General features: G+C 67.6%; 55 protein-coding genes (1 of these 55 cut by a window edge). 17 read left to right on the top strand and 38 right to left on the bottom strand.

The features are described from left to right. Window positions 1–352: the end of a signal recognition particle-docking protein FtsY gene (gene ftsY, locus DIE22_RS27795; protein WP_124606536.1), read on the top strand. It extends 803 nt beyond the left edge of the window; 352 of the gene's 1,155 nt are visible here — the last part of the coding sequence; the start codon falls outside the window, past its left edge; the stop codon is at window positions 350–352. Window positions 353–415: 63 nt separating this feature from the next. Here ftsY and maiA read toward each other — a convergent pair whose 3' ends face one another. Beyond that, window positions 416–1,060 carry a maleylacetoacetate isomerase gene (gene maiA / locus DIE22_RS27790; protein WP_124496736.1) on the bottom strand — a complete coding sequence of 215 codons (645 nt, stop codon included), beginning with the start codon at window positions 1,058–1,060 and terminating at the stop codon, window positions 416–418. Window positions 1,061–1,251: 191 nt separating this feature from the next. Between maiA and ybiB the strand changes: the two genes are divergently transcribed. Next, window positions 1,252–2,226: a DNA-binding protein YbiB gene (gene ybiB / locus DIE22_RS27785; protein WP_124606535.1), complete on the top strand. Its 975-nt coding sequence runs from the start codon at window positions 1,252–1,254 to the stop codon at window positions 2,224–2,226. 394 nt (window positions 2,227–2,620) lie between these two features. After that, window positions 2,621–4,267 (top strand): 2-isopropylmalate synthase, encoded by a 1,647-nt coding sequence (gene leuA, locus DIE22_RS27780; protein ID WP_124496734.1) that lies wholly within the window; start codon window positions 2,621–2,623, stop codon window positions 4,265–4,267. Between the two features lie 143 nt (window positions 4,268–4,410). On the opposite strand, the gene DIE22_RS27775 is transcribed toward leuA, so the two are convergent. Both DIE22_RS27775 and DIE22_RS27770 read right to left on the bottom strand, forming a co-directional pair. Continuing rightward, window positions 4,411–4,794 carry a nuclear transport factor 2 family protein gene (locus DIE22_RS27775; RefSeq protein ID WP_059526129.1) on the bottom strand — a complete coding sequence of 128 codons (384 nt, stop codon included), beginning with the start codon at window positions 4,792–4,794 and terminating at the stop codon, window positions 4,411–4,413. 45 nt (window positions 4,795–4,839) lie between these two features. Continuing rightward, window positions 4,840–5,409, bottom strand: a complete 570-nt coding sequence (locus DIE22_RS27770; RefSeq protein ID WP_124496733.1) for an acyloxyacyl hydrolase — start codon at window positions 5,407–5,409, stop codon at window positions 4,840–4,842. Window positions 5,410–5,768: 359 nt separating this feature from the next. Here DIE22_RS27770 and rpoH point away from each other — a divergent pair, with 359 nt between their 5' ends. From rpoH to cydX, 5 genes are all read left to right on the top strand, one after another. Continuing rightward, window positions 5,769–6,704, top strand: a complete 936-nt coding sequence (gene rpoH, locus DIE22_RS27765; RefSeq protein ID WP_124496732.1) for an RNA polymerase sigma factor RpoH — start codon at window positions 5,769–5,771, stop codon at window positions 6,702–6,704. Window positions 6,705–7,032: 328 nt separating this feature from the next. Further along, complete coding sequence (cydP, locus tag DIE22_RS27760) at window positions 7,033–7,314, top strand: cytochrome oxidase putative small subunit CydP (protein WP_124496731.1); 282 nt, start codon at window positions 7,033–7,035, stop codon at window positions 7,312–7,314. Further along, window positions 7,304–8,884 (top strand): cytochrome ubiquinol oxidase subunit I, encoded by a 1,581-nt coding sequence (locus DIE22_RS27755; protein ID WP_124496730.1) that lies wholly within the window; start codon window positions 7,304–7,306, stop codon window positions 8,882–8,884. The genes cydP and DIE22_RS27755 overlap by 11 nt, the downstream gene beginning before the upstream one ends. 31 nt (window positions 8,885–8,915) lie before the next feature. Further along, a complete protein-coding gene (gene cydB / locus DIE22_RS27750; protein WP_124496729.1) occupies window positions 8,916–10,052 on the top strand; it encodes a cytochrome d ubiquinol oxidase subunit II in 1,137 nt (378 codons plus the stop codon). 54 nt (window positions 10,053–10,106) lie between these two features. Then, a complete protein-coding gene (gene cydX / locus DIE22_RS27745; RefSeq protein ID WP_124606534.1) occupies window positions 10,107–10,229 on the top strand; it encodes a cytochrome bd-I oxidase subunit CydX in 123 nt (40 codons plus the stop codon). 214 nt (window positions 10,230–10,443) lie between these two features. On the opposite strand, the gene nagE is transcribed toward cydX, so the two are convergent. From nagE to imuA, 8 genes are all read right to left on the bottom strand, one after another. Further along, entirely contained in the window at window positions 10,444–12,198 is a 1,755-nt protein-coding gene (gene nagE / locus DIE22_RS27740; protein ID WP_124606533.1) for an N-acetylglucosamine-specific PTS transporter subunit IIBC, read from the bottom strand. An 87-nt stretch (window positions 12,199–12,285) separates the two neighbouring features. Then, window positions 12,286–14,868 (bottom strand): phosphoenolpyruvate--protein phosphotransferase, encoded by a 2,583-nt coding sequence (ptsP, locus tag DIE22_RS27735; protein WP_124606532.1) that lies wholly within the window; start codon window positions 14,866–14,868, stop codon window positions 12,286–12,288. Window positions 14,869–14,883: 15 nt separating this feature from the next. Continuing rightward, window positions 14,884–15,891, bottom strand: coding sequence for an SIS domain-containing protein (locus tag DIE22_RS27730; RefSeq protein ID WP_124606545.1), 1,008 nt, complete (start codon window positions 15,889–15,891; stop codon window positions 14,884–14,886). Further along, window positions 15,884–16,987 (bottom strand): N-acetylglucosamine-6-phosphate deacetylase, encoded by a 1,104-nt coding sequence (gene nagA, locus DIE22_RS27725; RefSeq protein ID WP_124496725.1) that lies wholly within the window; start codon window positions 16,985–16,987, stop codon window positions 15,884–15,886. The genes DIE22_RS27730 and nagA overlap by 8 nt, the downstream gene beginning before the upstream one ends. Before the next feature lie 102 nt (window positions 16,988–17,089). Then, on the bottom strand, window positions 17,090–17,824 hold the full coding sequence (locus DIE22_RS27720; RefSeq protein ID WP_124606531.1) for a GntR family transcriptional regulator: 735 nt from the start codon (window positions 17,822–17,824) through the stop codon (window positions 17,090–17,092). A 320-nt stretch (window positions 17,825–18,144) separates the two neighbouring features. Further along, window positions 18,145–21,348 (bottom strand): error-prone DNA polymerase, encoded by a 3,204-nt coding sequence (locus DIE22_RS27715; RefSeq protein WP_124606530.1) that lies wholly within the window; start codon window positions 21,346–21,348, stop codon window positions 18,145–18,147. A gap of 6 nt (window positions 21,349–21,354) precedes the next feature. Further along, window positions 21,355–22,842: a DNA polymerase Y family protein gene (locus DIE22_RS27710; RefSeq protein WP_124606529.1), complete on the bottom strand. Its 1,488-nt coding sequence runs from the start codon at window positions 22,840–22,842 to the stop codon at window positions 21,355–21,357. Continuing rightward, window positions 22,775–23,482, bottom strand: a complete 708-nt coding sequence (gene imuA, locus DIE22_RS27705; protein WP_124496721.1) for a translesion DNA synthesis-associated protein ImuA — start codon at window positions 23,480–23,482, stop codon at window positions 22,775–22,777. The genes DIE22_RS27710 and imuA overlap by 68 nt, the downstream gene beginning before the upstream one ends. Before the next feature lie 391 nt (window positions 23,483–23,873). On the opposite strand from imuA, the gene DIE22_RS27700 reads away from it, so the two are divergent. After that, on the top strand, window positions 23,874–24,182 hold the full coding sequence (locus DIE22_RS27700) for a VF_A0006 family four-cysteine protein (protein WP_124496720.1): 309 nt from the start codon (window positions 23,874–23,876) through the stop codon (window positions 24,180–24,182). 101 nt (window positions 24,183–24,283) lie between these two features. On the opposite strand, the gene DIE22_RS27695 is transcribed toward DIE22_RS27700, so the two are convergent. Together DIE22_RS27695 and DIE22_RS27690 are read right to left on the bottom strand one after the other, a co-directional pair. After that, on the bottom strand, window positions 24,284–25,099 hold the full coding sequence (locus DIE22_RS27695) for a MetQ/NlpA family ABC transporter substrate-binding protein (RefSeq protein ID WP_124496719.1): 816 nt from the start codon (window positions 25,097–25,099) through the stop codon (window positions 24,284–24,286). A gap of 175 nt (window positions 25,100–25,274) precedes the next feature. Beyond that, window positions 25,275–26,843 carry a methyl-accepting chemotaxis protein gene (locus tag DIE22_RS27690; RefSeq protein WP_124606528.1) on the bottom strand — a complete coding sequence of 523 codons (1,569 nt, stop codon included), beginning with the start codon at window positions 26,841–26,843 and terminating at the stop codon, window positions 25,275–25,277. Between the two features lie 209 nt (window positions 26,844–27,052). Here DIE22_RS27690 and DIE22_RS27685 point away from each other — a divergent pair, with 209 nt between their 5' ends. Next, on the top strand, window positions 27,053–27,343 hold the full coding sequence (locus tag DIE22_RS27685) for a YciI family protein (RefSeq protein ID WP_124606527.1): 291 nt from the start codon (window positions 27,053–27,055) through the stop codon (window positions 27,341–27,343). Window positions 27,344–27,496: 153 nt separating this feature from the next. On the opposite strand, the gene DIE22_RS27680 is transcribed toward DIE22_RS27685, so the two are convergent. Genes DIE22_RS27680 through DIE22_RS27660 form a run of 5 tightly spaced genes read right to left on the bottom strand, consistent with a single transcriptional unit; the run spans window position 27,497 to window position 31,579 of the window. Then, window positions 27,497–28,114 carry an SCO family protein gene (locus DIE22_RS27680; RefSeq protein ID WP_124606526.1) on the bottom strand — a complete coding sequence of 206 codons (618 nt, stop codon included), beginning with the start codon at window positions 28,112–28,114 and terminating at the stop codon, window positions 27,497–27,499. Between the two features lie 18 nt (window positions 28,115–28,132). Next, window positions 28,133–29,035: a heme o synthase gene (cyoE, locus tag DIE22_RS27675; RefSeq protein ID WP_124496715.1), complete on the bottom strand. Its 903-nt coding sequence runs from the start codon at window positions 29,033–29,035 to the stop codon at window positions 28,133–28,135. 8 nt (window positions 29,036–29,043) lie between these two features. Continuing rightward, on the bottom strand, window positions 29,044–30,156 hold the full coding sequence (locus tag DIE22_RS27670; RefSeq protein WP_124496714.1) for a COX15/CtaA family protein: 1,113 nt from the start codon (window positions 30,154–30,156) through the stop codon (window positions 29,044–29,046). A 25-nt stretch (window positions 30,157–30,181) separates the two neighbouring features. Beyond that, window positions 30,182–30,808 (bottom strand): SCO family protein, encoded by a 627-nt coding sequence (locus DIE22_RS27665; RefSeq protein ID WP_124496713.1) that lies wholly within the window; start codon window positions 30,806–30,808, stop codon window positions 30,182–30,184. Window positions 30,809–30,868: 60 nt separating this feature from the next. Then, a complete protein-coding gene (locus DIE22_RS27660) occupies window positions 30,869–31,579 on the bottom strand; it encodes an SURF1 family protein (protein WP_260426779.1) in 711 nt (236 codons plus the stop codon). An 84-nt stretch (window positions 31,580–31,663) separates the two neighbouring features. On the opposite strand from DIE22_RS27660, the gene DIE22_RS27655 reads away from it, so the two are divergent. Beyond that, a complete protein-coding gene (locus tag DIE22_RS27655) occupies window positions 31,664–31,873 on the top strand; it encodes a twin transmembrane helix small protein (RefSeq protein ID WP_124496711.1) in 210 nt (69 codons plus the stop codon). A 184-nt stretch (window positions 31,874–32,057) separates the two neighbouring features. Here the strand turns inward: DIE22_RS27655 and DIE22_RS27650 are convergent, their stop codons facing one another. From DIE22_RS27650 to DIE22_RS27620, 8 genes are all read right to left on the bottom strand, one after another. Next, window positions 32,058–32,915: a cytochrome c oxidase subunit 3 gene (locus tag DIE22_RS27650; RefSeq protein WP_124496710.1), complete on the bottom strand. Its 858-nt coding sequence runs from the start codon at window positions 32,913–32,915 to the stop codon at window positions 32,058–32,060. A 138-nt stretch (window positions 32,916–33,053) separates the two neighbouring features. Further along, the gene (locus DIE22_RS27645) at window positions 33,054–33,254 is read right to left on the bottom strand and encodes a DUF2970 domain-containing protein (RefSeq protein WP_006760730.1); all 201 of its coding nucleotides are present in this window, start codon (window positions 33,252–33,254) and stop codon (window positions 33,054–33,056) included. 16 nt (window positions 33,255–33,270) lie between these two features. Beyond that, a complete protein-coding gene (locus tag DIE22_RS27640) occupies window positions 33,271–33,879 on the bottom strand; it encodes a cytochrome c oxidase assembly protein (protein ID WP_124496709.1) in 609 nt (202 codons plus the stop codon). A 35-nt stretch (window positions 33,880–33,914) separates the two neighbouring features. Further along, window positions 33,915–34,055 (bottom strand): cytochrome oxidase small assembly protein, encoded by a 141-nt coding sequence (locus tag DIE22_RS38335; protein ID WP_006760728.1) that lies wholly within the window; start codon window positions 34,053–34,055, stop codon window positions 33,915–33,917. A gap of 80 nt (window positions 34,056–34,135) precedes the next feature. Further along, entirely contained in the window at window positions 34,136–35,743 is a 1,608-nt protein-coding gene (gene ctaD, locus DIE22_RS27635) for a cytochrome c oxidase subunit I (RefSeq protein ID WP_124496708.1), read from the bottom strand. A 43-nt stretch (window positions 35,744–35,786) separates the two neighbouring features. Then, window positions 35,787–37,376, bottom strand: a complete 1,590-nt coding sequence (gene coxB, locus DIE22_RS27630; RefSeq protein WP_124496707.1) for a cytochrome c oxidase subunit II — start codon at window positions 37,374–37,376, stop codon at window positions 35,787–35,789. A 56-nt stretch (window positions 37,377–37,432) separates the two neighbouring features. Beyond that, on the bottom strand, window positions 37,433–37,957 hold the full coding sequence (locus DIE22_RS27625; RefSeq protein ID WP_124496768.1) for a DUF2244 domain-containing protein: 525 nt from the start codon (window positions 37,955–37,957) through the stop codon (window positions 37,433–37,435). Between the two features lie 195 nt (window positions 37,958–38,152). Next, a complete protein-coding gene (locus tag DIE22_RS27620; RefSeq protein WP_124496706.1) occupies window positions 38,153–39,118 on the bottom strand; it encodes a methyltransferase domain-containing protein in 966 nt (321 codons plus the stop codon). 83 nt (window positions 39,119–39,201) lie between these two features. Here DIE22_RS27620 and DIE22_RS27615 point away from each other — a divergent pair, with 83 nt between their 5' ends. Together DIE22_RS27615 and trmL are read left to right on the top strand one after the other, a co-directional pair. Beyond that, window positions 39,202–40,014 (top strand): ComF family protein, encoded by an 813-nt coding sequence (locus DIE22_RS27615; RefSeq protein WP_124496704.1) that lies wholly within the window; start codon window positions 39,202–39,204, stop codon window positions 40,012–40,014. Window positions 40,015–40,118: 104 nt separating this feature from the next. Next, complete coding sequence (gene trmL, locus DIE22_RS27610; RefSeq protein ID WP_124496702.1) at window positions 40,119–40,589, top strand: tRNA (uridine(34)/cytosine(34)/5-carboxymethylaminomethyluridine(34)-2'-O)-methyltransferase TrmL; 471 nt, start codon at window positions 40,119–40,121, stop codon at window positions 40,587–40,589. Window positions 40,590–40,625: 36 nt separating this feature from the next. On the opposite strand, the gene DIE22_RS27605 is transcribed toward trmL, so the two are convergent. The 5 genes from DIE22_RS27605 to DIE22_RS27585 all read right to left on the bottom strand — a co-directional run bounded on the left by DIE22_RS27605 (window position 40,626) and on the right by DIE22_RS27585 (window position 43,550). Further along, entirely contained in the window at window positions 40,626–41,150 is a 525-nt protein-coding gene (locus DIE22_RS27605; protein WP_124606524.1) for an O-acetyl-ADP-ribose deacetylase, read from the bottom strand. A 105-nt stretch (window positions 41,151–41,255) separates the two neighbouring features. Beyond that, on the bottom strand, window positions 41,256–42,254 hold the full coding sequence (locus tag DIE22_RS27600; RefSeq protein ID WP_124606523.1) for an NAD(P)H-dependent glycerol-3-phosphate dehydrogenase: 999 nt from the start codon (window positions 42,252–42,254) through the stop codon (window positions 41,256–41,258). Between the two features lie 26 nt (window positions 42,255–42,280). Then, the gene (secB, locus tag DIE22_RS27595) at window positions 42,281–42,763 is read right to left on the bottom strand and encodes a protein-export chaperone SecB (protein ID WP_014895954.1); all 483 of its coding nucleotides are present in this window, start codon (window positions 42,761–42,763) and stop codon (window positions 42,281–42,283) included. Window positions 42,764–42,870: 107 nt separating this feature from the next. Continuing rightward, window positions 42,871–43,131 carry a glutaredoxin 3 gene (grxC, locus tag DIE22_RS27590; RefSeq protein WP_124496696.1) on the bottom strand — a complete coding sequence of 87 codons (261 nt, stop codon included), beginning with the start codon at window positions 43,129–43,131 and terminating at the stop codon, window positions 42,871–42,873. Then, the gene (locus tag DIE22_RS27585; RefSeq protein WP_124496694.1) at window positions 43,128–43,550 is read right to left on the bottom strand and encodes a rhodanese-like domain-containing protein; all 423 of its coding nucleotides are present in this window, start codon (window positions 43,548–43,550) and stop codon (window positions 43,128–43,130) included. Before DIE22_RS27585 ends, grxC begins: the two co-directional genes overlap by 4 nt. A gap of 134 nt (window positions 43,551–43,684) precedes the next feature. Between DIE22_RS27585 and gpmA the strand changes: the two genes are divergently transcribed. From gpmA to DIE22_RS27570, 3 genes are all read left to right on the top strand, one after another. Next, window positions 43,685–44,431, top strand: coding sequence for a 2,3-diphosphoglycerate-dependent phosphoglycerate mutase (gene gpmA / locus DIE22_RS27580; RefSeq protein WP_124496692.1), 747 nt, complete (start codon window positions 43,685–43,687; stop codon window positions 44,429–44,431). A 268-nt stretch (window positions 44,432–44,699) separates the two neighbouring features. Beyond that, entirely contained in the window at window positions 44,700–46,259 is a 1,560-nt protein-coding gene (locus DIE22_RS27575; protein ID WP_124496690.1) for a S41 family peptidase, read from the top strand. Window positions 46,260–46,365: 106 nt separating this feature from the next. After that, complete coding sequence (locus tag DIE22_RS27570; RefSeq protein ID WP_124496689.1) at window positions 46,366–47,118, top strand: HesA/MoeB/ThiF family protein; 753 nt, start codon at window positions 46,366–46,368, stop codon at window positions 47,116–47,118. An 83-nt stretch (window positions 47,119–47,201) separates the two neighbouring features. Here the strand turns inward: DIE22_RS27570 and ptsP (DIE22_RS27565) are convergent, their stop codons facing one another. The 7 genes from ptsP (DIE22_RS27565) to DIE22_RS27535 all read right to left on the bottom strand — a co-directional run bounded on the left by ptsP (DIE22_RS27565) (window position 47,202) and on the right by DIE22_RS27535 (window position 54,654). Next, window positions 47,202–48,974 carry a phosphoenolpyruvate--protein phosphotransferase gene (gene ptsP / locus DIE22_RS27565; RefSeq protein ID WP_124496687.1) on the bottom strand — a complete coding sequence of 591 codons (1,773 nt, stop codon included), beginning with the start codon at window positions 48,972–48,974 and terminating at the stop codon, window positions 47,202–47,204. Between the two features lie 208 nt (window positions 48,975–49,182). Beyond that, the gene (locus tag DIE22_RS27560; protein WP_124496685.1) at window positions 49,183–49,452 is read right to left on the bottom strand and encodes an HPr family phosphocarrier protein; all 270 of its coding nucleotides are present in this window, start codon (window positions 49,450–49,452) and stop codon (window positions 49,183–49,185) included. Window positions 49,453–49,560: 108 nt separating this feature from the next. Beyond that, window positions 49,561–50,031 (bottom strand): PTS sugar transporter subunit IIA, encoded by a 471-nt coding sequence (locus DIE22_RS27555; RefSeq protein ID WP_124606522.1) that lies wholly within the window; start codon window positions 50,029–50,031, stop codon window positions 49,561–49,563. A gap of 231 nt (window positions 50,032–50,262) precedes the next feature. Beyond that, window positions 50,263–51,219, bottom strand: coding sequence for a glutathione synthase (gene gshB, locus DIE22_RS27550; protein WP_124496683.1), 957 nt, complete (start codon window positions 51,217–51,219; stop codon window positions 50,263–50,265). Window positions 51,220–51,244: 25 nt separating this feature from the next. Continuing rightward, the gene (gshA, locus tag DIE22_RS27545) at window positions 51,245–52,534 is read right to left on the bottom strand and encodes a glutamate--cysteine ligase (RefSeq protein WP_124496682.1); all 1,290 of its coding nucleotides are present in this window, start codon (window positions 52,532–52,534) and stop codon (window positions 51,245–51,247) included. Between the two features lie 242 nt (window positions 52,535–52,776). Beyond that, on the bottom strand, window positions 52,777–54,282 hold the full coding sequence (locus DIE22_RS27540) for an ammonium transporter (protein WP_124606521.1): 1,506 nt from the start codon (window positions 54,280–54,282) through the stop codon (window positions 52,777–52,779). A gap of 33 nt (window positions 54,283–54,315) precedes the next feature. After that, window positions 54,316–54,654 carry a P-II family nitrogen regulator gene (locus DIE22_RS27535; RefSeq protein WP_006398175.1) on the bottom strand — a complete coding sequence of 113 codons (339 nt, stop codon included), beginning with the start codon at window positions 54,652–54,654 and terminating at the stop codon, window positions 54,316–54,318. A gap of 357 nt (window positions 54,655–55,011) precedes the next feature. Here DIE22_RS27535 and DIE22_RS27530 point away from each other — a divergent pair, with 357 nt between their 5' ends. Further along, window positions 55,012–55,263: an accessory factor UbiK family protein gene (locus DIE22_RS27530; RefSeq protein ID WP_006489451.1), complete on the top strand. Its 252-nt coding sequence runs from the start codon at window positions 55,012–55,014 to the stop codon at window positions 55,261–55,263. The last annotated feature ends 127 nt before the right edge of the window (window positions 55,264–55,390 follow it).

Genomic DNA, 55,390 nt, shown 5'->3' with positions numbered 1-55,390 from the left:
GATGATGGCCGACACGGCCGGCCGTCTGCCGACGCAGCTGCACCTGATGGAAGAGCTGAAGAAGGTGAAGCGCGTGATCTCGAAGGCGCATGACGGCGCGCCGCACGAGGTGCTGCTCGTGATCGACGCGAACACGGGCCAGAACGCGCTCACGCAGGTGAAAGCCTTCGACGATGCGCTCGGCCTCACGGGCGTGATCGTCACGAAGCTCGACGGCACCGCCAAGGGCGGGATCCTCGCCGCGATCGCGCGGCAGCGTCCGGTGCCCGTCTACTTCATCGGCGTCGGCGAGAAGGTCGAGGACCTGCAGCCGTTCAGCGCCGTGGAATTCGCGGACGCGCTGCTCGGCTGAACGCCGCCGGCCAGCATCGCACGGGGCGCCTTCGGGCGCCCTTTTTCATGCGCGGCCGCGGCATCACTCGGCGTCGGGCTGCACGCCGGGCTCGGCGGCCTTGAACGCGTCGAGCGTCGACGCATGATCGGCGATCCGCTGGATCGTCGGAAAGCGCGTCGTGTCGATCGAGAAACGGTTCGCGTTGAATACCTGCGGCACGATGCAGATATCGGCGAGCGTCGGCGTGTCGCCGAAGCACAGCTTGCCGGTGCGCGGATCGTTCGCGAGGCGCGTCTCGAGCGACGCGAAACCCGCCTCGATCCAGTGCCGGTACCATGCGTTCTTCGCTTCCTCGGGCACCTTCAGCGTGTGCTTCAGGTACTTCAGCACGCGCAGGTTGTTCAGCGGATGGATCTCGCACGCGACCTGCAGCGCGATCGCCCGCACATACGCGCGGTCGACCGGCGCCTTCGGCAGCAGCGCCGGTTCGGGATGCGTTTCCTCCAGATATTCGATGATCGCGAGCGATTGCTGCAGCGTGGCGTCGCCGTCGACCAGCGTCGGCACGACCGCATCCGGATTCACCGCGCGGTACGCGTCCTTCAGTTGTTCGCCGCCGTCGCGCAGCATGTGCACGGGGACCGTGTCGTACGGCAGCTGCTTCAGGTTCAGGGCGATCCGCACGCGGTACGACGCGGAACTGCGGAAATAGCTGTAGAGCTTCATGGGATGTCTCTCGTAGTCGTATTCGGCCGGCAGCGGGGTACCCAGGGCACCGCCGGGAACCCGAGTTTAGCGCGCCGCGCGGTGCCGACGCGCGCCGCCGCGCACTTGAGCGAACCGCGCCCGTGCGATACTCGGGGCATTCCTTACCGCTCACCGCGCGGCCCGATGCCGGCCGCCCGCCCCACGCCCCGATGACCGCTCCCCACGACTCCGCCGCCTCGCCGTTCCCTTGCGCCCGCTTCATCAAGGAAATCGGCCGGGGCCCGCACGGCGCGCGCGCGCTGTCCACCGAAGACACGTTCGAGCTCTATCGCGCGATGCTCGACGCGCGCGTGTCGGACGTCGAACTCGGCGCGATCCTGATCGCCTATCGCCTGAAGGGCGAAAGCGCCGACGAACTGGCCGCGATGCTCGCCGCCGCGCAGACGTCGTTCGAACCCGTGCACGTGCAGGACGCCGCGTTCCGCCCGGTGTCGATCCCGAGCTACAACGGCGCGCGCAAGCAGCCGAACCTGGTACCGCTGCTCGCGCTGCTGCTCGCGCGCGAAGGCGTGCCGGTGCTCGTGCACGGCGTCGAGCGCGATGCGGGCCGCGTGACGAGCGCGGAGATTTTCTCGGCGCTGTCGATCGCACCGTCGACGTCGCACGACGCGATCGAGGACACGCTCGCCGAGCGCCGCGTCGCGTTCGCGCCGATCGACGCGCTGGCGCCGCGCATCGCGCGCCTGCTGTCGCTGCGCGGCGTGCTCGGCGTGCGCAACTCCACGCACACGCTCGTGAAGATCCTGCAGCCGTTCGCGCCGGCCGGCCTGCGGCTCGTCAACTACACGCATCCGCCGTACCGCGACAGCCTCGCGCAACTGTTCCGCGATCATCCGGCCGCCGCGCTCGGCGGCGCGCTGCTCGCGCGCGGCACCGAAGGCGAAGCGGTGGCCGACACGCGGCGCCAGGTGCAGGTCGACTGGCTGCACGACGGCGTCTGCGACACGCTGATCGAGCCCGAGCGCTCGTCGAGCGACGCGCCGGCCGTCGCGCTGCCCGAATCGCGCGACGCGGCGACGACGGCCGCGTGGACGGACGCCGTGCTGCGCGGCGAAATGCCGGTGCCCGACACGCTTGCGCGGCAGGTCGCGACGATCGTGCGGATCGTCCGGATCACGCCGTGACCGGTATCCCGGGTCGGCCCGTTTTCGCGCCGACCTTTCAACCGACCATTTGACAGGCGCACGCATCCTGGCATAGAGTTGTCGCCATGCGTTCCTTTCCGAACCCCCTCCGAATTACCTCCGGCCGCCTAGCGCGGTCGCTATCGCTACGACTAGCCTAAGGCTGTCGTAGCGCCGTGTGCTGTCCGCACGGTCCCTCCCTGCAGTTCCTCGCAGCACCCTTCTCGCAGTTTTTACAACCCGAAGTCGTCAGCATTCGTCCGTCTATCCGTCGGTCGATTCGCGAAGATCAGCCGCATCCGTAGCGCATTTCAGGCGCCACGGTGCGAGGCAGCGCCAACCGTCGCCCATGCCGCCCGTCTTCGCTCGCGACTTGAGACCCGAGGTCCCGAAGATGAAGCGCAACCCGCAAGACAAGTACCGTCCGTTCGAACCCGTCCGCATCAACGGCCGCCGCTGGCCGACCCGCACCATCGAGCGTGCACCGGTCTGGATGAGCACCGACCTGCGCGATGGCAACCAGTCGCTGATCGAGCCGATGAGCATCGAGCAGAAGCTGGAATTCTTCGACATGCTGGTCGCGATCGGTTTCAAAGAGATCGAAGTCGGTTTTCCGTCGGCGTCGCAAACCGACTTCGATTTCGTCCGCAAGCTGATCGACGACAAGCGCATTCCCGACGACGTGACGATCGAAGTGCTCGTGCAGTCGCGCGAAGACCTGATCGCGCGCACCTTCGACGCGCTCGAAGGCGTGCCGCGCGCGATCGTGCACCTGTACAACGCGATCTGCCCGTCGTTCCGGCGCATCGTGTTCGGGATGTCGAAGGACGACGTGAAGGCGCTCGCGGTCGAGGGCACGCGACTCATCAAGGAACACGCGGCGGCCCGCCCGGACACGCGCTGGACCTTCCAGTACTCGCCCGAAACCTTCAGCATGACCGAGCTGACGTTCGCGCGCGAAGTGTGCGACGCGGTCGCGCAGGCCTGGCGGCCGACCCGCGATCACAAGATGATCGTCAACCTGCCGGCGACCGTCGAAGCCGCGAGCCCGAACGTGTTCGCCGACCAGATCGAGTGGATGGACCGCAACCTCGCGTATCGCGACAGCATCGTGCTGTCCGTGCATCCGCACAACGATCGCGGCACCGCGGTCGCGGCCGCCGAACTCGCGCTGCTCGCGGGCGCCGACCGCATCGAGGGCTGCCTGTTCGGCAACGGCGAGCGCACCGGCAACGTCGATCTCGTCACGCTCGCGCTGAACCTCTACACGCAGGGCATCGACCCGGGCCTCGACTTCTCCGACATCGACGCGGTGCGCCGCGTGGTCGAGCGCTGCAACCAGATTCCGGTGCATCCGCGCCATCCGTACGCAGGCGACCTCGTGTTCACCGCGTTCTCCGGCTCGCACCAGGATGCGATCCGCAAGGGCTTCGCGCAGCAGCGCCCCGACGCGGTGTGGGAAGTGCCATACCTGCCGATCGACCCGGCCGACCTCGGCCGCAGCTATGACGCGGTGATCCGCGTGAACAGCCAGTCCGGCAAGGGCGGCGCGACGTTCCTGCTCGAACGCGGGATGGGCTTCACGCCGACGCGCCGCGTGCAGATCGAATTCAGCCACGCGGTGCAGACGCTCGCCGACGCGTCCGGCGAGGAAGTGACCGGCGACGCGATCTGCGCGCTGTTCGCCCGCGAATTCTTCGAGACCGGTGGCCCGGCCGCGCGCCACGGCGACGGCGCGCGCTGGCAGAACCGCGACGTCGCGGGCGCGCCGCTGGCCGGCGCGACGCCCGAAGACGCCGTGCAACGCGTGGCCGCGGCGTTCGCGACGGCGGCCGGCGCGACGATCGACGTCGCGTCGTGCGAACACGCGCGCACGGCGGACGGCAGGATCGCGGTATCGGTCGGCTGCCGGGTCGGCGATGCGCCGCTGCGGCATGGCGTCGGGGTGCACGCCGATGCGGCGAGCGCCGCGCTCGATGCGGTGGTCAGTGCGATCAACCGCTCGGCCTGGCATTGCGCCGACCGCCGTGCGGCGGCCTGACCGCGCGGTTTCGCTTCAGGGTTTGAACGTCAGCGAGCGGTGCGTGACCGCCCGTGCGCCGCGCGATCCGCGCCGCACGGGCCAACAAAGAGCGGCCCAGAAGGCCGCTTCGGTCGGGACTTGAAAAAGAGCGCCACGCGCGCTCAGGTCTCGGTCGCGCACCGCGTCGCCTGCCACGCCAGCAGGCGCCATTGGCCCTGCTCATGTGTATGGACGGCGGTATAGGCGATCGGAAACACCAGCCCGCCGTTGTTCGTTTCCATCTCGATCAGCGCGCGCCCGGTGACGACGCAGGTTGCGTCGCCGACCGGCAGCAGGTCCTGCGACTGGATTTCGATCTGGCGATAGCGGCGGCGGCCGGCGACGATCGCGTCGATGAACTGCTGCTTGGTTTCGCGCTTGCCGTTGGTGTGCACGAAGAACACCTTGTCCGACAACTGCGCCTCCAGCGCCTCGCCGTCCCCGTCGACCATCGCCCGGAACCGATCGCGCTCGAGTGCGCGAATCGCATCGACCACCTTCGCCATCGCCTGACTCCTCGGCAACGCGCCCGCCGTGCGCGGGCGTGCGGATCAGAAGTTGTACTGCACGTAGAACTGGTGGAAATTTATACCAGGATTCGGCTCTTTGATACCCGCGTTAGACACATGTTGAAAACGGTAACCGACCTGATACTGTTGGCGTTCTCCGAACTGTGCGCCGACGCCGACGATGTCCGCGAACTGAAAGGACGTCGACAGCGACAGATTGTTCGAGATCGTCGGGTGAGTCAGGAACCGGATGCCGGCGCCGGCCTCGACGAACGGGCGAACCTGGCCCGCGCTCTTGATGAAACGGAACATCGGCGTCGCGCCGATCTCGCCGAGGTTGGGGTGGATGTTGCCGCCCGTGTGCCAGTAGCCGACGTGGCCTTCCATCACGAACGCGAAGTGCCAGCCGCCGATTTCCCACCAGTTCCAGCCCGGATCCCACACCACGCCGAGATCGCCCTTGTCGATCCCGTGGCGGTCGGAAAACCCGCCGCCCGCCTGGATCCCCCACCGGTCCGCGAATGCGGCCCCCGATCCGCCCAGCAGCGACGCCGCCAGCAGCGCATGCAGCGCAAGCCGGCTACGGGGCCGGCGATTCTTCTTATTGTTCATCTGACACTCCAACTTTGCGGGTTGAATGGAGCCTTGCCGCAGCGGCCGGCCCGAGCGAACTGAATGGTATGGTAAAGGACTTTTCGGATCGGCATCACGAAGCGAAATGGTTTGCTTCCAAAAGTACAAAAATCGAAATCGTCTACTGATTACTATCAGAAACAAGGACTTATGGAACTTCCGCCAGCCGGTCCGGTCGCAAATTAGACTATCGACTCGACCAGTTCGATAGAAAACCGGGAACTCGGAAGCCCACGCACCCTCTAAGGAATTAGCACTCGGATTACGGGAGTGCTAAGATGGGCCCCGGAATCTCATCCGAGACCAGGGGTTTGTCCCTGATTCCAAAGGAGTTTTTAGTGAGCCACGCCCTGACCCTTCCGAACACCCTGAGCCCGACGCCGGCCAAGGCCGAATCGGCAGGCTCGCTGGCGCTCGCAACTCAATCGATGTTGCCGGGCCAGCTTGGCAACATCGACGCGTACATCCAGGCCGTCAACCGGATCCCGCTGCTGAGTGCCGAAGAGGAACGCCAGTACGCGACCGAATTCCGCGAAGACAACAACCTCGACTCGGCACGCCGCCTCGTGCTGTCGCACCTGCGGCTCGTCGTGTCGATCGCGCGCAACTATCTCGGCTACGGCCTGCCGCACGGCGACCTGATCCAGGAAGGCAACATCGGCCTGATGAAGGCGGTGAAGCGTTTCGACCCGGCGCAAAACGTGCGCCTCGTGTCTTACGCGATCCACTGGATCAAGGCCGAGATCCACGAGTACATCCTGCGCAACTGGCGGATGGTGAAGGTCGCGACGACGAAGGCGCAGCGCAAGCTGTTCTTCAACCTGCGCAGCCACAAGAAGAGCATGCAGGCGATGACGCCCGAGGAGATCGACGGCCTTGCGCAGGAGCTCAACGTCAAGCGCGAAGACGTGGCCGAGATGGAAACGCGCCTGTCCGGCGGCGACATCGCGCTCGAAGGGCAGGTGGACGACGGCGAGGAGTCGTACGCGCCGATCGCGTACCTGGCCGACTCGCACCACGAGCCGACCGCCGTGCTCGCCGCGCGTCAGCGCGACATGCTGCAGACGGACGGCATCGCGCAGGCGCTCGATGCGCTCGACGCACGCAGCCGCCGGATCATCGAGGCGCGCTGGCTGAACGTCGACGACGACGGCTCGGGCGGCTCGACGCTGCACGATCTCGCTGCCGAATTCGGCGTGTCGGCGGAACGCATTCGCCAGATCGAAGCGAGCGCCATGAAGAAGATGCGCACTGCCCTCGCCGAATACGCATAAATCCCGGCGATTCAGAGCGCTTCACCCAAAACCGCTGCCCACTGGGCGGCGGTTTTTTTCGCCCGTCCTTTCTCTCCGTTTCTTTCGTATTAATCGACCTTATTGATCGGGTATCGGGCGGTTTCGGGCCCCTTCCGCATAACCTTGATCTACCTCAAGTTTCAGGTCGCGGTTCGCGACGGTCTGCCGCAGCGCAGCACTCGGCATCGGAATGCCGGCACTTTAAAATTGGCACGTCGGCATAAAAGGATTAAAACAGCGTCACGGCCGTCATAAATCCGACGTAGAGTCGCCCCAAAACCCTGTAAATCGATTCAGGATAATCACCTTGATCTCGATCAATAAAGAGCCCGGTCCGCCGCCGCCCGCGCGGCCGGCGGGCACGCCCGGCTGGCGCGCGCGCATCGGCGCGTGGGCACGCGGGCCGACCCTCGCCCGCGACATCACGCTGGTGCTGATCGTCAAGCTGATCCTCTTGATGTCGCTCAAATACGCATTCTTCAATCATCCGCAGGCTGAGCACATGTCGCTGCCGCCTGCCGCCGTCGCCGAGAAACTGCTCTCGGTGCCGGCGCCTGCATCCACCGAGGGAGACCACCATGATAAGTAGCGAAGTCGTCGATCTGTCACGTCTGCAGTTCGGCATCACGGCGCTCTACCACTTCCTGTTCGTGCCGCTGACGCTCGGCCTGTCCTGGCTGCTCGTCATCATGGAAGCCGTCTACGTGATGACCGGCAAACAGGTCTACAAGGACATGACCCAGTTCTGGGGCAAGCTGTTCGGGATCAACTTCGCGATGGGCGTGACGACCGGCATCACGCTCGAATTCCAGTTCGGCACGAACTGGTCGTACTACTCGCACTACGTCGGCGACATCTTCGGCGTGCCGCTCGCGGTCGAAGGCCTGATGGCGTTCTTCCTCGAATCGACATTCGTCGGCCTGTTCTTCTTCGGCTGGAACCGACTGTCGAAGGTCAAGCACCTGATGGTCACCTTCCTCGTCGCGCTCGGCTCGAACCTGTCCGCGCTGTGGATCCTGGTCGCGAACGGCTGGATGAACAATCCGGTCGGCGCGGAGTTCAACTACCAGACGATGCGCATGGAGATGACGAGCCTGTTCGACGTGCTGTTCAACCCGGTCGCGCAGGTGAAGTTCGTGCACACCGTGTCGGCCGGCTACGTGTCGGCGGCAATGTTCGTGCTCGGCGTGTCGTCGTGGTACCTGCTGAAGAAGCGCGACGTCGACTTCGCGCTGCGCTCGTTCGCGGTCGCGGCCGGCTTCGGCCTCGCGGCGACGCTCTGCGTGATCGTGCTCGGCGACGAATCGGGCTATACGACCGGCGAAGTGCAGAAGATGAAGCTCGCCGCGATCGAGTCCGAATGGGAAACGCAGCCGGCGCCCGCGTCGTTCACGCTGATCGGCATCCCGAACCAGGAAGAACAGCGCACCGACTACGCGATCAAGATCCCGTACGCGCTCGGCCTGATCGCGACGCGCTCGATCGACGAACCGGTGATCGGCCTGCGCGAGCTCGCGAAGCACAGCGAGGAGCACATCCAGAGCGGGATGGTTGCGTACGGCGCGCTGCAGAAGATCAAGCAGGGCGACACGAGCGAGGCGACCCGCGCATTGTTCGACCAGCACAAGCAGTATCTCGGCTACGGGCTGATGCTCAAGCAGTTCACGCCGAACGTGACGGACGCGACGCCCGAGCAGATCAAGGCCGCCGCGAAGAAGACGATCCCGCCGGTCGCGCCCGTGTTCTTCTCGTTCCGGATCATGGTGGCGCTCGGCTTCCTGTTCGTCGCGACGTTCGTTGCCGCGTTCTGGTTCTGCGCGCGCCGTGAACTGCTGCAGGACAACCGCCGCTGGTTCCTCCGCTACGCGGTGTGGGCGATCCCGCTGCCGTGGATCGCGATCGAATTCGGCTGGATCGTCGCCGAGCTCGGCCGCCAGCCGTGGACGATCGCGGGCGTGCTGCCGACGCACCTGTCCGCGTCGAGCCTGCAGCCGAGCGACCTGTACCTGAGTCTCGCCGGCTTCATCCTGTTCTACACCGCGCTGTTCGTCATCGAGATCAAGCTGATGTTCAAGTACGCGCGCCTCGGCCCGTCGTCGCTGCAAACCGGCCGCTATCACCACGAACTCGCCGCAACCGGCGAGCGTGCCGCGGTTTGAGCACGCCCCCGCAACGGAACAAGGAATCGCTATGGACTATGCAACTCTCAAGCTGATCTGGTGGCTGCTGGTCGGCGTGCTGCTGATCGGCTTCGCCGTCACCGACGGCTTCGACATGGGCGCGACCGCGCTGCTGCCGTTCCTCGGCAAGACCGACGAGGAGCGCCGCATCATCGTCAACACGGTCGGCGCGACGTGGGAAGGCAACCAGGTGTGGCTGATCACGGCCGGCGGCGCGATGTTCGCCGCGTGGCCGCTCGTCTACGCCGCGTCGTTCTCCGGCTTCTACTTCGCGATGCTGCTCGTGCTGTTCGCGCTGTTCTTCCGGCCGGTGGGCTTCGACTACCGCAGCAAGCGGCCCGACCCGCGCTGGCGCGCGGGCTGGGACTGGGGCCTGTTCGTCGGCGGCTTCGTGCCGGCGCTGGTGTTCGGCGTCGCGTTCGGCAACCTGCTGCAGGGCGTGCCGTTCAAGTTCGACAGCGACCTGCGCGTGACCTACTACGGCGGCTTCTGGGCGCTGCTGAACCCGTTCGCGCTGCTCTGCGGGCTCGTCAGCCTTACGATGCTCGTCGCGCACGGCGCCGCGTTCATCAAGATGAAGACCGACGGCGTGATCGCGCGCCGCGCGTCGATCGCACTGCGCGTGTCGGCGCTTCTCGCGGTCGTGCTGTTCGTGCTGGCCGGCGTGCTGGTCGCGTCGACGATCGGCGGCTTCCACGTGACGCACGCCGCGCCGAACGACACGGTCGCGAACCCGCTGCTGAAGGACGTCGCCGCCGGCTCGGGCCTGTGGCTCGCGAACTACGGCGAGTATCCGTGGATGATCGCGGCGCCGGTGGTCGGGATTGCGGGCGGGCTGCTCGCGCTGCTGCTCGCAGGCTCGAGGCAGGAAAAGACGGCGTTCTTCTGCACCGGCCTGATGATCGCCGGCGTGATCCTGACCGCGGGCTTCTCGATGTTCCCGTTCATCATGCCGTCGTCGCTCGACCCGCGCAGCAGCCTGACCGTGTGGGATTCGACGTCGAGCCACATGACGCTGCAGGTGATGCTGTTCGCGGTGATCGTGTTCCTGCCGATCGTCCTGCTCTATACGGGCTGGGTGTACCGCGTGATGCGCGGCAAGGTCACGCATCAGTCGCTCGAAGAGAACAAGCACTCGATGTATTGAACCCGGCCGGGGCGCGCACGCGCCCTCGACCACCGTTTCGCAAGGAGTCGGACCATGTGGTATTTCAGCTGGATTCTCGGTATCGGCGTCGCGCTGTCGTTCGGCATCGTCAACGCGATGTGGCTCGAAGCGCGGCAGAAGCCGCAGGAAACGCCGGGGCGCGCACGCCGCGACTGACACCGCGCGGGCGGCGGATCGCGCCGCCCCTGCCGTCCGGAACGAACCTCGCGTCGCGCGAGGTTTTTTTTCGTCCCGGCGATTCGGCAACCCGTTGCCGTCCGCCCCTCCAAAGAAAAACGGCTTGCGACGCATCGCAAGCCGTTTTCGTTTTACCGACTGGTGGCCCGAACCCGCTACGCGGACCGGGCCGGCCTCATCGCCTCATGCCGGATCAGGCCGGTTGCGCAGCCGCGCCGCCGCCCGTCGACGGCAGGCGCGCGCCGAGCTGTTCCGCATAGCGTGCCGCCGCATTGCCGCAGACGATGTGGAACGTGTCCGGCGACACCCATGCGACGTCGAGCGCACCGAGTCGAGCGCGATCGACCGCCGATGCGTCGCGCACGACGACACGCAGGCGCGTGGTCGCGATCGCATCGAGCGACGCGACGTTGGTCGCCCCGCCGAACACCGCGAGCCAGCGCAGCGGATCGGGGTCGAGCGGGCCGGCCGCCACGCTCGCGCCCGTGACCGGCTGCGCAGCCGCGGCCGTCGCCGTGGCCGTGGCACCGGTCGCGCCGCTGCCGATCGCCGAACGCATCTCGTCGGCAATGATGTCGGCCTCGGGCCCGATGATCACCTGCACGCTGTTGCCGCCGCGCTTGAGCACGCCGCGCGCGCCGATCGACTTCAGTTCCGGCTCCGACACCTTCTCCGGATCGACGACGGTCAGGCGCAGGCGTGTCGTGCATGCGTCGACGACCGTCAGGTTGCCCGCCCCGCCGAGCGCGGCGATATAGCGCTGCGCACGCGGCGCAGCGGCCGGTGCGACGAAGCCGCCCGATGCGTACGACTCGGTCGCCGCATCGGCCGAGGCCGGCTCGCGGCCCGGCGTCGCCATGTTGAACTTGCGGATGAAGAAGCGGAACAGCCCGTAGTACGCGACACCGTACGCGATGCCGAGCGGCACCGCGATCCAGCCCTTCGTCGACAGCCCGTAGTTCAGCACGTAGTCGATCGCGCCGGCCGAGAACGTGAAGCCGAGCTTCACGCCGAGGATCTGGCAGATCGCGAGCGACAACCCGGTCAGCACCGCATGGATCACGTACAGCACCGGCGCGAGGAACATGAAGCTGAACTCGATCGGCTCGGTCACGCCGGTCAGGAACGACGTGAGCGCCATCGAGAACAGCAGGCCGCCGACCATCGCGCGGCGCTCCTTCGGCGCTTCGTGCAGCATCGCGAGACATGCGGCCGGCAGGCCGAACATCATGATCGGGAAGAAGCCGGCCATGAAGGTGCCCGCGGTCGCATCGCCCGCGAAGAAGCGGTGCAGGTCGCCGTGCACGAGCTCGCCGCCGGCCGGCGGCGTGAAGTTGCCGAACACGAACCACGCGAGCGAGTTGATGATGTGGTGCAGGCCCGTGACGAGCAGCAGGCGGTTCAGGAAGCCGAACACGAACGCACCGATCGCGCCCGCCGTCGTCAGCCACTGGCCGGCCGCGTCGATCGCATGCTGGACCGGCTGCCACACGTATCCGAAGACGATGCCGAGTATCACGCATGCCAGCCCGGTGATGATCGGCACGAACCGCTTGCCGCCGAAGAACGCGAGGTAGTCGGGCAGCTTGATGTCCTTGTAGCGGTTGTACAGCAGGCCCGCGACCACGCCCGCGATGATCCCGGACAGCACGCCCATGTTCAGCTTGGGATCGATGTCCTTCATGATCGCGGTTTCGATCAGGTAGCCGATCGCGCCCGCGAGCGCCGCCACGCCGTTGTTGTCCTTCGCGAACCCGACCGCCACGCCGATCGCGAACAGGAGCGGCAGGTTGTCGAAGATCGCGCCGCCGGCGTCGGCGATCATCTTGATGTTGAACACATCCGGCTGTCCGAGCCGCAGCAGGATGCCGGCGACCGGCAATACCGCGATCGGCAGCATCAGTGCCCGGCCCAGGCCCTGTATCTTCAGAAACGGATTCCCGTCCATTCAGTCCTCCAATCCATGTCTCGTCATTAAGCGTCGTTGACCTAATTGCTTTCGTAGTGAAACGGGCCGCGCGCCCGCCGCCGACGTTCAGTCGAGCGGCCAGACCTCGCGGCTTGCTGCCCTTACCGCCTGTGCCGAGTCGAGTGCGAGCAGATCCTGCGCACGCTGGCGACACAGCTGGTAATCGAGACGGCGCACGCGCGCCTTGATGCCCGGCACCGACATCGGGTCGACCGACAGTTCGGTCACGCCCAGGCCGACGAGGATCGGCACCGCGAGCGGATCGCCGCCCAGCGCGCCGCACACGCCGACCCACTTGCCGTGCTTCGCCGCGCCGCGCACCGCGATGTCGATCAGGCGCAGCACGGCCGGATGCAGTCCGTCGGACTGCGCGGCCAGGTCGGCCTGGCAGCGGTCCATCGCGAGCGTGTACTGCGTCAGGTCGTTGGTGCCGATCGACAGGAAATCCGCGTGCTGCGCAAGCTGGTCGGCGAGCAGCGCCGCCGACGGCACCTCGATCATCACGCCGACCTCGATCGGCTCGGTGCGGCCCCGCGCACGCGCGAATTCGTCGATGCGCTTGCGCAGCCGCACGAGCTCGCCCGCATCCGTCACCATCGGCAGCAGGATGCGCACCGCGCCGAACGGCTTCACGGCGAGCAGGCCCTGCAGCTGATCGTCGAGCAGGTCGGGGCGCACCTGTGCGAGGCGGATGCCGCGCAGGCCGAGCGCCGGGTTCGGTTCGGGCGGCAGCGTCAGGTAGTCGACTTCCTTGTCGGCGCCGACGTCGAGCGTGCGGATGATCGCGGTGCGGCCCTGCAGCGCGTCGACGATCGACTGGTAGCTCTGCTGGTGCTCGACGACGCTCGGCGCGGCCTGGCGATGGATGAACATCAGCTCGGTGCGCAACAGGCCGACCGCGTCCGCGCCGTTGTCGACCGCGGTGTTCGCGTCGTCGAGTGTCGCGATGTTCGCGGCGACCTCGATCGCCCGGCCGTCGGTGGTCGCGGCGGCGGCGCCGGCCAGCTGCCGGTTCGCCTCGCGCACGCCGTCCAGACGCTGGCGCTCGTGGCGCGCGCGCTCGACGTCGAGCGCGGTCGGCGCGTGTTCGAGACGGCCCGCGCTCGCATCGACGACGACCTGCGTGCCGTCCGGAATCGCGTACAGCGCGTCGCCGACCGCGACGAGCGCCGGAATGCCGAGCTGGCGCGCGATGATCGCCGCATGCGACGTCGCGCCGCCGCGTGCCATCACGAGCGCGGTCACGCGCTGGCGATCGAGCGACGACAGGTCCGACGGCGTGAATTCCTCGGCGGCGAGCACGGCCTCGCCGGGCAGCGCGCGCGTCGCGCCGCTCGTGTGGCCGAGCGCGCGCAGCACGCGCTTCTCGATGTCGCGCAGGTCGGCCGCGCGCTCGGCGAGCAGCGCGTCGTCGAGCTTCGACAGCGTGTCGATCTGCGCGCGGATCGTCGCGCGCCACGCGAAGCCCGCGCTCTTGCCGAGGCTGATCTGGTCGCGCGCCGCGTCGACCAGCGTCGGGTCCTCGAGCAGCACGCGATGCACCGCGAAGATCCCCGCCTCGCCGACCGCGCCGCGCGCCGATGCGTTGCGCACCGTTTCGTCGAGTTCGGCGTCGACCGCCTTCAGCGCCTGGTCGAGCCGGCGGCTTTCCGACGCGGGCGTGCCGGTCGCCTGTTCGGGCGGCACGATGTCCGCATCGTCGAGACGCACGAGCGTGCCGACGGCGATGCCGGGCGCCGCGCACACGCCCGCGAGCGTGTTCGGGTCGAGGGTTGCGCCGGTGTTGTGCACGACCGCCCGCGGTGCGGGCGACTTGAGCCGTGCCGGTGTTTCCTCGACCTCGCCGTGCGCTTCGCGCAGCAGTTCGTGCGCGACCGCGTCGACGGCTTGCTGCGCGTGCGCGCCGCGGCCGACCAGTTCAATCGTCGCACCCTCGCCGGCGCCGAGGCCGAGCAGGCCGACCACGCTTGCGATCGGCGCCTTGCGGCCGTCGAAATGCACGTCGACATGTGCATCGAGCCCGCGCGCGGCTTCGCGCGCCCGCGCAGCCGGCCGCGCGTGCAGGCCGCCCGGTTGCGTCAGCACGACCTCGCGGCGCACTTCGTTCATCGCCGCGGCGCCGGCCTGCGCCGCCTGCGCGGCGGCTTCGCCCTTGCCGCGCAGCGTCAAGAGCGGCGTCTCGCCGGCCGTCGCGAAACCGCTCGCGCGCTCGACGACGTCGAACGCGTCGGAGTTCGCGATCGCGATCACCGAGACCAGCGAATGCGCGCTGCGCGCGACCGCGTCCTGGTCGAACTCGATCAGCAGGTCGCCCGCCGCGACTCGCGCGCCGGCCTCGACGTGCGCGGCGAAGCCCTGCCCGTTCAACTCGACGGTGTCGATGCCGATGTGCAGCAGCACTTCCGCGCCTTGCGGTGTCGTGATCGTCACCGCATGACCGGTACGTGCCAGATGCGACACGACGCCGGCGCACGGCGCGACGAGCCGGCCCGCGAGCGGGTCGATGCCGATGCCGTCGCCGAACATCCCGCCGGAGAACACCGGATCGGGCACATCGGCCAGCGCGACGATCGGCCCGGTCAAGGGGCTAAGCAGGACGATCTGATCATGGGTGGAACTCTTCAACTGGGACTCCTCGGCGCGTCTCATCGGCTGTCTCGGCTATCAGTGCGTTTCGGTGACTTTGTTCAGGTGGCGCGGCATGTCGGGATTGCGGCCGCGCGCGACGGCGAGATCCGCCGCCATCACGTAGAACGAAAGAATGGCGGCGATCGGGTCGAGCGCCGAATGGGCGGATGGCGCGAGCGGCAAGGTCGCGCCGGGCGTGCCGGCGGGCGCCGCGAGCAGCACGGCAGCGCCGCGTGCGCGCATGTCCTGCGCGAGCTGCAGCAGCCCGGCCTGCTCGGGCCCCGGCGGCGCGAACACGAGCAGCGGATAGTCGCGGTCGATCAGCTCCATCGGGCCGTGACGGACTTCGGCGCTCGAGAACGCCTCGGCCTGGATGCCGGAGGTTTCCTTCAGTTTCAGCGCGGCTTCCTGCGCGATCGCGAGACCCAGGCCGCGGCCGATCACGATCATCCGCTCGATGCCCGCGAGCGCGGCGACGGCCGGCGACCAGTCGAGCTGGCCGGCCTGTGCGAGCGTGTCGGGCAGGCCGCGCAATGCCGTCATCAGCGCGGTGTCGCGCTGCCAGTACGCGACGATCTGCGCGGACAGCGACAGCATCGCGATATAGCTCTTGGTCGCGGCGACCGACAGTTCGGGGCCGGCCAGCAGCGGCAGCTGGTGCTCGCACGCGTCGGCGAGGGGCGACGGCAGCACGTTGACGGCGGCGACGGTGCGCGCGCCGGCTTCGCGCAGCGCGGCCATCGTGTTGACGAGATCGGGGCTCTTGCCCGACTGGGAGAACGCGAGCGCGAGCTGGTCCTGCACCTTCAACGGCGCCTGCTGCAGCGTCGCGACCGACATCGGCAGCGACGCGACGGGCACGCCGAGGCGGCTCATCGTCAGGCTCGCGAAATAGCTGGCGGCGTGATCCGAGCTGCCGCGCGCGACCGTCAGCGCGACGGCCGGCGGGTGGTCGAGCAGTTGGCCGGCGAGCGCCTCGACGCGCGTGGTATCGGCGAGTTGCGCGGCGACGACCCGGGCGGACTCGCGCGCTTCCTTAAGCATATTCGACAATCGATTCTCCTTCGACGTAGGTCGCGGTGAGGTTCAGGTCGCGATCGAACACGGCGAGGTCGGCCCATGCGCCGCGCTCGAGGCGGCCGCGATCGGCGACGCCGAGGTAGTCGGCCGCATAGCGCGACATCCGGTTCGACACGTCGGCGATCGGCAGGCCGAGCGACACGAGGTTGCGCAGCGCCTGGTCCATCGTCAGCGTGCTGCCGGCGAGCGTGCCGTCGGCGAGCCGCACGCCGCCGAGGCACTTCGTCACGCGCTGGCTGCCGAGCCGGTATTCGCCGTCGGGCATGCCGGTGGCGGACGTGCTGTCGGTCACGACGTACAGGCGCGGGATCGCGCGCAGCGCCGCACGAATCGCGCCCGGATGCACGTGCAGCAGGTCGGGGATGATTTCCGCGTACTCGGCATGCGCGAGCGCGGCGCCGACGAGGCCCGGGTTGCGGTGATGCAGCGGCGACATCGCGTTGAACAGGTGCGTGAAGCCGCACGCGCCGTGCTTGAGCGCGGCGACGGCGTCGTCGTAGGTCGCGAGCGAGTGGCCGAGCTGCACGCGCACCCCGCGCGCGGCCATCTCGCCGATGATCTCGATGTGGCCGGCGATTTCCGGCGCGAGCGTGACGACGCGGATCGGCGCGATCGACAGGTACTTCAGCACTTCGTCGAGCACCGCCGACACGGCCGCGTCCGGCTGCGCGCCGAGCTTGCCGGGGTTGATGTACGGCCCTTCGAGATGCACGCCGAGCACGCGCGCGCCGCCCGGCGTGCGGGTGCGGGCGACGGTGCCGAGGTTCGCGACGACCTCCATCAGTTCGTCGCGCGGCGCGGTCATCGTCGTCGCGAGCAGGCTCGTCGTGCCGAACTGCGCGTGCGTGCGCGCGATCGTCTCGATCGCGTCGCCGCCTTCCATCACGTCGGCGCCGCCGCCGCCGTGCACGTGCAGGTCGATGAAGCCGGGCAGGATGTAAGGCGCGTCGTTCTTCGCGGGATCGGCAGGCGTGCCGTCGAGCGTGGTGATGCGGCCGTTCTCGCTGTCGAGCGAGCCGTGAATCCAGCCGTCGGGGGTGAGGATGTTTCCAGTCAGCATGACGTTTCTCTTGATGATCTGGTGACGCGGACATCCGCGTCGCGATTTGCAAATTCGTTGCGTTGCGTTTCGTTGCGCGTGGCGCGCGAGCAGTCTCGCGCGTCAGCGTTTCAGTTCGGCGACGAAGTCGTAATAGTCGTCGCGGCAATACGTTTCGGTCACTTCGATCGCGCGCTGGTCGGCGCCGTAGCCGATGCGCGTGATCACGAGCAGCGCCGAGCCCGGCTTCACCGCCATCCACTTCGCGATCTCGTGCGTCGCGTTCGCCGCGCGAAAATGCTGCAGCGCGCGCACGACGGTCATCCCGCGCGCCTCCAGGTATTCGTACAGCGACGCGCCCAGCGCCTGCGGATCCGACACCACCGCGGCCGGCAGCGTCGAATGCTCGACGGCCATCACGATGCCGTCCGCGCGGCGCAGCCGTTCGAGCCGCGCGACCGTCGCGCCCGGCGCGAGACCGAGCCGCGTGATCTCGTCGCGGCTCGCGGCGCGCAGCGTGCGCGACAGCCACACCGAATCGGGCGTGAAGCCGCGCTGCTGCATCTTCGCGGTGAAGCCGACGAGACGCGACAGCGGATCGGCCACGCGCGGCGTGATGAAGCTGCCCGCGCCGCGCGCCCGCTTGATCAGCCCCTGCTCGACCAGCAGCGCGAGCGCACGGCGGGCCGTGATCCGCGACACGCCGACCGCCCCCGACAGCAGCCGCTCCGACGGCAGCGCCTCGCCGGCCCGCCACGCGCCGGCGTGAATCGCGCTCGTCAGGTTGCGGGCGAGCTGCAGATACAGCGGCGTGTCGTCGAGGGAATCGGGCGCCAGTTCGGACCAGCCGGTTTCCATGGGCCTCCGGGTGTCGGACGACGATCTCGGACCGTCGAAAGTGAACGCATTATATAACCACCATAATACCAATCAACGAACTGGTATTAGCGATGCGGAAATCGCCGGAAGCCTTGCCCGGCAAGCGTTTTAGTAGCGGGAAAGCCTTTGTTTACAATGCGATGCGGGATAGGGATTTACCCGAAGTGGTATGCAAGGGGACAATTCAGGCACCGGATCCGCAGGGTTTTGGGGGCTGAAAATGAGACCGGAATAGAACCAATTCGGTCGACTGGTATGCATCCGGCCGCAACACGCGAGCGGCGTACCGGCGCGCCGCGTCAGTGGAACTCGCGGCTCGACGTGCGCAGGCCGCCGAGCAGCGGCGTCAGATCCTCGAAATGCTGCGCGACGAGGTGCCGCACGTCGCTCACGACCTGCCACACGCCGGACGCCGCGAGCAGCCGCGAATCGAGCGTTTCGCGGCGCTGCCGCGCGAGCAGCTCGGGCCGCACGATCACGTTCACGCAACCCGTTTCGTCCTCGAGCGTCATGAACATCACGCCTTTCGCGGTGCCCGGCATCTGCCGAGCGGTCACGAGCCCGCACGCACGGGCGAGCCGGCCGTCGGGGCGGTCGCGCAGTTCGGCCGCGGACGACAGCCGCCGCGCGCGTAGCTCGGGCCGCAGCAGCGCGACGGGGTGGCGGTTCAGCGTGAGGCCGGTGGTGTGATAGTCGGCGAGGATGTCGTCGGCTTCCGACGGCGCGCCGAGTGCAGGCTGCTCCGCTTCGTCGATCGGCGCGGCGGCCAGCAGGTCGCGCTCCGGCGCCGCGGCGACGGCCTGCCACAGCGCATCGCGGCGATGGCCGGCGAGCGTCGCGAGCGCGTTCGCGGCGGCGAGCGCTTCGAGATCGCGGCGTTCGAGCTGCGCGCGGCGCGCGAGTGCATCGACGTTGTCGAACGGGCCGGCCGTGCGCGCGATTTCGATGCGTCGCGCGGCGGCTTCGCCGAGACCGCGCACGAGCGACAGGCCGAGCCGCACCGCGGGCTGGCCGTGTGGCGGCGGCTGGTCAGGCAGCGCTTCGAGCGATGCTTCCCAGTTGCTCAGCGTCGCGTCGATCGGCAACACCTGCACGCCGTGGCGCTTCGCGTCCTGCACGAGTTGCGACGGCGGGTAGAAGCCCATCGGCTGGCTGTTCAGCAGCGCGGCGAGAAAGATCGCCGGTTCGTGGCATTTGAGCCAGCTGCTGGCGTAGGCGAGTTTCGCGAAGCTCGCTGCGTGGCTTTCGGGGAAACCGTAATCGCCGAAGCCTTTGATCTGCTCGAAGATCTGTTCGGCGAAGTCGGGCGGATAGTCGCGCTCGCGCATCCCGTCGACGATCTTGCGGTGATATTTCTCGAGGTTGCCCTTGCGCTTCCACGCGGCCATCGCGCGGCGCAGTTCATCTGCCTCGCCGGGCGTGAAGCCTGCCGCGATCATCGCGATCTGCATCACCTGTTCCTGGAAGATCGGCACGCCGTACGTACGTTCGAGCGCAGGCTTCAAGTCCTCCTTTGGATAACTGACCTTTTCGATTCCCTGGCGTCGTTTCAGATAGGGGTGCACTGCCCCGCCCTGGATCGGCCCCGGCCGCACGATCGCAACCTCGATCACCAGATCGTAGTAAGTACGCGGGCGCAGGCGCGGCAACATCGACATCTGCGCGCGCGATTCGATCTGGAACACGCCGACCGTATCGGCCCGGCAAATCATGTCGTAGGTCGCTTCGTCATCCTGTGGAATGTGCTTCAACGTGAACGCCTCACCACCCGGCTCCGGCGGCCCGCGCCACGCGGTACGCATGTCGAAGGCGCGATGCAGCGCCGACAGCATGCCGAGCGCGAGCACATCGACCTTCATCAGCCCGAGCGCTTCGAGATCGTCCTTGTCCCACTGGATCACGCGCCGCCCGTCCATCGCCGCGTTCTCGACCGGCACGAGCCGCGTGAGCTTGCCGCGGCTGATCACGAAACCGCCCGAGTGCTGCGACAGATGGCGCGGAAAGTTCAGCAGCCGCGCGGCGAGCCGGGCCCACGCCTGGATGAGCGGCGTCCCGGGATCGAGCCCGATCGTCGAGAATTGCTGCAGCAGGTCGCGGCTACCATCGAACCAGCGGTGCGCTTTCGCGACGCGATCGACCAGCATCGGATCGACACCGAGCGCCTTGCCGGTTTCGCGCAGCACGCCACGCGGGCGATAGGTCGAGACGGCGGCCGCGAGTGCGGCGCGATCGTGCCCGTACTTCTCGTAGATATGCTGGATCACTTCTTCCCGGCGCTGATGCTCGAAGTCGACGTCGATATCGGGCGGCTCGCCGCGCTCCGCGCTGATGAAGCGCTCGAACAGCATCGTGCTCTGCTCGGGATTCACTTCGGTGATGCCGAGGCAGAAGCAGACGACCGAGTTTGCCGCCGAGCCACGCCCCTGGCACAGGATGTTCTGGCTGCGCGCGTATTTGACGATGTCGTAGACGGTCAGGAAGAACGGTTCGTAGCTCAGCCTCGCGATCAGGTCGAGTTCATGCCGGATCTGCTTGTCCACTTTCTCCGGAATGCCGTGCGGATAGCGCTCGGCCGCCCCTGCACGGGTTTCCTGTTCCAGATAGCTCGTCGGCGTGAGCCCCTTCGGCACGATCTCGTCGGGATACTCGTAGCGCAGCGAGTCCAGTTCGAAATGACACGCATCGAGAATCGCGCACGTCTCCGCGATCTCGCCCGCCGAGTACAACTGCCCGATCCGCTGTCGCAAACGCAGATGCTGCTCCGCATTCGGCGCAAGCACATAGCCGCACTCCGAGACCGGCATCCCGACGCGAATCGCCGTCATCACGTCCTGCAGCGGCTTGCACGAGCGCCGGTGCATCGTCACGTCGCCAAGCGCGACGATGCGCACGTCGCGCCGCTCGCCGGCCGCACGAATCTCGTCGCGTTGCGCACCGTCCAGCGCACGCTGCAACTGCACGAGCCCGAGCCGCGCACGTTCGCCGAACGTCGTGCGCAACCACGCGACCTGTGCATCGAGCACGTCCGCACGCACCGGATACGCAGGCACGAGAATCGCGAAGCAGTCGGGCATGCCGCGCAAGTGCGCAAACGCCTCGGGCGGCATCGACAGCATCCGCGACGTCAGCTTGTAAGTGCCCTTCGGCGCTGCCATCCGCCGCCACGAAATCAGCTCGGACAGATTGCCGTAGCCCTCACGGTTCTGCGCAAGCAGCACGAGCCCGAACGCCCCGGGGCCCGGATCGTGGCCGGGCGCGACTTCATCCGGCGTGACTTCGAAGTACGAACCGATGACGAGCGGCAGCCCTTTCGCCTTCGCCGCGACATGCATGCGCGGCGCGCCTGCGAGCGAGCATTCGTCGGTGATCGCGATCCCGCGATAGCCGAGCTCGAACGCGCGCTCGACCAGTTCTTCCGCATGCGACGCGCCATGCAGGAACGAAAAGTTCGAACGGCAGAACAACTCCACGTAATCGGGCAGCCAACTGAATTCCGCAACCATGACCGTTCACCCGAACAGGCCGTGCAGGAACCAGTGCGGCTCGGACTCGCTCCTCGCCCGCGCCCTGAACACCCAGTAGCACGCACCGGCCTCGTCCTGCGCGACGCAGTAATCGCGTGCAGCGAGCTGGCCATCGAACCACCCGGCCTCGATCCGTTCCACTGACGACATCATCCTGAGCGGCGTATGAAATACCGGCCGCTCCCCGCGCATCAACAACGGCAGCGGCTCCGCCAGCAACCACGCAGGCCTCGGCGGCGCGGCCGGCAACCCGCCGGCCGGCTTGCCCGCCTGCGCATCGAGCGGCAGCCAGCGGTTCGCGGCTTCGGGCCGGTGATCGGCGACGGGCGCCGCGCGCAGCACGTTCTCCGCGCCGAGCCGCGCGACCAGCAGCTCGAACAGCCGCTCGCGCGTCTCTTTCGTGCCGCCCGGCTCGGGGAAAAGATCGTCGGCCGGCGGCGCGACCGATTCGACGCGCGTGGCCTTCAGCCGCACGGCAATCACCGCGGCCGGCAACTCGACGCGCGCGAGCCGCTCGCCGAGCAGCCGCATGAAATGCGCCTCGTCACGCACGGGTGCCGCAAACGCGAGCTCAAGCGGCGTCGGCAGCACGGCCTGGCGGCCGCGCTCGTGCTCGAGATCGAACGTCATCGCGGCCAGCGACAGCTGCCGCGCGGCCAGCCAGCCGCAGAGCTGCACGACGAGCCGCCGCGCGGCGAACAGCACGGCTTCCGCGTATTCGACGCGCTCCGGCAATTCGAGCCGCACGTCGAACACGGGCGGCACCGCCATCCACGCAAGCGGCTCGACCGCATCGCCATACGCCCGATCGAGCGAAGCCAGCAGCGCGGGGCCGCAACGACGCTGCAACCCGGCACGCGGCAAGCCGCGCAGATCGGCGAGCGTGCGGCAACCGAGCCCGTCGAACCAGCCCGCATACGGACGCGCATCGGGCAGCAGCACGCACGGCAGCCTGTCGAGCGCACGAACGAGCGACGCCTGCCCGGCGATGCGGCGCCGGATGCGCGCACGGGCCGACACGCGCGCGAGCAGCCACGCGCCGCGCCCGGTCGGCGCGGCGGACAGGCGCGCCGCATAGCCGAGCGCCGCGAGCGTCGCGCGCACCTGGCGGCACAGCGACGGTAGGCCGCCGAACAGGCGCAGGCTCGGGCCGACGTCGACGATCAGCGTCGCTTCGTCGTCGAGCGCGACGCACGGCGAGAAGCGCAGCAACGCGAGCGCGACCGCGCGCAACGCATCGGCCTCGCGGGCGGGATCGCGTTCGACGAGCCGCGTGCCGGGTGCGAGCGTGAGCACGCCGCCGCGCTTCATGCCCGCGCGCACGCCCTGCCGGCGCGCGGCCGCGTCGGCGATCAGCACGACACCCTGCTCGAGCACCGCGTAGCCGGTCGCACCGGCCTGCGCATCAGACGGCGGCGGGGCGCACACGTCGAGCGGCAGGCGCGGCAGATGGATGCCGAGCAAGACGCGCATAGCGGCTCTCCACGATGGGCGACGGCAAATCGAGCGCGAGCGGCTCGCTGCGCGCGGGCCCGCGACGCTTGACGATGTCGAGCGACACGCCGCCCGGCACCGGATGCAGCGCGACGCGCAGCACGGCCGGCGACGGCTGCCGCACGGCCGACAGCGGGCGCAGCATCACGAACAGCGTGTCGCCGGTGCGCGCGGCCGCGAGATGCAGGCGCCGCAGCGCATCGGGCCGCGCGTCCTGCCAGAGCAGCAGCGCGCCGCAGCAGCCGGTCTTGAGCGCCTGCTCGGCGGCCCACAGCGCATCCGTGCGGCTGCCGGCGCGCAGCCACAGCAGCGCGTCGGCCGGCACGCCGAGACTGGCGAGCGCGGTCGCATGCGGCGCTTGCGGCGGCGCGACGAGCGCGAGCGGGCGCCGGGCGCTGACGGTGCGCGCGAGCGCGGGCGCGAGCAGCCGCATCTCGCCGCAGCCCGGCTGCGCGGCCAGCAGTTCGACGAGCCCGCCGACCGGCCAGCCGCCACCCGGCAACTCGGCGGACAGCGATGCGAAGCCGGTATCGATCGTGCGCGGACCGCCGCGCGCGAGCTGCGAGCCGCGCCACAGCGACGGATGAAGGGATTCGGGAGAAATGGAGGATGCGAGCATGACGCCACCCACAACTGTATGGATATACAGTATATGGCAATGCGCTCGCGTCGCACAGCACCGGTGCGAAACCGGTTTTCGTCAGAGGAAAACCGACGGGAAAGCCGGCGCGGCCGTCATGTTACGCCGCACCGGTTCAAGCGTGGCCGGATTGTGTCGTCCGAACGCGCTCTGCAACCATCCGGCCCGGATCGTCCGGCTCACCCGGCCGGAGCCGCACGCAAACCCGCATGCGAACCGGCGGGATGCGGCACCCCGCCCCGCGCCGTCGCGAAACGCGCGCGAAGCCCGGCCGGCGGCGGTCCGCGCCGTCATCGGCACAACGCGTCAGCCGCACTTGCCGCTTTACGTTATGCTGTCCGCCGACCCAATCCACGCCATCGGAGGGCACATGAAACGGGGGATCCGTGCGATCGCGTGCGCCGCCGTCGCGCTGGCGCTGCCGGGCGCGGCATTCGCGCTGACCGACGACTACGCGCAGTACGACGAGTGCATGCTGGGCGCGCTGCGCGAGAGCCGCAACGGCGCGGCGGCCCAGCTGATCCAGCGCTCCTGCGATGCGCTGTACCGCAACAACGCGATGCTGCTGCCGCGCGAGCGGCGCTTCCACGAGTGCGTGGTGCAGTCGTTGCCGGGCGTGCGCGACAACTATGCGATCCAGCAGATCATGTCGATCTGCTCGCGGCGCGGCGAGATGTGAGGCGGCGCTGAACGCCGGGCAGTCGCCTGCCCGCGCACCAATGAAAAAAGGCCTGCGATGTGCAGGCCTTTCGTTTCAGCGGTCCGACCGGTGTGCGGCGTTCAGAACGACGCGACCATCGAGCCCTTGAACTGCTTCTTGATGAATTCCCGCACTTCCGGCGACTGGTACGCCTTGACCAGCTTCTTCACCCACGGCTGGTCCTTGTCCTTCGCGCGCACGGCGATCAGGTTCGCATAAGGGCTCGTCAGCGACTCGAGCGCGATCGCGTCCTTGGTCGGCTGCAGGTTCGCCGCGAGCGCATAGTTCGTGTTGATCACCGCGGCGTCGACGTCCGACAGCACGCGCGGCAGCTGCGCGGCGTCGAGCTCGGAGATCTTCAGCTTCTTCGGGTTCTCGGCGATGTCGAGCACCGTCGCGTTGTTGCCGCCCGTGCCGGCGCCGGCCTTCAGCTTGATCACGCCTTGCGTCTGCAGCAGCAGCAGCGCGCGGTTCTCGTTCGACGGATCGTTCGGCACCGCGAGCTTCGCGCCTTGCGGCAGGTCCTTCAGCGACTTGAACTTCTTCGAGTACACGCCGATCGGCGAGATGTAGGTCAGGCCCGCGCTGACGATCTTGTAGCCGCGCTGCTTCACCTGGCTGTCGAGGTAGGGCTGGTGCTGGAAGCTGTTCGCGTCGAGGTCGCCCGAATCGAGCGCCGCGTTCGGCTGCACGTAGTCGTTGAACTCGATGACCTTCACGTTCAGGCCTTCCTTCTCCTTCGCGACCTTCTGCACGACCTGCCACACTTCCGAATCCGGGCCGGCCACCGTGCCGACCTTGATGACCTTGTCCTCGGCGTGCGCGCCGGCCGACAGCGTCAGCGCGGCACCGGTGGCCAGCACGGAAAATACCTTCAGGAGACTGCGACGCTTCATCTGTTTCTCGCTTTCTTGCTAACTGAAAATGGGGCGCGATACGGGTATGCCCGGACTCGCAGGAAGGGGCAAATGGTGTCACAGGATCGGCCGGAAGTGAAATACATCCCGCTCATATGGGTATGCACCGCAGCGGTGCCCGGCGGACGATGCGCGGTCTGGCCGTTAGTTGCGTTCAACGCGCACGCCCGCCGGCATCGCCGACCCGGAACGCGCCGACCGCGTCGCGCAGCCGCCCGGACTGCTCCTGGAGCGACGCCGCGGCCGCAGCCGCCTCCTCGACGAGCGCCGCGTTCTGCTGCGTGACCTGGTCCATCTGCGTGACCGCGCGACCGACCTGCGTGATGCCGCTCGCCTGCTCCTCGGACGCGGCCGCGATCTCGCCCATGATGTCGGTCACGCGCGAGACCGCCTGCAGGATCTCGCCCATCGTCGTGCCGGCCTGGCCGACCAGCGTCGAGCCGTTGCGCACGCGCTCGACCGAATCGACGATCAGCTCGCGGATCTCCTTCGCGGCCGTCGCGCTGCGCTGCGCGAGCGAACGCACCTCGCCCGCGACCACCGCGAAGCCGCGCCCCTGCTCGCCGGCGCGCGCGGCCTCGACCGCCGCGTTCAGCGCGAGGATGTTGGTCTGGAACGCGATGCCCTCGATCACGCCGATGATGTCGGCGATCCTGCGCGAGCTGTCGTCGATCTCGCCCATCGTGCCGATCACACGGCTCACGACGTCGTTGCCCGCGCGCGCGATCTCCGATGCGTTGTTCGCGAGCCCGCTCGCCTGCCGCGCGTTGTCGGCGTTCTGCTTCACCGTCGCGGTCAGTTGCTCCATGCTCGCGGCCGTCTCCTCGAGCGACGCGGCCTGCTCCTCGGTGCGCTGCGACAGGTCGTCGTTGCCGGACGCGATCTCGCGGCTCGCCGACGCGATCGACTCGGCCGACTGGCGGATCCCGCCAATCGTCGCCTGCAGGCGCGCCTGCATGTCGCGCATCGCCGCCATCATGCTCGTGCTGTCGCCCGCGCGCACCGGCACCGGCCGCGACAGGTCGCCCTGCGCGATGCGGGTCGCCAGCGCGGCCGCTTCGTCCGGCTCGCCGCCGAGGCTGCCGCGCACGTTGCGGATGATCACGAGCATCGCCGCGCTGATCACGAAGCCGATCACGAACACGACCGCGAGGTGGCCGAACAGCGTCCGGTAGTAAACGGTATCGATGTCCTTCAGGAACACGCCGCTCGAGATGTTCCAGTCCCACGGCGCGAAGCGCGTGACGTAGCTGATCTTCGGCACCGCGGTCTCGCTGTGCGGCAGCCGCCCGCGATACTCGGCGAAACCGCTGCCGGTCGCCTTCGCGGCGTTCAGGATCGTGACGAACAGCGGCTTGCCGTCCGGATCGAGATAATCGCCGACCTGCGTGCCGACGAGCTTCGGCAGCGTCGGGTGCATCAGCACGACGGGTTTCGAATCCATCACGAACACGTAGCCCGACTCGCCGTAGCGCATCGCGGCCAGGCTCGCGAGCGCATCGCGCTTCGCGTCGGCCTCGGGCAGCGCACCGCTCTGCGCGAGCGCGTGATAGGCCTTGACGATGCCGGCCGCCGAGTCGACCAGGTTGGCGATGCCTTCCTTGCGTTCGGCGAGCATCGTCGTGCGCGTCTCGTACGCGCTCCACGCGCCGACGCCGAGCAGACCGATCCATACCAGCGCAAGCGCGAGCCACAGCTTGCGGTTCAAACTCATTCTGCTCATCTGCGTGCCTCGTTGTCGAAGTCGATGCCCGCGATGCGCGCGAACGGCCGGTCGCGCGCAAACGGTTGCCTCCGTATTTACGGCAGCGGGACTTACATCTTGAATACACGCGTGCGCCGCACGACGGCCGGCACGACACGCAGCGACGGCTGTGCTACAAAGTCCGGCTGGCCGGCGCACGACGCGCCGGCGACATTCCGGGGCCATCCATGTACGTCATCGACATCCACTACAACGCGTCGCTCGAGCGCATCGACGATGCGCTCGAACGCCACCGTGCGTTTCTGCAGCCGCTGTTCGAGCGCGGCATCTTCATCGCGGCGGGGCCGAAGGTGCCGCGCGAAGGCGGCGTGATCCTCGCGGCCCGCATCGACCGCGGCGAACTGGACGCGATCCTCGGGACCGATCCGTTCGTTACCGAAGGGCTCGCGACGTATCGGGTGACCGAATTCAAGATCACGCGTGCCGCGCAGGGCTTCAACGTGCCGGCGCTGCCGTAACGCGCTCGGGCGCGAATGCACGCGCGCAAGCACGCCGCCCCGCGAGGCGGCGATTGCAAATCGAGGGAAAGAAGGAAGCATGCGTGACGGCGCGTCGCGGCCGTCACGCGTTTCGCCGGGCGAGCGCCCGTGCGATCATGCGGCGCGCGCCGCTCAGTCGACCAGCAGCTTCAGGTCGTGCACCCACGGGCCGGGGCCCTGGCCGTCGCGCACGAACAGGCGCAGCTTGCCGTCGCGATCGAACACGTAGCTCGCGGCCGTGTGATCCATCGTGTAGCTGCCGGGTGTCTTGCCGGGCACCTTCGCGTAGTACACGCGGAAATCCTTCGTGACCTTCTTGAGCTGCGCTTCGTCGGCCGGCCGCAGGCCGATGAACGACGGATCGAACGCGGGCACGTACTGGCCGAGCAGCGCGGGCGTGTCGCGCTCCGGATCGATGGTGACGAACAGCACCTGCACGCGCTTCGCGGCATCGGGGCCGAGCTGCTTCAGCGCCTCGGACAATTCGGCCATCGTCGTCGGACAGACGTCCGGACAGTGCGTATAGCCGAAGAACATCACGACAGCCTTGCCCTTGAAGCCGGCGAGCGTGCGCACCTTGCCGGTCGTGTCGGGCAGCGAGAATTCACTGCCGAACTGCGTGTTGCCGGTGATGTCGAGATTCTGGAATTTCGGCGCGTTGTCGCAGCCGGCGAGCAGCGCGGCTGCCGCGAATGCGCACGCGAGCATCCAGCCTTGGCGCGCGCGGCGCCCGAACCATGAATGGAGCATTGCGTTCAAACCGTGCGGTTACACGCCGAGCAGCGGGCGTGCATAGTGATCGACGAGCAGCGCGGCGAACAGCAGCGACAGGTAGACGATCGAGTAACGGAAAGCCTTGCGGGCGAGGTCGTCGGAATAGTCGCGGTGGATCTTCCACGCATACGCGAGGAACACCGCGCCGAGCAGCACCGCGCTCGTCAGGTAGACGGCGCCGCTCATCCCGGAGATGAACGGCATCAACGTGACCGCGAACAGGATCACCGTGTACAGCAGGATGTGCAGCCGCGTGAACTTCTCGCCGTGCGTGACGGGCAGCATCGGCAGGCCCGCGTTTTCATAGTCCTTGCGGCGATAGAGCGCGAGCACCCAGAAATGCGGCGGCGTCCACACGAAGATGATCAGCACGAGGATCCACGCGTCGCCGGGCACCGCGCCGGTGACCGCGGCCCAGCCGAGCGCCGGCGGCATCGCGCCCGACGCGCCGCCGATCACGATGTTCTGCGGCGTCATCGGCTTGAGCAGCAGCGTGTAGATCACCGCGTAGCCGACGAACGTCGCGATCGTCAGCCACATCGTCAGCGGGTTCGTGAACGTATAGAGCGTCCACGCGCCGACGCTGCCGAGCACGGCCGAGAACACCAGGATCTGCGGGGTCGTGATCTCGCCGCGCGCGGACGGACGCCACGCGGTACGGCGCATCATCGCGTCGACCTTCTGCTCGACGAGGCAGTTGATCGCGAACGCGGCGCCGGCCAGCAGCCAGATGCCGACCGTGCCGCCGATCAGCACATGCCACGGCACCATGCCCGGCGTCGCGAGAAACATGCCGATCACCGCGCAGAACACCGCGAGCTGCGTGACACGCGGCTTCGTCAGCGCCATGTACTGCGAGAACCGGCTACCGGGCGATTGGGAAAGGGTGCTTTGCATGGGGGCGGTCACGCCGGGGCGGCGTCGCGCGCGGGCTGCACGACACGGCCGGGGCGGCTTGAAAGGATGCGAAAGTTTAACATGACGACGAGCAGCAGCAGGATCGCGGCGCCGCCGTTGTGCGCGACGGCGACCGGCAGCGGCCACTGCAGCACGATGTTGGTCAGGCCCGTCAGGAACTGCAGCAGGACCACCACCAGCACGCCGTTCGCGGGCCGCCGCAGCGACTCGAAGCGGCGCATCTTCAGCGCGAACGCCGCCAGGTACGCGACGACGACGAACGCGAACGTGCGGTGGGTCCAGTGGATCGCGACCAGCGCGTCCTGCGTGATCGCGTCGCCGTCCTTCGTCATCCCGAGCGCGCGCCACAGATGGAAGCCCTGGCCGAAGTTCATCGGCGGGATCCACTGGCCGTTGCAGGTCGGGAAATCGGTACACGCGAGCACCGCGTAGTTGGTGCTCACCCAGCCGCCGAGCGCGATCTGCACGACCAGCAGCACCAGCGCCGCGAGCGCGGCCGCGCGGTAGCGGCCGGCCTCCGGGTCATGCGACGGCAGCGGCGTCTGCCGCGCCGCGAGCCAGCCGAGCGTGCCGAGCAGCGCGAGGCCGAGCAGCAGGTGGGTCGTGACGATCACCGGCTGCAGCTTCATCGTGACCGTCCACGCGCCGAACACGCCCTGCACGACGATCAGCAGCAAGAGGCTGGTGGGCCACCACGGCGACACGTGCAGCGGGCGGCGGCGCAGCCGCGCGGACCATGCGATCACGACCTGCGCGATGATCAGCACGCCGATCGCCATCGCGAAATAGCGGTGGATCATCTCGATCCAGGCCTTCGTCATGCTGACGGGGCCGGTCGGCATCGCCTGGTGCGCGGCCTTGATCGCGGCGTGCGCGATGAACGGCGACGACGTGCCGTAGCAGCCGGGCCAGTCCGGGCAGCCGAGGCCCGAATCGGTCAGCCGCGTGAAGCCGCCGAACATCACCAGGTCGAGGGTCAGGAACGTGGTGATCCACACGAGCTTGCGGAACTTGTTGTCGTCGGCCCTCACCCACACGTAAGACAGCGGCAGCAGCGCGATGCAGAAGCCGATCAGGCCGAGTTGCAGTAGATACGACATCGAATGTGTGCCTCGTTGTCTCGCCTTAGCCGATGCTCGACCACTTCAGCAGCTTCGTCACGTCCGACTTGATCTTGCTGGGGTTCGGGTTCTTCGGAAAACGCATCATCAGGTTGCCGTTCGGGTCGACCATGTAGAGGTGGTCGCTGTCCTTCGTGCCGGCGTCGGCCGGCAGCCACGCGGCCACCGCGGCCGGATCGGCGACGAGCCGGCGCGTGTCCGGGTAGGCGTCCAGCACCTTCTGCGGAATCGCGCCCGCATCGCCGCGCAGCCACACCATCGTGAGCCGGTGCCGCTCGCCCGCCTGCGTGACGCGGATCTGGCGCATGAAATAGAGCTTTTGCGCGCATGCGTCGTCGCACGCGCTGCGGTCGGTCATCACGAACAGCCACACGCCGCGCAGCGACGACAGCGGCACCGTCCTGCCGGTTTCGTCGGTGACCTGCAGGTCGGCCGGGATCGGCCGCTGCGGCTCGATCAGCGTGCCGTAGTTGGTCGAGCCGCCCTTCGGCTTGATCACGTAATAGGTGAAGTACGACGCGATGATGGGCGCCGCGCACACGAGCCCGAGCAGCACGAGCATCCAGCGGCCGCGCTTGCGGGCTGCCGGCGAAACCGGCGCCGCGGCCGGACCCTGACGGGGAGATTGCATGGACAAATCAGACCTCTCGAAACGAACCCGCGGCGCTTGCGCCGCGTCCTGGCATGGCGCTCACGCGCCGGCCGGCTTCTTCGCCGCACGCCGCGCGGCGTACAGGCCGAAGCCGAGCGCGGCGGCCGCCATGGCCCACCACTGAAACATGTAACCGTAATTGCGCTCGACACCGGTCGTCGCCGCCGGCCAGTCGCGCACGAGCTTGTCGCCGTCGTCGCTCGTCTGCTGGATCACGAACGGCTGCAGCGGCAGCCCCGTTTCCTTCGCATACGCGGCGACGTCCAGGTTCTGCCGGATCTTCTGGTGCGCGGCCGAGCCGCCTTCGCCGAGTTCGAACGCGCGCGACGCGTCGGCGCGCGCGATGCCTTCGATCTCGATGTCGCCGTCGGGCGTCGGGAACGGCTCGATCGCCGTGCGATCGGCGATGTTGCGCGGCAGCCAGCCGCGGTTCACCAGCACGACGCCGCCGCCCGAGAGTTTAAACGGCATCACGACGTAAAAACCCGGCTGGTCGTTATACGGCCGATTGTCGAGGAACACCGCTTGCTCCGGCAGGAAGCGGCCCCTCGCCCGCACGCGGTGGAACTCGATCGACGCGAGCGGAATCGGCTGCGCACCGACGTCGACGGGCACCGCGTGCTCGTAGCGCACGACGCTCGCCTGCAGCGCTTCCTTCTGGTGCGCGCGGTCGCGCTGCCAGAACCCGAGGCGAATCGTGACCGCGACGACGATGAGAATCAGCAGCGCAGGCAGCCAGCGGATCTTCATCGGGCCACCCGCCAGGCGCATTCGCAAAAACGAAGTGCGATAATCATCCTCTTCCTTTCGAATTGCCGTCGTCCGGTTCGTGTCATGCACATCCTCGTTCCCATCGCCTTCGTCCTCATCGTCGCCAGCATGGGCTCGGCGCTCTACTTCATGATGCACGACCGCGGCCATACGAAACGCATGGTCTGGTCGCTTGCCACCCGCGTCGGGCTGTCGGTCTCGCTGTTCCTGTTCATCCTGATCGCGAACTGGATGGGCTGGATCCATTCGACCGGCCTGCCGATCGGACGTTGACGGGTTCGCCACGGCAGCCGCTGTGACCGCTGTGACATATCGCCGCACAGCCGCGCCACCAAGCAAAAGCGCCGCCTGACTGAGTCGCGGCGGCGCCGTGGGTGTTGAGCGCAAGCAGCCAGCCGCTGCCCCGTCCCCACCAATGAAAACGGCCCGCGCATCGCTGCGCGGGCCGTTGTTCCATTTACAGCCAGTAGACGACGACGTACAGGCCGAGCCAGACGACGTCGACGAAGTGCCAGTACCATGCGGCGCCTTCGAACGCGAAGTGGTGATCCGGCTTGAAGTGGCCGCGGATCATCCGCACCAGCACCACCGCGAGCATCGTGCCGCCGAGGAACACGTGGAAGCCGTGGAAGCCCGTCAGCAGGAAGAACGTCGAACCGTACACGCCCGAGTTCAGCGTCAGGTTCAGTTCGTTGTACGCGTGGTAGTACTCGAAGCCCTGCAGGAACAGGAAGCTGACACCGAGCACGAGCGTCGCGGCCAGCCAGGCGATCGCCTTGTTGCGGTGATTGTCACGCAGTGCATGGTGCGACACCGTCAGCGTCGCGCCCGACGCCAGCAGGAATGCGGTGTTGATCGTCGGGACCGGCCACGGGCCCATCGTCTTGAAGTGACCGGCGAGCGCGGCGGGACCCTCGTTCGGCCACACGGCGGAGAAGTCCGGCCAGATCAGCTTGTAGTCGAGGCTGCCGAGCTGGTGCAGCGCGATTTCACGCGCATAGAACAGCGCGCCGAAGAATGCGCCGAAGAACATCACTTCGGAGAAGATGAACCAGCTCATGCTCCAGCGGTACGACTTGTCGACGTTCCTGCCGTAATGACCGCCTTCCGACTCGGCGATCGCGTCGCCGAACCAGTGATACAGCGTGAAGAGCAACCACAGCAGGCCGAGCAGCGCCGTAAACGGCGCCCAGTCGTGACCGTTGATCCACAGCGCCGCCGACCCGAGCATGACCAGCAAGCCGATGGCCGCACTGATCGGATGGTGCGACGGATGCGGCACGAAATAGTACGGGGTCTGGTTTTGACCGCTCATGCTTGATTCTCCACTTCAGTCCAATTTGTGTACCGGAAACCGCTCCGGATTTATTTCTTGCGCGGCGCGACGGCCGCCGCTCTTTCCCGTACGCAGCGCCCGGGCGCCGCGCACTGCATTCTTTCGTGGCCGCGGGCCTTAGCCCACGACCGCACGCACGATCAGGATCAGCACGCCGATGAACACGCCGGCCGCGATCAACGCGACGATCAGCACGTGCAGCGGATTGAGCTGCGTCGCATCGGCCTCCAGGTCGCGCCGCTTGCGCACCCCGAAGAACGACCACAACACCGCTCGCAACGCCTGGCCGAACGACCCGCTCCGCTTCGTCTCCGTCATCGCCCCGTCTCCGTCGTCATGCGTCCGGCTTCGCCGCGCCCTGCGCCGCCGTCTTGCGCGGTGCCGGCGCCGGCTCGGCCGGCGTATTCAGTTCGAAGAACGTATACGACAGCGTGATCGTCTTCACGTCCTTCGGCAGCTTCGGATCGATCACGAACACCACCTGCATCTTGCGCGACTCGTTCGCGGCCAGCGTCTGCTGCGTGAAGCAAAAACACTCGATCTTCTTGAAGAACTCCGTCGCCTGCTTCGGCGCGTAGCTCGGAATCGCCTGCGCGACCATCGGCCGGCCCTGCCCGTTGGTCACGTCGTACACGATGGTCGTCAGTTCGCCCGGATGCACGTCGAGGCTGTTGTGCTCCGGCTTGAAACCGAGCGGGCCGCGCGCATTCGCATCGAACTCGACCGACACCGTGCGGCTGGTGTCGACCTGCGAGTTCTTCGCCTCGCGTTCGCTGACATCGCGCTGCACCAGGTTGTTGATGCCGGTGATCTGGCAGATCGCGCGATACATCGGGATCAGCGCGAAGCCGAAGCCGAACATCAGTCCGGCCACGACGAAGAGCTTCACCAGCATCGAACGATTGAACGCCCGATCGACGGCGCCCGCTTCCGGCTTCGACATACGACTACTTCCTCGCTACTGCGTCAGTTGCTGCATCAGTGAGTGGACAGCCACCACTGCTTGATCACGACACCCACAAAGAAAACGGCGGCGATGACGAGCAGGATGAGGCCGAGCCGCTTGTTGCCCGCGCGAATCTGCTCGGGCGTTCGTCTTTCCTGTGGATTCCGGTTCATCTGAAACTTCGCTGAAACTGCGATTTGGCGCCCGCCGCGCCTGCCTGCGTGGCAGGCAGCGGCGGAACGCTGGGCAAGACTTATTCGACGTGCGGCGGTTGCTCGAACGTGTGGAACGGAGCCGGGCTCGGCACCGTCCACTCGAGGCCCGTCGCGCCATCCCACGGCTTGTCCGACGCCTTTTCCAGCTCGCCGCCGCCACGGTAGGCCGGCAGCGCGACCGCGAACAGGAAGTACACCTGCGCGAGGCCGAAGCCGAATGCGCCGATCGTCGCCACCTGGTTGAAGTCCGTGAACTGCGCCGGGTAGTCCGCATAGCGGCGCGGCATGCCCGCGAGACCGACGAAGTGCATCGGGAAGAACGTCAGGTTGAAGAAGATCATCGACGACCAGAAGTGGATCTTGCCGCGCGTCTCGTTGTACATCCAGCCCGTCCACTTCGGCGCCCAGTAGTACCAGCCCGAGAACAGCGCGAACAGCGACCCGGCCACCAGCACGTAGTGGAAGTGCGCCACCACGAAGTAGGTGCCGTGGTACTGGATGTCGAGCGGTGCCATCGCCAGCATCAGGCCCGTCAGGCCGCCGAACGTGAACACGAACAGGAAGCCGATCGCGAACAGCATCGGGGTTTCGAACGTCATCGAGCCGCGCCACATCGTCGCGAGCCAGTTGAACACCTTCACGCCCGTCGGCACCGCGATCAGCATCGTCGCGTACATGAAGAACAGCTGGCCGGTGACCGGCATGCCCGTCGCGAACATGTGGTGCGCCCAGACCATGAACGACAGGATCGCGATCGAAGCCGTCGCGTACACCATCGAGCTATAGCCGAACAGCGTCTTGCGTGCGAACGCCGGGATCACCTGCGACACGATCCCGAACGCCGGCAGAATCATGATGTACACCTCGGGGTGGCCGAAGAACCAGAAGATGTGCTGGTACATCACCGGGTCGCCGCCGCCTGCCGCGTTGAAGAACGACGTGCCGAAGTGGCGGTCGAACAGCACCATCGTGATCGCGCCTGCCAGAACCGGCATCACGGCGATCAGCAGGTACGCGGTGATCAGCCAGGTCCATGCGAACATCGGCATCTTCATCAGCGTCATGCCCGGTGCGCGCATGTTCAGGATCGTCACGACGATGTTGATCCCGCCCATGATCGACGATGCGCCCATGATGTGGACCGCGAAGATCGCGAAGTCCATGCCCGGGCCCATCTGCGTCGACAGCGGTGCGTACAGCGTCCAGCCGGCGGCCGTCGCGCCGCCCGGCGCGAAGAACGAACCGACGAGCAGCACGGCCGCGACCGGCAGCAGCCAGAAGCTGAAGTTGTTCATCCGCGCGAACGCCATGTCGGACGCGCCGATCTGCAGCGGAATCATCCAGTTCGCGAAGCCGACGAACGCCGGCATGATCGCGCCGAACACCATGATCAGGCCGTGCATCGTCGTGAGTTCGTTGAAGAACTCCGGACGCATGATCTGCAGGCCCGGCTCGAACAGCTCGACACGGATGCCGAGCGCCATCACGCCGCCCGACAGGAACATGATGAACGAGAACAGCAGGTACAGCGTACCGATGTCCTTGTGGTTGGTGGCGAACAGCCAGCGCCGCCAGCCGTGCGGCATTTCGTGCGCGTGGTCGTCGTGCGCGTGGTCCGCGGCTACGTCGTGCCCGATGCTAGACATGAGAATCTCCTAATGCGAATACGTCGACTAACTCAGCGACACGTCAAGCCGCCGGCCCGATCTCGACCCGCCGGGCTTCCTTCGCGTCAGCCCCGCCCGTGATCGTTTCCGGCTTTTTGAGAATAATGTGGTCTTCCGCCACGCCTGCTGCCTTCAGCGCGTCGCGCACGGCCTGCGCACGATGCTTGGCCAGTTCGGCGTTCGCGTCGGCCGAGCCCGTCTTGTCGGTGAAACCCGACAGCGCGAGCTTCGCGTCCGGATGTGCCTTCGCATAGTCGGCTGCCGCTGCGATCGCCGCTTTCGCGTCGGCCGGCAGCACGCTCTTGCCCGTTTCGAAGTAGATCGTCGACAGTGCAGCCGATGCTGCCGCCGGCTGCTCGGCCGCGCCCGACGCGGCTTGCGCCGGTGCCGAGGCCGCTTCGGCCGGCGCTGCCGCGCCTGCCGTGTCTTCCGGCATCTTGCCGTTGCGCGCATCAGCCACCTGCTTCGGCTGCAGCAGGTCGTTCTTGTGGTTGCCCCACGAGTTGCGCTCGTACGTGATGACCGATGCGATGTCGAGGTCCGACAGCGACGCCCACGACGGCATGGCACCCTTGCCGTTCAGCACGCGTTCGACGTGGCCGGTGATCGGGCCGTTCACGATCGGGCTGCCGTCCATGGCCGGGAACGCGCCGAGGCCCTTGCCGCTCACCTGGTGGCAGGCCGCGCAGTTCGCCTTGTAGACTTCCTCGCCGTGCGCGACGAGTTCGGCCATCGTGTAGACCTTGTTCGGATCGACCGACGCGCTGGCCAGCTTGGCCTTCTGCGCGGTCACCCACTTCGCGTAGTCGTCGTCCGACAGCACGACGACGACGACCGGCATGAACGCGTGTTCCTTGCCGCACAGTTCGGTACAGAAGCCGCGGAACGTGCCGACCTTGTCGGCCTTGAACCACGTATCGCGCACGAAGCCGGGGATCGCATCCTGCTTCACGCCGAACGCGGGCACGTACCACGAGTGAACGACGTCGTTCGCGGTCGTGATGATGCGGATCTTCTTGTTGACCGGCACGACGAGCGGGTTGTCGACTTCCTGCAGATAGGTGTCGGTGATCGGCTTCTTGCCCATCACTTCGTCACGCGGGGTGCTGAGCGTCGACAGGAAGCTGATGCCCTCGCCCGGGCCCTTCACGTAGTCGTAGCCCCACTTCCACTGGTAGCCGGTGACCTTGATCGTGAGATCGGCGTTGGTCGTGTCCTTCATCGCGACGACGGCCTTCGTGGCCGGCAGCGCCATCAGCACGACGATGACGAACGGCACGATCGTCCAGATGATCTCGACGGTCGTGCTTTCATGGAAATTGGCGGCCTTGTGGCCTTTGGATTTGCGGTGCGCGAAGATCGAATAGAACATCACGCCGAACACGCCGACGAAGATCACCGTACACAGGATCAGCATCATCGTGTGGAGATCGTAGAGCTCCTCGGCGATCTTCGTGACAGGCGGCTGAAAGTTGATCTCGTTGACGCGGGGGCCGCCCGGGCTATCACCGACCGCCAGAGCCGCGCCGGCAAAGAGCAATCCGCTGCATGCCAGCACGCCCGTGAGGGCTCGCTTGATTGTTTTCATAGCATCCTTACCCAAAATTTCCATTCAAACCCTCCCCCGTCGCAAGCCGCCCGCCCGTTCCGGCCGGTGCCCGCGCTTCGTCAGCCGCAGCGCCTGAGCGCGACGCGCAGTTCGTCGGCGAACTGCGCACGCTTGTGCTGCGCGAGATGCTGCCCGATTACGACGGTCTGCCCGCGCGATACCAGTCGAATCGGATCGCGTGGCGTCGCACCCGGCTCGACCCGCACCCAGCGCGGGTTGAATTCGATCTGCGTGAACCGCTCCGCATCCATCCGCTCGATCACGAGCCGGTGCGGAAACAGCCTGATGCGCTCGTAATCGACCGCATGACGGGCATAGATCGCGAACGCGATTCCTACCGCCAGCAATTCGATTCCGGTGAAGGGCATGACGAGCCAGGCCCCCCGCCACATCAGCAATGCCGCGATCACCAGCGAGAAGCCCGCGAGCGACGCGTAAAACAGCACGAACTGGCGCGGCGACACCGAACAGTTGCGCTTCATGAGCCAGTCCTCGAGGACCGGTTCGCCGTTCGCCGTCTCCGCCGAAACCCTCGCTGCTTCCATCGCCGCCTCACGCGAATGGCATGCGATGCATGCCTGCATCGGACTCGTCGCCCCGTATTGCGGGGACCCCGGGACGACAAGCTGACGCATTATAGGCGGGTTCAATGGCATCCACAAGCAAGCGGCTATCGGCCCGCAAGCCAAGCGCCACAAGCTTCCCGGCCGTTTTCGCCCTCAATTCGACCCTGCTTTGCGCCGCTAATTTCAGACATAACAAAACCCCTCTTTACCGCTTTACCGATTCTTCGGACGCCCCTTTCCGATATCTTCGATACGCACGATCCCGTGACCCTCGGCGGTCGTGCGCGGCACGGCCTTCCACGCGTGGCCGTAGATCACCTCGAACGTCAGCGCAATCGTGCCGTCCGCGCGCCGGCGCGCTTCCAGCGCGTCGCCGAGCGCCGCGCGAAAGCGCCGCGTCGCGCGCTGCGGCGCCGCGCGGTCGAACGGATAGGCGCCCCAGCGGCGCACGTCGGCCAGCAGGGAATCGGGCGTCTTGTACGTGACGGTGAGCACTTCCTGGTCCATCACCGGAATCTCGAAGCCGCTCTCGACGAGCATGTCGCCGAGGTCGTGCATGTCGACGAAATCGATCACGCGCGCGGCGGGTGGCGCGATGCCGAGCGCCGCTTCGGCGTCCGCGCCGGCCGCGCGCAGCTCGCGCAGCGTGTCGGGGCCGAGCGTGCTGAACATCAGCAGGCCGTTCACGCGCAGCACGCGCTGCCATTCGGGGAATACCGTATCGGGACGCGAGTGCCAGTGCAGCGCGAGATTCGACCAGATCAGGTCGAACGCGCCGGCCGCGAACGGCAGCGCCGAGAAGTCGGCCTGCGCGACGCGCGGGCCGCGCTGGCCCAGCGCCCGGCCGAGCGACGCGGGCAGCCAGCGGCGCCAGCTCGCCTGCTCGACCTCGCGCTGCCCCGCCCGCGCGAGCATCGCGCCGGACAGGTCGACGCCGAACACCGGGGCTTCGGGAAAGCGCGCGCGCAGCGCCGGCAGGTCGTCGCCCGCGCCGCAGCCCGCATCGAGCACGGCAGCGGGGCTCACCTTGATGTATTCGAGACGCTCGTTCATCCGCTGCGCGATCTCGCGCGGCAGGAACGCAACCGCGTCGAACGCGGCGGCACGGCGATCGAAGATCCGCCGCAAGCGCCGGGCGTCATTGGCCGGACGGCCGGTTGGAGTCGAAGCTGGGGACATGTCGGGCACACTGGCGAAGAGCCCGAAGTATACTCGCTCGCCTCGCAGCCTTCAGCGAGACGGGGCCGCCAGGAGTGTTCGCGATGGATCGCCGTTTCGCCCCGCGCCCGATGCGCGTCGTTTTGTCGCAGGTTCGCGCGCTGGCCGTGCAGGTCGTCACGCTCGCGTTGCCGAATCGATGCGCACTGTGCGGCAATTTGTCACACACGGTGATTTGCAGCGCCTGCGACGCCGCTTACTGGAATGAAGCACGGCTGCGCTGCGATGTCTGCGCGGTGCCGCTGGGTGTCGGGCGGCCGCGTCCGCGCGGGGCCCGCGGCCGGCCCGCCGGCGCCGGCGCTTCGTTCGCCTACCGGTGCGATGCATGCCGCGCGACACCGCCGCCGTTCGATGCGACGCTCGCGCTCGCCGATTACCGCGCGCCGCTCGACGCGCTCGCGCGTGGCCTGAAGTTTCATGCGCGGCTCGCACTCGGCGCGCAATTCGCGGCCCGGCTCGCGCAGCGGGTCGACGACGCGGACGCGCTGCGCGCCGCGGGCGGCTTCGACGTGATCGCGCCGGTGCCGCTGTCGCACGGACGGCTCGTCGCGCGCGGCTACAACCAGGCGTGGGCGATCGCGCGGCCGCTCGCGCGCAGGCTCGGCGTGCGCGCCGAAGCGGCGCTGCTCGCGCGCGTGGCCGAAACCGCGCCGCAGTCGCGGCTCGACCGGCGCGCGCGGCGCGACAACGTGATCGCGGCGTTCTCGGCGGCGGGCGACCTCACCGGCCGCCACGTGGCGCTCGTCGACGACGTGATGACGTCCGGCGCGACGCTCGCGGCCGCCGCGCGGGCATTGAAGGCGGCGGGGGCCGCGCGCGTGACGAATCTGGTTGCGCTGCGCACCGCCAGGGATTAATTAGATAGAGAGGCCGGCCGCCCGCACGCGGCGGCCGTCACGAACCGGCCGGCCGGGAAGGAAAGCACGTCGCTCCGCCCCGGCCGGCCCAGCCAGACCCAACCATGTTCAACGTCGTCCTCGTCGCTCCCGAAATTCCGCCGAACACCGGCAACGTGATCCGCCTGTGCGCCAACACCGGCGCGCGCCTGCACCTGATCGAGCCGCTCGGCTTTCCGCTCGACGACGCGAAGATGCGCCGCGCGGGCCTCGACTATCACGAGTACGCGCAAATGCGCGTGCACCGCGACTGGGACGCGTTCGTCGCGGCCGAAGCGCCCGATCCCGCGCGAATGTTCGCGTTCACGACCCGCGGCTCGGGCCGCTTCCACGACCACGCATTCGTGCCGGGCGACTGGTTCGTGTTCGGCTCGGAAACGCGCGGGCTTCCGGCCGACCTGCTCGAGCGCCTCCCGAACGAACAGCGCGTGCGCCTGCCGATGCGGCCGGGCAACCGCAGCCTGAACCTGTCGAACACGGTGGCCGTGGTCGTGTTCGAGGCGTGGCGCCAGGCCGGCTTCGAAGGCGGCGCCTGACACGCACGCCCGGCTCGCGCTGCGCGGCCGGGCGTACTAGATGCGCGCGAGCCGCGCACGATACAGGTCGTATAGGTCGGATGAAAAGCACGCGAACACCACGCGCGCGAGGTTCGGCGCCTGCGGCAGCATTTCGGCGACCGTGCCGACCGCGATGTCGACGGCCTCGTCGGCCGGATAGCGGTATACGCCGCAGCTGATCGCCGGGAATGCAATCGATGTCGCCGCCACCTCCTCGGCCAGCTCGATCGCACGCCGGTAGCAGGCCGCGAGCAGCTCGGGCTCGCCGCGCCCGCCGCCGTGCCACACCGGGCCGACCGCATGAATCACGTACCGGGCCGGCAGCCCGTGGCCGCGCGTGAGCTTCGCGTCGCCGGTCTCGCAGCCGCCGAGCGTGCGGCATTCGGCCAGGAGGCCCGGGCCGGCCGCGCGATGAATCGCGCCGTCGACCCCGCCGCCGCCGAGCAGCGAACCGTTCGCGGCATTGACGATCACGTCGACGTCGAGCGTCGTGATGTCGACGAGTTGCGCGTCGAACGTGGTGGAACCGATCTGCAACATGACACCCTCCCGAAACGCCGGAGACTGTTCAAGCGTAGTGCGCTTTGGCGCCGCCCGCTTTGCGCGAGCGCGCCCGGCCGCAAAAATCGGCGTGATTCGTCGGCGTTATTCGGCGCGCGCGTCGCGCCGCAGCAGGCCGCTGACCGCATCGCGCGGTGCGACGCCGTCGAACAGCACGCCGCATACGGCTTCGGTGATCGGCATTTCGATCGATTGCGCACGCGCGAGCGCGAGCACGGCCTGCGCGCAGCGCACCCCTTCGGCCACATGGCCCAGGGCGCCAAGGATGTCGTTCAGCGAGCGGCCGGCCGCCAACTGCAGGCCGACCGTGCGATTGCGCGACAGGTCGCCCGTCGCGGTGAGGATCAGGTCGCCGAGGCCCGTGAGGCCCGTGAAGGTTTCCGCACGGCCGCCGAGCGCGACGCCGAGGCGTGACATTTCGGCGAGGCCGCGCGTGACCAGCGCGGCGCGCGCATTCAGCCCGAGACCGAGACCGTCGGCGATGCCGGTCGCGATCGCCAGCACGTTCTTCACCGCGCCGCCGACCTCGACACCGACCACGTCGTCACCCGTATAGATCCGCATCGCGCCGTGATGGAACGCGGCGAGCGTGCGCTCGCGGCATTCGGCGGACGTGCTCGCGATCGTCAGCGCGACGGGCAGCCCGAGCCCGACCTCGCGGGCAAAGCTCGGCCCCGACAGCACGCCGTTGCTGTGCTGCCCCGGCAGTTCGGCCGCGATCACCTGGTGCGGCAGCAGATGCGTGTCGGCCTCGAAGCCCTTGCAGACCCACACGACGTGCGCAGGCACGCAGCCCGCGTCGCGCATCGCGCCGAACAGCGTGCGCAGCCCGGCCACGGGCGCGGCGATCACGCACAGCGCGTCGTCCGCGGCGCCGTGCGCGAGCGCGGCGCCGAGATCGGCGTCGTAGCGCAGCGCATCGGGCAGCGCGATGCCGTCCAGATAGCGGGAATTTTCGTGCCGGGCCTGCAGCCCGGCGATCAGCGCGGCGTCGCGCGCCCAGAGAAGCGTATCGTGCCGCGCGGCCAGATGGCCCGCGAGCGCGGTGCCCCAGGCACCGGCGCCGAGAACGGCTACTTTCATACCCAGCACCGGTCCGGAGTGAAACGTCAGTTCAGCGTCGTGCCGTTCGGCGCGCCTGCCGCACCGGCCTGCTGCTGCTGAAGCTGCGCGAGACGCTGCTCGTACAGCGCCTGGAAGTTGATTTCCGCCAGGTGGATCGGCGGGAAGCCCGCACGCGTGATCGCGTCGGCGATGTTCGAGCGCAGGTACGGGAACAGGATCGTCGGGCAGGCGATGCCGACGAGCGGGTCGAGCTGTTCGTCGGGAATGTTGCGAATGTCGAAAATGCCGGCCTGCTTCGCTTCGATCAGGAACGCGACCTTGTCCTTCACCTTCGCGGTGACGGTACCCGACACGACGACTTCGAACACGCTTTCCGCGAGACGCTCGGCCTTGACGTCGACTTCGACTTCAACCGACGGCATGTCCTGCTCGAGGAAGATCGCCGGCGAATTCGGCTGCTCGAGCGACATATCCTTCAGGTAGACGCGCTGGATGTTGAAGAACGGTTGGTTTTCGACGTCGGACATGGTGTTTCCCTAAAAGTGGTGACGGGGCGGCCCGGCTTCACGCCGGCCGCCTCGGTTGAATCCTGCGCGCCCAAGCCGCGGCGCGGCCGGCGGCCATTCTGCCCTAATCAGGCCGCTTGCAGAAGCGGCAACAGCCCGCCTTCGCGGTCGAGCTTCGACAGATCGTCGTAACCGCCGACGTGCGTCTCGCCGATATAGATCTGCGGCACCGTGCGACGGCCCGTGCGCGACATCATTTCCTCACGGCGGCCCGGATCGCGGTCGACCAGCACCTTTTCGATCTGCTCGACGCCGCGCAGCTTCAGCAGGCGCTCGGCCTGAATGCAATACGGACACACCTGCGTGCTGTACATCAAAACCTTGCTCACTTCGCCACTCCTTGTTTGACGACCGGCATCCCGGCCTGCTGCCAGGCGGCGACGCCGCCCTCGAGCACGTGTACCTCGGCATAGCCAGCCGCCTCGATCTCGCGCGCCGCCTTCTGCGACTGCTGGCCGTTCTGGCAGACGAGCAGCACGGGGGTGCTCTTGTTTTTCGCGACCTGCGCAATCTTCGCGCCGATCTCGCCGGCGGCGACCTGACGTGCAGACGGCAGGTGGCCGGCGGCGAAGTCGGACGCCGCGCGCAGGTCGATCACGACCGCGTTGCGGCGATTGATGAGCTGCGTCGCCTCCGCGGCCGACAGGCCGCCGCGGCCGCGACGCAGGGCGGGCCATGCGAGCAGACCGCCGGAAACCAGCAGGATCGCGATAAGGGCCAGGTTCGTGTAATCGGTAAAGAACTTCACGGAATTCCGCCGGAAAAAGAGAAATCGGAAAAGGACAATCCCGCCATTATAAAATAACCGTCTTGCGCGATGGCGGGCCCGGACCGGGTACCGCGCGGCGCGCCCCGCTTCCTTCACTACCGACCGCAAGATCCATGTACAAACTCGTTCTCATCCGCCACGGCGAATCGACGTGGAACAAGGAAAACCGCTTCACCGGCTGGGTCGACGTCGACCTGACCGAACAGGGTCGCAACGAGGCCTACCAGGCCGGCGAATTGCTCAAGGAGGCCGGCTACACGTTCGACATCGCGTACACGTCGGTGCTCAAGCGCGCGATCCGCACGCTGTGGCACGTGCAGGACAAGATGGACCTGATGTACCTGCCGGTCGTCCACTCGTGGCGCCTGAACGAGCGCCACTACGGCGCGCTGTCGGGCCTGAACAAGGCGGAAACGGCCGCGAAGTTCGGCGACGACCAGGTGCTCGTGTGGCGCCGCAGTTACGACACGCCGCCGCCCGCGCTCGAGCCGACCGACGAACGCGCACCGTTCAGCGACCCGCGCTACGCGAAGGTGCCGCGCGAGCAGCTGCCGCTCACCGAGTGCCTGAAGGATACGGTCGCGCGCGTGCTGCCGCTGTGGAACGAGTCGATCGCGCCGGCCGTCCGTGCGGGCAAGCAGGTGCTGATCGCCGCGCACGGCAACTCGCTGCGCGCGCTGATCAAGTACCTCGACGGCATCTCGGACAGCGACATCGTCGGCCTGAACATCCCCAACGGCGTGCCGCTCGTGTATGAACTCGACGAGGACCTGAAGCCGATCACGCACTACTACCTGGGCGACCAGGACGCGATCGCGAAGGCACAGGCCGCCGTCGCGAAGCAGGGCAAGGCGGGCTGACGCCCGACACGCCGGGCATGCCGCGTCGGGCGCAGCCTGTCCGGCACGCCCCGGCGCGCGGCGCGAACGCGGCGCGAACCTTCGCGGCCCCGGTGCTGTCGAATCGGCTTTCGAATCCGCAGCGCGTCCGGCGGCACCCCGCCGGGGCTCGGGGCCCGGGACCGCGGGACCATTTCGCACCGTTCCACTGAGCAATCGGGCGAACAGTTATACTTGTCCGCTACATCCCCGCTACCGCCACGCGCTTCCCGACCGCACCAGACTCTCTATGCGAATGAAATTGAAGAACATCGGCCTGATTGCCGCGGGCCTCGCCACGGGCGTATTCGCCACGCTGCAGGTTTCGGCGTCGGCCGAGCAGACCGCCACGGCGCCGCTTCCCCTCGACCAGCTCCGCCTGTTCGCGGAAGTGTTCGGCCAGATCAAGCGCGAGTATGTCGAGCCGGTCGACGACAAGAAGCTGCTGACGGCGGCGATCAAGGGCATGGTGTCGAGCCTCGACCCGCATTCGTCGTTCCTGGACAAGACCGACTATGACGAGCTGCAGGAGCAGACCAAGGGGCGCTTCGCGGGCCTCGGCATCGAGATCTCGCAGGAAGACGGCCTCGTCAAGGTGATCTCGCCGATCGAGGATACCCCCGCGTTCCGCGCCGGCATCCGTCCGGGCGACCTGATCACGCGCATCAACGACAAGCCGGTGCGCGGCATGACGCTCGACAAGGCCGTCAAGCAGATGCGCGGCGAGCCGGGCACCAAGGTCACGCTGACGATCTTCCGCAAGAGCGACGACCGCACGTTCCCGATCACGGTCACGCGCGCGATCATCAAGGTCCAGAGCGTGAAGATGAAGCTGCTCGACCCGGGCTACGCATACATCCGGATCACGAGCTTCCAGGAGCGCACGACGCCCGATCTCGCCGCGAAGCTGCAGGACATCGCACGCCAGCAGCCGAACCTGAAGGGCCTGATCGTCGACCTGCGCAACAACGGCGGCGGCCTGCTGCAGAGCGCGGTCGGCGTCGCCGGCGCGTTCCTGCCGCCCGACTCCGTCGTCGTGTCGACCAACGGCCAGATCCCGGATTCGAAGCAGGTCTACCGCGATACCTACGACAACTACCGCCTGCCGTCCTTCGACGGCGATCCGCTGAAGAGCCTGCCGCCGGTCTTCAAGACCGTGCCGATGGTCGTGCTGACGAACGCGTACTCGGCGTCCGCGTCGGAAATCGTCGCCGGCGCGCTGCAGGATTCGAAGCGCGCGCAGATCATGGGCAAGACGACGTTCGGCAAGGGCTCGGTGCAGACGGTCCGTCCGATGACGGCCGACACCGCGCTGCGCCTGACGACCGCCTACTACTACACGCCGAGCGGCCGTTCGATCCAGAACAAGGGCATCACGCCCGACGTGCCGGTCGATCAGTATGCGGACGGCGATCCGGACGACGTGCTCGTGACGCGCGAGGTCGATTACACGAACCACCTCGCGAACACGCAGGATCCGAACGAGAAGAAGGAACAGGAAGAGCGCGAGCAGCGCCGGATGGACCAGCTGCGCGTCCTCGAGGAGCAGAACGACAAGAAGACGCCGGAGCAACGCCAGAAGGACCGCGATCGCAAGCCGATCGAGTTCGGCAGCGCCGACGACTTCATGATGCAGCAGGCGCTCAACAAGCTCGAAGGCAAGCCGGTGCAGGAATCGAAGTCGCTGCTCGCCGAGAGCACGGCGAAGAGCCCGGCCGGCAAGGCCGCGTCCGCCGCGAAGGCGTCGGGCGCGAAGGCGGCCGCACCGAAGCCCGCCTCGGCACCGAAGCCCGCGTCGGCACCGCAGTAAGCGCCGGCCGGGCATCCGACGGGCCATCGCGGGAAGACCGCGATGGCCCGTTTTTCATGCGCGCCTAAAATAACCCCAGGTCCGCCGCCTCGCCCACGACTTCCCCATGAACGACGATCAACTCCTTCGCTACTCCCGCCACATCCTCGTCGACGAAATCGGCATCGAGGCGCAGCAGCGCTTCCTCGACGCGCATGCGATCGTCGTCGGCGCGGGCGGCCTCGGCTCACCGGCCGCGATGTATCTCGCGGCGTCCGGCGTCGGCACGATCACGCTGGTCGACGCCGACACGGTCGACCTCACGAACCTGCAGCGGCAGATCCTGCACGTAACCGCATCGGTCGGCCGCAGCAAGGTCGAATCGGGGCGCGACACGCTCGCGCAACTGAACCCGGAAGTGACCGTGCATGCGGTCGCGGTGCGCGTCGACGATGCGTGGCTCGACGCACACGTGCCGCAGGCGAGCGTCGTGCTCGACTGCACCGACAACTTCGCGACGCGCCATGCGATCAACCGCGCGTGCGTCGCGCACGGCGTGCCGCTCGTGTCGGGCGCCGCGCTGCGCTTCGACGGCCAGATCAGCACGTTCGACTTCCGCGACCCGGCCGCGCCCTGCTATGCGTGCGTGTTTCCGGAAGACCAGCCGTTCGAGGAAGTCGCCTGCGCGACGATGGGCGTGTTCGCACCGACGGTCGGGATCATCGGCGCGATGCAGGCCGCCGAAGCGCTGCGCGTGATCGGCGCGATCGGCACGACGCTCAACGGCCGGCTGATGATGCTCGACTCGCTGCGGATGGAATGGACGACGATGAAGATCGCGCGCCAGGCCGACTGCCCCGTGTGCCAGGGCCGGCACTGACGCGCGCGCGATGCATGCGCCGAACGGCGCATGCGTGACGTTTCGCTACGTTCGCTACGATGCCGCGGCGCGGCCCGCGCCGCCTAGGCGGCCGCGTCCGCGCGCGGTTCCGCGACCGCCAGGCGCTTGAGCGCCGCCTGCACTTCCTCGGGCTCGAACGCGGCCAGCACGTCGGCCGTCGGCTTTTCGAGCGCCTTCAGGTGCGCGCGCAGGATCTCCTGCTTCACGACCAGCAACTGGCTCGGGTGCATCGAGAATTCGGTGAGCCCCATCCCGAGCAACAGGCGCGTGAGCGCCGGATCGCCCGCCATCTCCCCGCACACCGATACGGACACGCCCGCGCGCTTCGCTTCGCGCAGCGTATAGGCGATCAGGTGCAGCACCGCCGGATGCAGCGGGTCGTACAGGTGCGCGACCGCGTTGTCCGCGCGGTCGATCGCGAGCGTGTACTGGATCAGGTCGTTCGTGCCGATCGACAGGAAGTCGAAGCGCTTCAGGAACAGCGGCAGCGCGATCGCCGCGGCCGGGATCTCGATCATCGCGCCGATGCGCACGTTCGGATCGTACGCGAGCCCCGCGTCGTCGAGCTGGCGCTTCGCCTCGCGGATCAGGTCGAGCGTCTGGTCGATCTCCTGCGCGTGCGCGAGCATCGGGATCAGGATCTTCACCTGCCCGAACGCGGACGCGCGCAGGATCGCGCGCAGCTGCGTGAGGAACATCTGCGGCTCGGACAGGCTCCAGCGGATCGCGCGCAGGCCAAGCGCCGGGTTCGGCGCCGTCTCGTAGCCTTCGTCGAGCGCCTCGAGCGGCTTGTCCGCGCCGACGTCGATCGTGCGGATCGTCACCGGCATGCCCTTCATCCACTCGACCGCGCGCTTGTACGCGGCGAACTGCTCTTCCTCCTCCGGCATCTCCTTCTGATGCATGAACAGGAACTCGGAGCGGAACAGCCCGACGCCGACCGCGCCGGCCTCGACGGCAGCCTTCGCGTCGTCGGGCAGTTCGATGTTCGCGTACAGCTCGATCTTGGTGCCGCACAACGTTTGCGTCGGCGAGAACTTCAGGCGCTGCAGCTTGCGTTGCTCCAGCAGCTTCTCGGACTGGCGGTACGAATATTCCTCGAGGACGATCGGCGCCGGATCGACGATCACGATCCCCTGGTCGCCGTCGACGATGATCAGGTCGTTCTGGCGGATCAGCGCGCTCGCATGCTGGACGCCGACCGCGGCCGGAATGCCGAGGCTGCGCGCGACGATCGCCGTGTGCGACGTGCGGCCGCCCAGATCGGTGACGAACGCCTGGAACGACTGCGACTTGAACTGCATCATGTCGGCCGGCGCGATGTCGTGCGCGACGACGATCATCTCGTTCTGGCCTTGCGCGGCCGCGCGATCGAGCGCCTGCGATGCCGAAGGCGCGCCCGCGAGCGCCTTCAGCACGCGCTCGACCACCTGTTCGATGTCGGCCTTGCGCTCGCGCAGGTATTCGTCCTCGATGTCGTCGAAGTGGCGCGTGAGCAGCTCGAGCTGCTCGGTCAGCGCCCATTCGACGTTGTAGCGGCGCGTGCGGATCAGGTCGATGGTTTCCTGCACGAGCATCGCGTCGCTCAGGATCATCGCGTGGACGTCGATGAACGCGCCCACTTCGGTCGGCGTGTCGTCGGTCAGGTCGGCGCGCAGCGCCTCGAGTTCGCGATGCACGACCTCGCGCGCCGTGCGGAAACGCTCGACCTCGGCGTCGATCTGGTTCGCCTCGACCAGGTAGTGGGCGACGTCGAGCGCCGCCGGCGCGATCAGGTACGCTCGCCCGATCGCGATACCACGTGAGACGGGAATGCCATGCAGCGTGAAAGACACGCGCACCTCCTCTGTACAAGTAAAGCCGCGGCACACTGCTGCGATGCGCTTATGACCCCGGTTAGTGATTATAAATTCCGCGCCTCCATGCTGACTGCGTGCAGCGCAGCATTGCACTTTCCGCATCAATGCTTCGGACGAAAAAAATGCCGCGGAAAACGCGGCATTCTGACTGGAAACGGCAGCGATCCCGTGCGCTGTGCGCGGATCACTGACCTTCGCCGAACTTGTCCGAGATCAGCTTGAGCAGCGCGTCCATTGCCTCGCGTTCGTCGGGACCTTCGGTCTCGATCGTCACCGAGCTGCCGATGCCCGCCGCGAGCATCATCACGCCCATGATGCTTTTCGCGTTGATCTTGCGTCCGTTGCGCGTCATCCAGACTTCCGACTGGAAGTTGCCGGCCAGTTGCGTAAGCTTGGCCGATGCGCGTGCATGGAGCCCCAATTTGTTGACGATGGTGGTTTCTTGTTGAAGCATGATTCTCGGTCGGGTCGGTCGAGGCCGCCGGCGACGTGCGTCGGCGGGTCGGTCGAGGCCGCCGGCGACGTGCGTCGGCGGGTCGGTCTAAAACGGAAAACGGGACGGTCAGTGCGACTCGGTGCGCGATTGCGGCTCGGGCGGAATCGGCGCGCATTGGCCGCAGCCGGCCTCGGTCGGCGGCGGCGGCGTGCCGGCCGCCACTTCATGGACGCCCTTCGCGCCGCCGGACAGCGCCTTGTCGACGAGCTTGTCGAGTGGCACGGTGCGGTAGCAGACGGCCCGCACCAGCATCGGCAGGTTCACGCCCGCCAGCACGCGCACGTTGTCGAGCTTCGCGAGCTGGCCCGCGATGTTCGCGGGCGTCGCGCCGTACATGTCGGTCAGCACGACGACGCCGTTCTCTTCCCTGAGCCGCGCGAGCTCCGCATGCGCGAACGCCATCACCTGGGTGGGGTCGCTGTCCGCCAGCACGTCGATACAGCCGATGCGCGCGGGCACGCCGCCGTAGATGTGCGCGATGCAGTCCCGCAGCGCGGTGGCGAGCGGCGCGTGCGCGATGATCAGAATCCCGGCCATGTCAGACCGCCCCCGGCCGCCCCTGGCGGGCCGACGCCCCGCGGCGGGGCAACGAGCATAGCGAGTGTGGGAATCGTTTCATGTTCAGCCTTGCAACGGTTTCGGCCCGACCGCCGGGCCTTCGGCGCGCTGTTCGCGGCACCGGGCAAGCGGGCATTGTAGCAGGCCGGTCGAACCGCTCCGGCGACGGGGGACCTGCGCGGCCGCCGCCGGGGTTGCGCGGAAAGCGGGCTACGCGGCCGCCCGCTCCAGCGCGTCGATGAACATCGCGGCGACGTCGAAGCCCGTCTGCTCCATGATTTCGCGGAAGCACGTCGGGCTCGTCACGTTCACCTCGGTCAGCCAGTCGCCGATCGCGTCGAGCCCGACCAGCAGCAGCCCGCGCGCGGCGAGCACCGGCCCGAGCGTCTCGGCGATCTCGCGATCGCGCGGCGTCAGCGGCTGCGCGACGCCCAGCCCGCCCGCGGCGAGATTGCCGCGCACCTCGCTGCCCTGCGGGATCCGCGCGAGCGAATACGGCACCGGCTCGCCCGCGATCAGCAGAATGCGCTTGTCGCCCGCCTTGATCTCGGGAATGAACTTCTGGATCATCAGCGAGCGCGTGCCGTCATGACCGAGCATCTCGATGATCGCGCCGAGATTCATCCCGTCGGCCTTCACGCGGAACACGCCCATCCCGCCCATCCCGTCGAGCGGCTTCACGATCACGTCGCCATGCTCGGCGTGGAACGCACGCAAGCGGGCGGCGTCACGCGTGACGAGCGTCGGCGCGACGAACTGCGGAAACTCGCCGATCGCCAGCTTCTCCGAGTGATCGCGGATCGACTGCGGCTTGTTGAACACGCGTGCGCCTGCGCGCTCGGCAAGCTCGAGCATCCAGGTGGCCGTCACGTATTCCATGTCGAACGGCGGATCCTTGCGCATCAGCACCGCGCCGAACGACGTCAGCCGGCGGGATTCATGCGCGGCCGCCTCGTACCACGGATGACGATGCAGGTCGGCCGTGTCGCCGACGATCGTCACGCGCTGCACGTCCGCCTCGACGCCCGAGCCCGTCCACGCGAGCTGGTGCGGCTGGCACGCGTACACCGCATGCCCGCGGCGCGCAGCCTCCGCCATCATCGCGTAGGTCGAATCCTTGTAGATCTTGAAGCGCTCGAGCGGGTCGGCGATAAAGAGAATGTCCATGCGGGTCCTGTACGTGGCGAAGCCGTTACACCTGGATGGCTTCGGGATCGGTCTTTTCCAGTTCGATCGACGACGCGATCAGCGACAGGCGCGCGACGACGCCGTACATGTAGAAGCGGTTCGGCGGCGCGGCACCCGGCTTCGCGCCGGCATCCGGCAGCGCGGTGTGCTCGAAGCCGAGCGGCACGTAATGCATGCCGGGCGCGTTCAGGTTCTGGTCGCGCTCGCGGCCGCCGTGCGTGCGGTAGAAACCGCCGACCACGTAGCGGTCGATCATGTACACGACGGGCTCCGCGACTTCGTCGCCGACGCGCTCGAACGTATAGACGCCTTCCTGCACGATCACGTCGCGCACCTCAAGGCCGGCCTTCGACTCGGCCATCTGCGCGCGCTCGGCCTTCGACATGCGGCCGATCTCGGCCGCGTCGTGCACGGTCATCACACCGCGCCCGGCGGTGCCCGCGTCGGCCTTCACGACGACGTACGGCTTTTCACTGATCCCGTATTCGCGGTACTTGCGCGCGATCTTCTTCAGCACGCCGTCGATCGCGTCGGCGAGCGCCTGCTCGCCTTCATGCGCCTGCCAGTCGACGCCTTCGACATGCGCGAAATACGGATTCACCATCCACGGATCGACGCCGACCATCTTCGCGAACTTCTTCGCGACGTCGTCGTAGCATGCAAAGTGCGTCGACTTGCGGCGCACGGCCCAGCCCGCGTGCAGCGGCGGCAGCAGGTACTGCTCGTGCAGGTTCTCCAGCACGGCGGGAATCCCGGCCGACAGGTCGTTGTTCAGCAGGATCGAGCACGGATCGAAATTCTTCAGGCCGAGGCGGCGCTGCGAACGCTCGAGCGGTTCGAGCACGATCTTCTGACCGTCGGCCAGCGTGATCGGTGTCATGTCGGTGATGCTCGGGTCGAGCGAGCCGAAGCGCACGTTCAGGCCGGCCTGGCGCATGATCGTCGCGAGCCGCGCGACGTTTTCCAGGTAGAACGCGTTGCGGGTCGGCAGCTCGGGAATCACGAGCAGGTTCTTCGCGTCCGGGCAGATCTTCTCGATCGCGGCCATCGCGGCCTGGACGGCGAGCGGCAGCACTTCGGACGGCAGATTATTGAACGCGCCGGGGAACAGGTTCGCGTCGACGGGCGCCAGCTTGAAGCCGGCGTTGCGCAGGTCCACCGAACAATAGAACGGCGGGGTGTGTTCCTGCCATTCGAGCCTGAACCAGCGTTCGATCGCAGGCGTCGCGTCGAGGATCTTCTGCTCGAGTTCGAGCAGCGGACCGTTCAACGCGGTAACGAGGTGGGGAACCATGAATCACTCGCGAGCGGGAGAATGAAGATTGTAGAGCAATTGCCTCGCCCATTTGGGGATTGTTCCCGGCTTCGCAAGGGTTGGGAGGAAGTTTTCGGCTATTGACCCGATAGGTCGAAGGGTTATGCGCTACGGCGGCAGGACGCGGGAGAAAAAAAGCCCGCCGGGTGGGCGGGCCGAAGTCGCTGCGCTCATTCGTGGCGGGCGCCGTCTGCGCGGCGGCCCGCCGTCATCCGTACGACTTATTCGACGTGCTCGCCGTGCAGCACCACGTCGAGGCCTTCGCGCTCTTCCTCTTCGGTCACGCGCAGGCCGATCGTCAGGTCGATCAGCTTCAGCAGCACGAAGCTCAGCACGCCGCTGTACACCAGCGTGATCAGTACGCCCTTCGCCTGCAGCAGCAGGCTGCCGTCGAAACCGCCGATGTCCTTGACCGCGAACACGCCGGTCAGCAGCGCGCCGAGAATCCCGCCCACGCCGTGCACGCCGAACGCATCGAGCGAATCGTCGTAGCCGAGCTTCGACTTGAGCCACGTCGCCGACCAGAAGCACACGACGCCGGCGGCGATGCCGATCACGAGTGCGCCCGCCACGCCGACGAAGCCGGCCGCCGGCGTGATCGCCACCAGACCCGCGACCGCGCCCGACACGATGCCGAGCACCGACGGCTTGCCCTTCGCGATCCACTCGGCGAACATCCAGCCGAGCGCCGCGCAGGCCGTCGCGACTTGCGTCGTCAGCATCGCGAAGCCGGCACGGCCGTCGGCCGCGACCGCGGAACCCGCGTTGAAGCCGAACCAGCCGACCCACAGCATCGAGCCGCCGATCATCGTCAGCACGAGGTTGTGCGGCGCCATCGATTCACGGCCGAAGCCGACGCGCTTGCCGAGCATCAGGCACGACACGAGGCCCGCGATACCGGCGTTGATGTGCACGACCGTGCCGCCCGCGAAGTCGAGCACGCCGTCCGACGACAGCCAGCCAGTCGGCTCCCACACCATGTGCGCGATCGGCACATAGACGATCAGCGACCAGAGCGTCATGAACACGAGCATCGCCGAGAACTTCATCCGGTCGGCGAACGCGCCGCAGATCAGCGCCGGCGTGATGATCGCGAACGTCATCTGGTAGACGAAGTAGACCGATTCCGGAATCGTCGTCGCCAGGTGGCTGACGGTCAGCGTCGTCGCCTTGTCGCCCTTGATGTAGTTCATCCCGTGCAGGAACACGCGCGACAGGCCGCCGATGAAGCCGTTGCCCGGCGTGAACGCGAGGCTGTAGCCGACCACCGTCCACAGCACCGTGATCACCGCGGTGATCGCGAAGCTCTGCATCACGGTCGCGAGCACGTTCTTCTTGCGGACCATGCCCGCGTAGAACAGCGCGAGGCCGGGGATCGTCATGAACAGCACGAGCGCCGTGGAGGTCAGCATCCATGCGGTGTCGCCGGCGCTGATCTTCGACGAATCGACGGAGAACGGCGCGGTCGGTGCCGCCGGGGCGGCCGGCGCGGACGCGGCGGCCGCAGCCGATGCGTCGGCGGCGCCCGAAGCGGGGGTGGCGGCGGCAGCCGATGCGTCGGCAGCCGGCGCCGAAGCGGCCGGAGCCGCGGCAGCCGAGGCATCGGACGCCGTTGCGGCGGGCGCGGACGCAGCCGCGGCGGAGGCCGCGTCGTCAGCGAGTGCGGGGCCGACGCCGGCCGCGATCAGCGAGCCGGCCATCAGCAGGGACATCAGAAGTTTGCGCATCTCGGGTTTCCTCTTGTCGCTTGTCTTTGTCTGTTACAGCGCGTCCGCGCCTGTCTCCCCGGTCCGGATCCGGATCACCTGCTCGATCGGCGTGACGAAGATCTTCCCGTCGCCGATCTTGCCGGTGCGTGCGGCCCGTTCGATCGCCTCGACCGCCTGGTCGACGAGATCGTCGGACACGGCCGCCTCGATCTTCATCTTCGGCAGGAAATCGACCACGTATTCGGCGCCCCGGTACAGCTCGGTATGCCCCTTCTGGCGCCCGAACCCTTTCACCTCCGTCACCGTGATGCCGGAGACGCCGAGCGCGGAGAGCGCTTCGCGCGTCTCATCGAGCTTGAACGGCTTGATGATTGCGGTAATCAGTTTCATGAAGTCCTCTCGCTGGGTAGTCCCGTCGAATTGGTTGGAATGTTGTAACGGTCTCTTCCTCAGCAACTCGCATGCCATGTTCGCTCGAGCGTCGCGTCGAACGGCCCGGAAGCGGGGTCGCATCGCATGCTGAAAGGTAGGGAAGCCCGGCCGAATGGCCAACGTGGGCCAGGTTTGCTGGCGCGCCGAAAGGATCGTTGCTAGAGTGCTCGCACGTCCCGGCTTACCGGGCCATTCACCCATGCCGGCGCCATGCCCGGAATTCGCGCCACGGGCGCACCATTTCCGGTCATGTGTGCATCATGGGCACGTATGCAACTGAAGATGCACATTTTTTGTGCAAGGAAGGGAAATCTCATGAAGCAACCCAGCGATGTTTTCAACGACCTGCAGTCGCGCGTCAGCGACCTGCTGAAAAACTCGCCGGCCAAGGATGTCGAGCGCAACGTGAAGGCCATGCTGTCGCAAGGCTTCTCGAAACTCGATCTCGTCACGCGCGAGGAGTTCGACACGCAGGCACAGGTGCTCGCCCGCACCCGCGTGCGTCTCGAGGAACTCGAGAAGCGCGTCGCGGAACTCGAGCAGAAGCTCGCGGCGCCCCAGGCCTGACACCCCACCCGACCGACAGGTCCGGGCGCGGGGGGCCCCCGGGGGGCCCCCCCGCGCGCCCCGGGGGGCACAAGGGGCCCCCCCCGGGGGGGGGTAGCGGGAGGGGGGGGGGGGTGGGGGGGTAGCC

The sequence above is a fragment of the Burkholderia sp. Bp9142 genome (genome assembly GCF_003853415.1).
GTDB lineage: Bacteria > Pseudomonadota > Gammaproteobacteria > Burkholderiales > Burkholderiaceae > Burkholderia.
Note: the sequence above shows the minus strand (reverse complement) of the source record. Positions and strands in the feature narration are given on the sequence as shown.

Coding starts and splice junctions, on each gene's coding strand:
- maiA (WP_124496736.1), bottom strand. CDS start 1,060: ATGAAGCTCTACAGCTATTTCCGCAGTTCCGCGTCGTACCGCGTGCGG.
- ybiB (WP_124606535.1), top strand. CDS start 1,252: ATGACCGCTCCCCACGACTCCGCCGCCTCGCCGTTCCCTTGCGCCCGC.
- leuA (WP_124496734.1), top strand. CDS start 2,621: ATGAAGCGCAACCCGCAAGACAAGTACCGTCCGTTCGAACCCGTCCGC.
- DIE22_RS27775 (WP_059526129.1), bottom strand. CDS start 4,794: ATGGCGAAGGTGGTCGATGCGATTCGCGCACTCGAGCGCGATCGGTTC.
- DIE22_RS27770 (WP_124496733.1), bottom strand. CDS start 5,409: ATGAACAATAAGAAGAATCGCCGGCCCCGTAGCCGGCTTGCGCTGCAT.
- DIE22_RS27755 (WP_124496730.1), top strand. CDS start 7,304: ATGATAAGTAGCGAAGTCGTCGATCTGTCACGTCTGCAGTTCGGCATC.
- cydB (WP_124496729.1), top strand. CDS start 8,916: ATGGACTATGCAACTCTCAAGCTGATCTGGTGGCTGCTGGTCGGCGTG.
- cydX (WP_124606534.1), top strand. CDS start 10,107: ATGTGGTATTTCAGCTGGATTCTCGGTATCGGCGTCGCGCTGTCGTTC.
- nagE (WP_124606533.1), bottom strand. CDS start 12,198: ATGGACGGGAATCCGTTTCTGAAGATACAGGGCCTGGGCCGGGCACTG.
- ptsP (WP_124606532.1), bottom strand. CDS start 14,868: ATGAGACGCGCCGAGGAGTCCCAGTTGAAGAGTTCCACCCATGATCAG.
- DIE22_RS27730 (WP_124606545.1), bottom strand. CDS start 15,891: ATGCTTAAGGAAGCGCGCGAGTCCGCCCGGGTCGTCGCCGCGCAACTC.
- nagA (WP_124496725.1), bottom strand. CDS start 16,987: ATGCTGACTGGAAACATCCTCACCCCCGACGGCTGGATTCACGGCTCG.
- DIE22_RS27720 (WP_124606531.1), bottom strand. CDS start 17,824: ATGGAAACCGGCTGGTCCGAACTGGCGCCCGATTCCCTCGACGACACG.
- DIE22_RS27715 (WP_124606530.1), bottom strand. CDS start 21,348: ATGGTTGCGGAATTCAGTTGGCTGCCCGATTACGTGGAGTTGTTCTGC.
- DIE22_RS27710 (WP_124606529.1), bottom strand. CDS start 22,842: ATGCGCGTCTTGCTCGGCATCCATCTGCCGCGCCTGCCGCTCGACGTG.
- imuA (WP_124496721.1), bottom strand. CDS start 23,482: ATGCTCGCATCCTCCATTTCTCCCGAATCCCTTCATCCGTCGCTGTGG.
- DIE22_RS27700 (WP_124496720.1), top strand. CDS start 23,874: ATGAAACGGGGGATCCGTGCGATCGCGTGCGCCGCCGTCGCGCTGGCG.
- DIE22_RS27695 (WP_124496719.1), bottom strand. CDS start 25,099: ATGAAGCGTCGCAGTCTCCTGAAGGTATTTTCCGTGCTGGCCACCGGT.
- DIE22_RS27690 (WP_124606528.1), bottom strand. CDS start 26,843: ATGAGCAGAATGAGTTTGAACCGCAAGCTGTGGCTCGCGCTTGCGCTG.
- DIE22_RS27685 (WP_124606527.1), top strand. CDS start 27,053: ATGTACGTCATCGACATCCACTACAACGCGTCGCTCGAGCGCATCGAC.
- DIE22_RS27680 (WP_124606526.1), bottom strand. CDS start 28,114: ATGCTCCATTCATGGTTCGGGCGCCGCGCGCGCCAAGGCTGGATGCTC.
- cyoE (WP_124496715.1), bottom strand. CDS start 29,035: ATGCAAAGCACCCTTTCCCAATCGCCCGGTAGCCGGTTCTCGCAGTAC.
- DIE22_RS27670 (WP_124496714.1), bottom strand. CDS start 30,156: ATGTCGTATCTACTGCAACTCGGCCTGATCGGCTTCTGCATCGCGCTG.
- DIE22_RS27665 (WP_124496713.1), bottom strand. CDS start 30,808: ATGCAATCTCCCCGTCAGGGTCCGGCCGCGGCGCCGGTTTCGCCGGCA.
- DIE22_RS27660 (WP_260426779.1), bottom strand. CDS start 31,579: ATGAAGATCCGCTGGCTGCCTGCGCTGCTGATTCTCATCGTCGTCGCG.
- DIE22_RS27655 (WP_124496711.1), top strand. CDS start 31,664: ATGCACATCCTCGTTCCCATCGCCTTCGTCCTCATCGTCGCCAGCATG.
- DIE22_RS27650 (WP_124496710.1), bottom strand. CDS start 32,915: ATGAGCGGTCAAAACCAGACCCCGTACTATTTCGTGCCGCATCCGTCG.
- DIE22_RS27645 (WP_006760730.1), bottom strand. CDS start 33,254: ATGACGGAGACGAAGCGGAGCGGGTCGTTCGGCCAGGCGTTGCGAGCG.
- DIE22_RS27640 (WP_124496709.1), bottom strand. CDS start 33,879: ATGTCGAAGCCGGAAGCGGGCGCCGTCGATCGGGCGTTCAATCGTTCG.
- DIE22_RS38335 (WP_006760728.1), bottom strand. CDS start 34,055: ATGAACCGGAATCCACAGGAAAGACGAACGCCCGAGCAGATTCGCGCG.
- ctaD (WP_124496708.1), bottom strand. CDS start 35,743: ATGTCTAGCATCGGGCACGACGTAGCCGCGGACCACGCGCACGACGAC.
- coxB (WP_124496707.1), bottom strand. CDS start 37,376: ATGGAAATTTTGGGTAAGGATGCTATGAAAACAATCAAGCGAGCCCTC.
- DIE22_RS27625 (WP_124496768.1), bottom strand. CDS start 37,957: ATGCAGGCATGCATCGCATGCCATTCGCGTGAGGCGGCGATGGAAGCA.
- DIE22_RS27620 (WP_124496706.1), bottom strand. CDS start 39,118: ATGTCCCCAGCTTCGACTCCAACCGGCCGTCCGGCCAATGACGCCCGG.
- DIE22_RS27615 (WP_124496704.1), top strand. CDS start 39,202: ATGGATCGCCGTTTCGCCCCGCGCCCGATGCGCGTCGTTTTGTCGCAG.
- trmL (WP_124496702.1), top strand. CDS start 40,119: ATGTTCAACGTCGTCCTCGTCGCTCCCGAAATTCCGCCGAACACCGGC.
- DIE22_RS27605 (WP_124606524.1), bottom strand. CDS start 41,150: ATGTTGCAGATCGGTTCCACCACGTTCGACGCGCAACTCGTCGACATC.
- DIE22_RS27600 (WP_124606523.1), bottom strand. CDS start 42,254: ATGAAAGTAGCCGTTCTCGGCGCCGGTGCCTGGGGCACCGCGCTCGCG.
- secB (WP_014895954.1), bottom strand. CDS start 42,763: ATGTCCGACGTCGAAAACCAACCGTTCTTCAACATCCAGCGCGTCTAC.
- gpmA (WP_124496692.1), top strand. CDS start 43,685: ATGTACAAACTCGTTCTCATCCGCCACGGCGAATCGACGTGGAACAAG.
- DIE22_RS27575 (WP_124496690.1), top strand. CDS start 44,700: ATGCGAATGAAATTGAAGAACATCGGCCTGATTGCCGCGGGCCTCGCC.
- DIE22_RS27570 (WP_124496689.1), top strand. CDS start 46,366: ATGAACGACGATCAACTCCTTCGCTACTCCCGCCACATCCTCGTCGAC.
- DIE22_RS27560 (WP_124496685.1), bottom strand. CDS start 49,452: ATGCTTCAACAAGAAACCACCATCGTCAACAAATTGGGGCTCCATGCA.
- DIE22_RS27555 (WP_124606522.1), bottom strand. CDS start 50,031: ATGGCCGGGATTCTGATCATCGCGCACGCGCCGCTCGCCACCGCGCTG.
- gshB (WP_124496683.1), bottom strand. CDS start 51,219: ATGGACATTCTCTTTATCGCCGACCCGCTCGAGCGCTTCAAGATCTAC.
- gshA (WP_124496682.1), bottom strand. CDS start 52,534: ATGGTTCCCCACCTCGTTACCGCGTTGAACGGTCCGCTGCTCGAACTC.
- DIE22_RS27540 (WP_124606521.1), bottom strand. CDS start 54,282: ATGCGCAAACTTCTGATGTCCCTGCTGATGGCCGGCTCGCTGATCGCG.
- DIE22_RS27535 (WP_006398175.1), bottom strand. CDS start 54,654: ATGAAACTGATTACCGCAATCATCAAGCCGTTCAAGCTCGATGAGACG.
- DIE22_RS27530 (WP_006489451.1), top strand. CDS start 55,012: ATGAAGCAACCCAGCGATGTTTTCAACGACCTGCAGTCGCGCGTCAGC.